This is a genomic window from Bradyrhizobium sp. 18BD (genome assembly GCF_054185225.1).
Genome location: NZ_JAVAYL010000021.1, coordinates 113692 through 170135, shown reverse-complemented (window position 1 = coordinate 170135; position 56444 = coordinate 113692). Strand labels below are relative to the sequence as shown.

The window sequence follows — 56444 nt, the reverse complement described above, 5'->3', positions numbered from 1 at the left end:
CGTCAACAATGCCGGCATCTCCGTGCGCGTCGCGATCGACGACGAGGCTTACGAAGACGCCTGGGCGAAAGCCATCGCGGTGATGCTCACGGCGCATCCGCGCATCATCCGCGCTGCATTGCCGCACCTGCGCAAGTCGAAGAGCCCGCGCATCGTCAACATCGCCTCCACCGAGGCGCTCGGCGCCACCGCTTTGCACAGTCCGTATTCGGCGGCGAAGGGCGGCGTCGCCAGCCTCACGCGCTCGCTTGCGGTCGAGCTCGGCCGCGAGGGCATCACCGTCAACTGCATCTGCCCGGGACCGATCCGCACAGGGATCACCGACCGCATCTCGGAGGAGCACAAGACCATCTACGCCAAGCGCCGCACGGCGCTCGGCCGCTACGGCGACCCGGAAGAGGTCGCGCATATGACGCTGAGCCTGTGCCTGCCGGCGGCGTCGTTCCTCACCGGCGCCGTGATCCCGGTGGACGGCGGCCTGATGGCGCGGAATGCGTAAGAGGCGTCAGTGGTGCGTAGCCCGTATGAGCGAAGCGACATCCGGGACTTTGCCTGCACCGTTCCCGGGTATCGCTGCGCTCACCCGGGCTACATCGTGCCTGCTACGGGCAGCCATGCGCGGCGAGCGTTGACAACCACGGGTGCGAGAGTAGCTTTTTGGGCCAGCAGAGCGGGACCAACCGCTCGCGGTTCGCGGGAGAGACGCCATGACGATCGCCATCCGGCAGCTTCAGACGCATTTTGTCGGCGAGGTGTCCGGCCTCGATCTGCGAAAGCCGCTCACACCGGACGAGGCGCGCGAGGTCGAGGCCGCCATGGACAAGTACGCCGTGCTCGTCTTCCACGACCAGGACATCACCGACGAGCAGCAGATGGCCTTTGCGCTCAACTTCGGTCAGCGCGAGGATGCGCGCGGCGGCACGGTGACCAAGGAAAAAGATTACCGGCTCCAGTCCGGCCTGAACGACGTCTCCAATCTCGGCAAGGACGGCAAGCCGCTGGCCAAGGACAGCCGCACGCATCTGTTCAATCTCGGCAATTGCCTGTGGCATTCCGACAGCTCGTTCCGCCCGATCCCGGCAAAGTTCTCGCTGCTGTCGGCACGCGTGGTGAACCCGAAGGGCGGCAACACCGAATTCGCCGACATGCGCGCGGCCTATGACGCGCTCGACGACGAGACCAAGACGGAGATCGATGACCTCGTCTGCGAGCATTCGCTGATGTATTCGCGTGGATCGCTCGGCTTCACCGAATATACCGACGACGAGAAGCAGATGTTCAAGCCGGTGCTGCAGCGGCTGGTGCGGACGCACCCGGTGCATCGTCGCAAGTCGCTGTATCTGTCATCGCATGCCGGCAAGGTCGTCAGCATGAGCGTGCCGGAGGGGCGGCTGCTGCTGCGCGATCTCAACGAGCACGCCACGCAGTCAGAGTTCGTCTACGTCCACAAATGGAAGCTGCATGACCTCGTGATGTGGGACAACCGCCAGACCATGCACCGCGTCCGCCGCTACGATCAGTCGCAGCCGCGCGATATGCGCAGGGCGACCGTGGCGGGGACCGAGCCGACGGTGCAGCAGCAGGCCGCGGAGTAGCTGGCTGTTGTGCCGCGCAGGACGGGACGACCGATGACGAGAGCGCGACCGCCTCAACCAACTCCGTCATTGCGAGCGCAGCGAAGCAATCCAGAATCTCTCTGCGGAAAGATTCTGGATTGCTTCGTCGCTTCGCTCCTCGCAATGACGGCGGTGAGAGCGATGCCCCCACACACACCGGAAAGCTACGCGTGCCCCGCCTCGTTCGAGAGCATGCCGGGGTCGATGCCGATCTTGCGCAGGGCTCGACCGTATTTCTCGTCGACGTCGTCGCCGAAGATCAGGTCCACATCGGCGTCGCAATGCAGCCAGCCGTTGCTCTGGATCTCGGTCTCGAGCTGGCCCGGCGCCCAGCCGGCATAGCCGAGCGCGAGAATGGCGTGCTTGGGGCCGGAGCCGTTGGCGATCGCGCGCAGGATATCGACAGTTGCGGTGAGGCAGACGCCGTCGTCGATCCGGAGCGTCGCGTTCTCGATGTAGAAGTCGCTGGAGTGCAGCACGAAGCCGCGGCCGGTATCGACCGGACCGCCGCGCAGCACCTTCATGCTTTCGGCATTCTCGGGCAGCTTGATGTGCTCGCCCTTCTTGATGATGCCGAGCTGCTGCAGCAGCTCGGGGAAGTCGATGCTGCCGGCGGGATGATTGACGATGATGCCCATCGCACCTTCCGCCGAATGGGCGCAGAGATAGATCACCGAGCGCTCGAAGCGCTCATCGCCCATCACGGGCATTGCGATCAGCAGCCGGCCGTCGAGATAGCCCCCCGAATTGGGGAGCGGCGGGCCCGCGCTGCGGGTGCTTTCGCCCGTTCTCTTGCCTGTGGGAGTCATCGGTAAAGCACTCCGGTTTCAATTCCTATCCTGATGTCGGGCCGGGCCGCTGTCAAATCAAGGCTTGCAGGGACTTGATTCGAATGCATCCATCACAAGCAATTCAATGGTTTGCCCCGGGGTGACCCTGTAAAGACGTGCCATGCTCACACAAGTTCCCCTGCGTGCGGCGATTGGCGTCGCGACAACCCTGCTTGCGTCGTCGCTGGCGATGGTAGCCCGTGCCGATGATTCTTCACCATGGCAGCGTGACGGACATTCCGCGGTGCGGCTGCTGGCGGGCTCGCGCAGCGGCGCTGTGCTGCTCGGCGGTATCGCCTTCCAGCTCCAGCCCGGGTGGAAGACCTATTGGCGCATGCCGGGTGATTCCGGCGTCCCGCCGCGGTTCGACTTCTCGAAGTCGGACAATGTCGAGGCGGTGACGGTGATGTGGCCGGCGCCGCTGAAGTTCGACGACGGCGCGGGCGGCCATTCGATCGGCTATCACGACCAGATCGTGCTGCCCCTGCGCATCGTCGCCAAGGCCGCCGACAAGCCGGTGACCCTGCGCGCCGAGATCAACTATGCGGTGTGCGAAAAGCTCTGCATTCCCGTCGACGCCAATGTCGAGCTCGGCTTCAACAACGTCGCCTCGACCGAGGACGCGAATCTGCGCGCCGCGCTGGACACCGTGCCGAAGCCCGCCACGATCGGCGATCCCAATCCGCTCACCATCCGCGACGTCAGGCGCGACGGGCCCAAGAACGTGCTGGTCGACGTGGTCGTGCCCGACAGCCGCAACGTCCATCTCTACGTGGAAGGGCCGACGCCCGATTGGGCGCTGCCGATCCCGGAGCCGGTCAAAGAGAGTCCGCCGGGCGTGAAGCGGTTTTCGTTCGAGCTCGACGGCCTGCCGCCGGGCGCCAAGCCCGACGGCGCGGCGCTGAAATTCACGCTGGTCGGGCCGGAGAAGTCGTACGAGTTCAATACGAATTTGGAGTGATCTCTCCCCGTCTCCCCGGCCCCCGTGCATCATTGCAGACGAGAACGTATCCTCGAGAAGACGCAGACGTCAGCCTCTGAGCTCAAGCGGAAATCTCACGATCAGCCGGAGCATGACCGTTCGTGGACCCAAGCAGTCCCAATCTTGGCGCTGCCATTTTTGCCGTAGTCGCATAGTCAGGCTCGCAAGCGCCGGGTAGCCTACTGCTACACGTGGCATTCTGCGCCACGTCCAACTGCACGGAGCAAGCCATGATGAGTCTAAAAGTTCTTGGCGCGGTCGTGATTGCGGCAGCCGCCCTGTCCAGTTCTGATGCACTAGCACAGGCAGCCCTCTCCAATCCGGACGTCTGCGAAGCCGAATTCTCCACCTGCACGGGTCTTGGATCCCCGACTGCCAACTACGGCGCCCCTGGATATCGGCAATCAGCTCGGCGAGCGGCGCATCGCCAGGCGGCGGCCGCTCCCGTCGGCAGCTGGGGCGCCCCCGGTGGCAGCTGGGGCAATGCCAACGCCATGTACGGCGGCTACGGCGGCGAATACGGCTGGAACGGCAACTGGAGCCAGTATGCCGCCCGCAACGGCATCGTCTGCAGGCCCGGCACCTATTACAAGGGTGCTGACGGTATGCGCCATCTCTGCCAATAGCTCTTCCACTCTGAGGCTAAATCAGGCGGCCCCAAGGGCCGCCTGATTCATGCCTGGAGCCGGGACAACATCGGCGACCCAACCGAATCTTAACGAATGGTTGATAGGCCCCAAGGCGACCGCAGCAAGCCTGCCGCATGCGGATGCCTTGGGGACTCTTCGTGGCCGTGATGGATGCAGAACCCGCAACGACCGGACCGGCCGGGCTGATCGCGCGGCTGCGCGGCAAGCTGACCGACGGGTCGAGCGAGGCGTCGCTGACGCGGCGGCTGGCGGGCACCATCTTCATCATCCGCGTGATCAGTGCGGGGCTTGCCTATTTCTCGCAGGTTCTGCTCGCGCGCTGGATGGGCACGTCCGACTACGGCATCTATGTCTATGTCTGGACCTGGGTGCTGCTGCTCGGCAGCATGATGGATTTCGGCATCTCGGCCTCCGCGCAAAAGATCATTCCGGAATACCGCACCAGCGGCGATCACGCGCTGCTGCGCGGTTTTCTCTCCGGCAGCCGCTGGCTGGTCTTTGCCGTCTCCACGCTAATGTCGCTCGGCCTCGCCGGAATCGTCAAACTGCTGTCACCCTGGATCAATCCAGCCGAGGAGCTGCCGCTCTATATCGGCTGCATGACGCTGCCCGCCTTCGTCGTCGCCAACACCCAGGACGGCATCGCGCGCTCGCATGACTGGATGCAACTCGGCCTGATGCCGCAATTCATCATCCGCCAAGCGCTGATCATCGGCATCACGGCCTCTGCCTTCCTGCTCGGCTATCATCTCGGCGCGGTCGCGGCGATGGTCGCGAGCGCGGGCGCGGTGTGGATCGCGATGACCGGGCAGATGGTGGTGCTGAACCGCAAGCTCGCCGATCACATCGAGCCGGGCCCCAAGGCCTATGACATCGGCGGCTGGCTCGCCGTGTCGCTGCCGATCCTGCTGGTCGAGAGCTTCTATCTGCTCTTGTCCTACACCGACGTGCTGGTGCTGCAGCAATTCCGCCCGTCCGACGAGGTCGGCGTCTATTTCGCCGTGGTGAAGACGCTGGCGCTGGTCTCCTTCATCCACTACGCGATGGCGGCGACGACCGCACATCGCTTCGCCGAATACAACGCCAGCGGCGACAAGGCGCGCCTGTCGGCCTATGTCGCGCATGCCATCAACTGGACGTTCTGGCCGTCGCTGGCGGCGACCATCGTGCTGCTCGCGCTCGGCAAGCCGCTCTTGTGGCTGTTCGGGCCGCAGTTCACGGTCGGCTACGACATCATGTTCGTCGCCGCGATCGGCCTCGTCGTGCGCGCTGCGATCGGCCCGGTGGAGCGCCTGCTCAACATGCTCGGCCAGCAGAAGATCTGTGCGCTGGCCTACGCGCTCGCCTTCGTGATGAATGTCGTGCTCTGCATCGCGCTGGTGCCGCGCTTCGGCGGCCACGGCGCCGCAGCCGCGACCTCGATCTCGCTCACCTTCGAGACCGTGCTGCTGTTCTGGATCGTGCGGCAGCGGCTCGGCCTGCACGTGCTGGCGTTTGGAAAATAGGCGCTACGCGCCTACCGGCGCCGGGGAACGGCGCGTTTGCTGGACCCTGGGCCGGGAGGCGAAATTCCTACTTGTTTGGGGCCTACAGCACGATTTTTCCTATTGTGCCCCAAGAGGTTGCGTCCCAGGGGAAATTTATTCTACGTCGTATTGCCCAAGTGACGAGATAAACCTGAGATTCCACAGACATGATTGACCCGCTCTACGTCGCCTCCGGTTTCGGCGTCGGCCTGCTTGTCGGCATTACCGGCGTCGGCGGTGGTTCGCTGATGACGCCGCTGCTGATCCTGCTGTTCGGCATCCATCCCTCCACAGCTGTCGGGACCGACCTGCTCTATGCCGCCGCCACCAAGACCGGCGGCAGCGTGGTGCATGGCTGGTCGCGCAGCGTGCACTGGCCTGCCGTGCTGCGGCTCGCCTGCGGCAGCATTCCGGCAAGCGCGCTGACGCTGCTGGTACTGTGGAAGCTCGACCTCAAGAGCGATTCCGAGCGCAGCCTCGTCAACCTCGTGCTGTGCTTTGCGCTGCTGCTGACCGCGACGTCGCTGATCTTCCGCAAATCGATCATGGAGCGCTATCGCAAGCGCCTCGAGCAGGTCAGCGAACGCACCACGGCCGTCGCGACCGTCGTCACCGGCATCGTGCTCGGCGGGCTGGTCTCGATCTCGTCGGTCGGCGCCGGCGCGGTCGGCGTGACCGTGCTGCTGCTGCTCTATCCGCGCCTGCCGATGGCCACCATCGTCGGCTCCGACATCGCCCACGCGGTGCCGCTGACGCTGGTCGCGGGCGCCGGGCACTGGCTGCTCGGCTCGGTCGACTGGGCCCTGATGGGGGTTTTGCTGATGGGCTCGCTGCCGGGCATCATCCTCGGCAGCTACAGCGCGACGCGCGTCCCGGAAACCGTGCTGCGCCTGACGCTGGCCTGCGTGCTGTTCGTGGTCGCCGGCAAGATCATGTTCGCGGAGTTGGACTTGTCGTCCGCGATCGTGACAGCGGTGGCCCGAACGCATTGAGCGTGAGCGCCGCCGCCGCGCCACTCTCGCTGTCGTAGGGTGGGAAAAACGACTTGTCCGCCGTAGCTCGAAGAGCGAAGGCGGAAGCGTGCCCACGCCTTTTGTCATTTGGAGAAAGATGGTGGGCACGGCGCTGTGCGCCTTTGCCCACCCTACGGCATCGAGCCATTCAACGAAAAACGGCGGGAAATGGTCCCGCCGTTTGCGCCGCTCGTTCCGGAACGCCTACTCCGCGGTCCAGCCGCCGTCGATCGACAGGTTCGTGCCCGTGATCTGCGCGGCATCATCGCCGCACAGGAACAGCGCCAGGGCTGCGACCTGCTCGGAGGTCACGAACTCCTTGGTCGGCTGCGCGTCGAGCAGCACGTCGTTGATGACCTGCTCGCGCGTGAGGTTGCGCGCCTTCATGGTGTCGGGGATCTGCTTCTCCACCAGCGGCGTCCAGACATAGCCCGGGCTGATGCAATTGCAGGTGATCTTGTGGGTCGCGACTTCCAGCGCCACGGTCTTGGTGAGGCCGGCGATGCCGTGCTTGGCCGACACATAGGCCGACTTGAAGGGCGAGGCGACCAGCGAGTGCGCCGACGCCGTGTTGATGATGCGGCCCCAGCCCTTCTTCTTCATGCCGGGCACCGCGGCGCGGATGGCATGGAAGGCCGAGGACAGGTTGATCGCGATGATCTGGTCCCACTTCTCGACCGGGAACTCCTCGATCGGCGAGACGAACTGGATGCCGGCATTGTTGACGAGGATGTCGACCGAGCCGAACGACTTCTCGCCCAGTGCGATCATTCCGGCGATCTCGGCCGGCTTGGTCATGTCGGCGGGCGAATAGACCGCCTTCACACCGAAATCGGACTCGATCTTGGCGCGCTCCTTCTCGATGTCCTCCGGCGAGCCGAAGCCGTTGATGACGACATTGGCGCCGGCGGCGGCGAAGGCGCGCGCATAAGCAAGGCCGATGCCGCTGGTCGAACCGGTTACGACGGCGTTCTTGCCTGACAGAGTACCCATCTTATTCGCTCCTTTTTGGAGGGGGCGCGGTGACGTCCCCCGTGAGATCGTAGGTCACCATGGTCTCGCCGGATTGCGGCTTCTCGAGCCAGTCCTTGTGGCGCATCGACAAATGCACGTCGCGCACGCCGGCTTCCCAATGCTCGACCATGGCGACATGCGAGAAGTCGTAATCCTTGGACGAGGATTCGTAGTTCTTGCTGCGGTAGATCAAATGCACCACCGTGACGGTGCTCTCACGTGATGCCTTGGCAAGGAATTCGACGGAAGGGTCGTTCTTGAGATAATCGGGCAATTTGGAAATCAGGTCGCGCACCGCCCTGCGGGCATTGTGCAGCTGCTTGTTCTTGTCGGTGTTCATTCGCGTGCGGCTGGAGAAGCGGATGTCCTTCTCGCGCTCGGTGGCCTCGAGCAGCGAATTCGGCAAGTCGCCGCGCGCGGAAAACAGGTCGACCTGGAAGATCAGCATGTCGCGACCGACCTCGGCATCGAGCACGTAGTCGAGCGGCGTGTTGGAGGCGATGCCGCCGTCCCAGTAATGCTCGCCGTCGATGACCACGGACGGAAAGCCCGGCGGCAGCGCGCCGGAGGCCATGATGTGCTCGGGGCCGATCTTCTTGCCGAGCTTCTTGAACTCGTAATTGTCGAAATATTTGAAGTTGCCCGACGTGACGCCGACGGCACCGACGGAGAAGCGCGTCTTGAGATCGTTGATGCGGTCGAAATCGACCAGCCGTTCCAGCGTCTTCTTCAGCGGCGCGGTGTCGTAATAGCTTTCCGCCTCGGGATGGCCCGGCGGCCACATCGGCGCAGGCGGCACGCGCGGAACGAAGAAGCCCGGCACGCCGAAGGTTGCGATCAGCGCGGCGCTGGTCGAATTGAACAGCTCGCGGCTGTGATCGCTCTTGCCGATCGGCTTCCACGGCACCGGCGCGGAGACCATCTCCCAGAATTCCTTGAGCCGCTTGACGCGGGTGTGGCCTTCATTGCCGGCGATGATGGCGGCGTTGACCGCGCCGATGGAGATGCCGGCGACCCAATCCGGCTCGAAGCCGAAATGGCACAGCGCCTGAAAGGCGCCGGCCTGATAGGAGCCGAGCGCACCACCGCCCTGCAGGACCAGGACACGTTGCGCATTAGCGGGGACGCTGGTGGATTCCGGGCTGTAATCGGTCATCGGGGAACAATAGCAAAAGGCGAGCCACCGTGGCGACAGTTTCGCCGCGGCGTCAATGCATCCCGGGATCAAGTCTGGCTTATCGGGGCTCCGAGGCGGCCAGGATCATGGTCCAGAACACCTTGTATTTGGTGCCCGGAGCATAGCTCGCCGCGATGCCCAATTTTGTGACACCGCCCTTGAGCATGTTGGCGCGGTGCGGAGGCGAGTCGCGCCAGCCGGAAAACGCTTCCGCCAGCGTATGATAGCCGGCCGAGATGTTCTCGACCGCGACGGTTGCGGGATAGCCGCCGGCGGCAAGGCGCTTGGCCAAGGGCGCACGGACGTCATGGTCCATCTTGTTGGCCGCAGCCATGGCGTTGGACTGGGATTCGGCAAGCCGCATCAGATCGGTGTCGATCACGACGGTGCCAAGGGCGTTGTTCTGGCGGTATTGCGAAATCATGATCGCGGCCGCCTGGGCATCGAGCTTGGAGCCCGGGACCGCCATGTCGGCATACATCGACGGCTGCTGCTGGATCGGCGCCTCGTTGCCGGCGCAGCCGGCGAGAAGCAAAAGAATGAGTATCGCCGCCGCAGCGCGCATGAATCGAAGCCCCCAGAGGAAGGGCCGTTGTTGCATACCAACCGTGGCTGAAAGGTGAATTTTGCGGAAAATTCGCCCCTTCGATCGGCTCAGGCGCCTGCAAATATCCGGTAGCGGCGCGGCTCGAGGCCGATCGTGTCGCCGGCGCGCAGTTCCTTGTCGCGGGGGGCGTCGATCTCGATGGTCCCGCCACCCGACAGCGCTACCTCGGCCCGCTGCACGGGGCCGAAATTGCGGACGTGCTGCACGGCGCCCTCGAAGGCGCCGCTGCCGGGCGGGCCGACCAGCATGTCATGTCGCCGCACGAACAGTTTTGACGCGCCAGGCGCAAGCCCGTCCGCCGCGAGCCGCAGCGGCCGGTCGCCGAGCCTGATGACGCCGCCCTCGACCTGGACCGGCAGCTCGATGGACTCGCCGATGAAGCCGTGGACGAACGCTGTCGCGGGCGTCTCGTAGACGTCGTCGGGCGAGCCGATCTGCTCGATCCTGCCCTTGTCCATCACCACGACGCGGTTGGCGACTTCGAGCGCCTCCTCCTGGTCGTGGGTGACGAAGATCGAGGTGACGTGGATCTCGTGATGCAGCGAGCGCAGCCATTTGCGCAGTTCTTTCCGCACCTTGGCATCGAGCGCGCCGAAGGGCTCGTCGAGCAGCAGGATGCGCGGCTCGATCGCGAGCGCACGGGCAAGTGCGATGCGCTGGCGCTGGCCGCCGGAGAGCTGGCTCGGATAGCGGTCGGCGAGCCAGTCGAGCTGCACGAGATCGAGCAGCTCCTTGACGCGCGCGCGGATGGTCACCTCGTCCTTGCGGATCGCGCGCGGCTGCACGCGCAGGCCGAAGGCAACGTTCTCGAACACGCTCATGTGGCGGAACAGCGCGTAGTGCTGGAACACGAAGCCGACGTGACGCTCGCGCGCGCCCTGCGCCAGCGCGTCCTCGCCGTTGAAGGAGACTTCGCCCGCGTCAGGCCAGTCGAGGCCGGCGATGATCCGCAGCAGCGTGGTCTTGCCGGAGCCCGAAGGGCCGAGCAGCGCCAGCAGCTCGCCGTCATTGACCTTGAGGTCGACGCCGTCGAGCGCGGCGAAGCTGCCGAACTTCTTGACGAGATTCTTGACTTCAATGGTCATTGACGTCCTGTCCTTCGTCGAGGTGGCGTTCGAGGATGGTCTTGGCGATCAGCGTGATCAGCGCCAGCATCGCCAGCAGCGAGGCGATCGCAAAGGCGGCGACGAACTGGTACTCGTTGTAGAGAATCTCGACCAGCAGCGGCATGGTGTTGGTCTCGCCGCGGATGTGACCGGAGACGACCGACACCGCGCCGAACTCGCCCATCGCGCGCGCGTTGCAGAGCAGGACGCCGTAGAGCACGCCCCATTTGATGTTGGGCAGCGTGACGCGGAAGAAGGTCTGCAGGCCGGAGGCGCCGAGCGAGATCGCCGCTTCCTCTTCCTGCGTGCCCTGCTCCTGCATCAAGGGGATCAGCGCACGCGCCACGAAGGGGAAGGTCACGAAGGTGGTGGCGAGCGCGATGCCGGGCACCGCGAACAGGATCTGGATGTCGTGGTCGCGCAGCCAGTTGCCGAAATAACCCTGCGCGCCGAACAGCAGCACGAAGACGAGGCCCGAGATCACGGGGCTCACCGAGAACGGCAGGTCGATCAGCGTGATCAGGAAGGTCTTGCCCGGGAATTCGAACTTGGCGATGGCCCAGGAGGCGACGAGGCCGAAGATGAGATTGAGGCCGACCGAGATCGCCGCGACGATTAACGTCAGCTTGATCGCAGCCATCGCCTCCGGCTCGGCGAGCGCGGCGAGATAGGCCATGACGCCGCGTGAGAACGCCTGCGCGAACACCAGGGCGAGCGGCAGCACGACGAAGATGCTGAGGAAGATCACCGCCAGCGCGATGATGACGGCCCGCACCACAGGCGGCTCGGTGCGGAGACTGTCGCGCGCCGCCGCCGCATGCGCACGCGCATCGGGCGAAGTCAGCGAGACGGGCTCTGCGATCTGCATCGTCATGATCGGCCTCAGCGCGCCGGGATCCGGCTCTGCGCCCAGCGCTGGAGCCGGTTCACCGCAAAGATGATGACGAAGGACACGACGAGCATGACCGCCGCGATGGCGGTCGCGTCGGCGTAGCGGAATTCGGACAGACGGATCACGATCAGGAGCGGCGCGATCTCGGAGATGTTGGGCAGATTTCCGGCGATGAAGATCACCGAGCCGTATTCGCCGACCGCGCGCGCGAAGGCGAGCGCGAGGCCTGTGAGCAACGCCGGCGCGAGCGAGGGCAGGATCACGCGGATGATGGTCTGCCAGCGGCTGGCGCCCAGGCTGCCCGCGGCCTCCTCGATCTCGGGGTCGAGATCCTGCAGCACCGGCTGCACGGTGCGGACCACGAACGGAATACCGATGAAGATCATGGCGACGAAAATGCCGACCGGCGTGAACGCCACCTTGATGCCGAGCGCGGCGAGCGGCGCACCCAGCCAGCCCTTCTCGGCGAACAGCGCCGTCAGCGCAACGCCGGCCACCGCCGTCGGCAGCGCGAACGGCACATCAACGATGGCATCGAAGATGCGCCGGCCGGGAAAGCGGTAGCGCACCAGCGCCCAGACGATGATGCTCCCCATCACGAGATTGACGCAGGCCGCCGCGAAAGCGAGGCCGAACGAGACCCGCAAGGCATTCAGGGTGCGGCGGCTGGAGAGGATGTTCCAGAACTGCTCGGGGCTCAGCTCCAGCGATCTCAGGAACAGGCCGGCGAGCGGAATCAGGATGATGACCGACAGCCAAGTCAGCGTCAGTCCCATCGTGAGACCGAAGCCCGGCAATGTCCGTCGTCGTGCTGCAATTACGCTCACCAGGCCCCCTACTGCCCCTCCGACAGCGCCCGATCAGTTCTTGTAGATCTGATCAAAGACGCCGCCGTCGGCAAAATGTTCCTTCTGCGCCTTGGTCCAGCCGCCGAATACGTCGTCGATCGTGAACAGCTCGACCTTTGCGAAGGCGTTTTCATACTTTTTAGCGACTTCGGCATCGCGCGGGCGATAGAAATTGCGCGCGGCGATCTCCTGCCCTTCCTTGGTGTACCAGTACTGGAGGTAGGCGTCAGCGGCGTTGCGGGTGCCTTTTTTTTCGGCAACCTTGTCGACGATCGCGACCGGCGGCTCGGCGAGGATCGACAGCGGCGGCGCCACGATCTGGAATTTCTCCGGACCGAACTCCTTGAGCGCCAGGTACGCCTCGTTCTCCCAGGCCAGCAGCACGTCGCCGACGCCGCGCTCGACGAAGGTCACGGTCGCCCCGCGCGCGCCGGTATCCAGTACCGGCACCTGCTGAAACAGCTTGCCGATGAATTCCTTGGCCTTGTCGGCCGAGCCGTATTTCTTCTGCGCAAAGCCCCAGGCTGCAAGATAATTCCAGCGCGCGCCGCCCGAGGTCTTCGGGTTGGGCGTGATCACGGCAACGCCCGGCTTGAGCAGATCGTCCCAGTCCTTGATGCCCTTGGGATTGCCTTTGCGCACCAGGAACACGATGGTCGAGGTATAGGGTGATGAATTCTGCGGCAGACGCTTCTGCCAGTCGGGCGCAGTCAGGCCCTTGCTCGCGACGGCGTCGATGTCATAGGCGAGCGCAAGCGTCACCACGTCGGCCTGCAGCCCGTCGATCACCGCGCGCGCCTGCGAACCGCTGCCGCCATGCGACTGCTTGATCTCGACGCTCTTGCCGGTTTCCTTCTGATAGGCGGTCGCGAACGCCTTGTTGAACTCGACGTAGAGTTCGCGCGTCGGATCGTACGACACGTTCAGAAGGTTGATGTCAGCGGCGAGAGCCGAGCTTGCCCACAGCAGTCCTGCCGCGAGCGGAACGATACGGCGCATCATGTCCATCTCCATTCACCTCGACGGCTTCATCGTCGTCGATGGCACGCGGGCATAACTCAGGGCGAAACGCTCTCAAGTCAACGGAACCCGATTTTCTTGTTCGCTAGCTCGCAGCTCGCCTGTGCTACGAAATCTTCATCGTGTGGATGCCGCATTCTGTCTTGGCCCGGCCACGCCAGCGACCCGCGCGCTCATCCTCACCTTCGGCCGTTCTGCTGGTGCAAGGCATACACCCAACCGAGCGAAAACCGGACGCTGCAAGTGGATGACGCGGCAATTTGGCGCGGACGAAAATCGCTTCGAGTTCCTCGCGCGAGACATTGGCGAAGGGGTTGAATTTCAACCGTACGCCGTCGTCCTCAACCACCGAAATGTCGGTGCGCGCATTGCCCTGGAAGCGCTTGCGGCCGTTGAGCCAGGCATCGAACGGCTTCAGCGCGCGCGCCAGCGGCTCCACTTTACGAATGCGGCAGCAGGCGTCGGGGTCGGAGAACCAGAGGTCGCGATCGGGATCTTTCTGAGAGAGCGTCTCCTCGGACGGCTTGACCGAGCGGACGTCCTTGAGGCCCAGCATTGCGACCAGCGTGTCGCGATAGGCCAGCGTCTCCTCGAACAGCCAGCCGGTGTCGAGGAAGATCACCGGGATCGCCGGATCGACGTCGGCGACCACCTTGAGCAGCGTCGCCGATTCCGTGCCGAAGGACGACAGCAGCGCGAGCTTGTCGCGCCCGACCGCCTTCAACGCGGCCGCGACGACCTCCGCGGGGGAGGCATCGCGCAAGGCGCGATCGAGCTCCGCCGCCGTCGGCGACACCGACGCGGATTGGGATGCAAATTGAGTAGCCATCGCGTTCACGTGCCGACACCCTCGGAATGACGCAGTTGCATGCGCCGGTGCAGCGCCGTGATCCGGCCATCGCCGGTCGGCTGGTAGAACACCGAATAGCGCTTCGCGGTCTGCATGAAGGCTTCCGCATCCGCCTGCTTCTTCACCTCAAAGGAATCGAAGCCGGCGCGCAGCATGAACACGAACTGGTCGCGCAGGATCTGGCCCGTCGCGCGCAGCTCGCCGCGGTAATTATAGCGCTCGCGCAGCAGCCGCGCCTGGCTGTAGGCGCGCCCGTCACGGAAGGTCGGGAACACCAGCGCGACGGCGGCGATCTTGCCGAGATGGGGCACGAGCTCGGCAATGTCGCGATTGTTCGGCCAGATCACACCGATCTTGCCCGAACGCTTGAGCAGCGCATCGGCTTCGCCCAGGAAGCGTTCAGCCGGCACCAGGATGTCGCCGCCCTCGGGCAGCGGCGTGTCGACGGCGAGCTTGACGAAGCTGTCGTCGGCGATTTTTCCGCCGTTAACGAGTGGCATAAACGCGCTCCTTGAAGGGTTCGACGCCGAGGCGCTTGACCGTGTCCATGAACAGCTCTTCCGGCCGCTCACGCAACGCAAGGTAGGCTTCCACGACGTCCTCGATGACGTCGGCAACCTCGTCGAATTTCACGCCGGGACCGATCAGGGTGCCGAGCGCGGCGTTCTCGTCGGCGCGGCCGCCGATGGTGATCTGGTAGACCTCCTCGCCGTTCTTCTCGACGCCGAGAATGCCGATGTGGCCGACATGGTGATGGCCGCAGGCATTGATGCAGCCGGAGATGTTGATGTGGAGACGGCCGATCAGGTTGGCCAGCTCGTGGTTGGCGAAGCGCCGCGTCAGCTCCTGCGCGATCGGGATCGAGCGCGCATTCGCCAAGGAGCAATAATCCAGGCCCGGGCAGGCGATGATGTCGGTGATCAAATTGACGTTCGGAGTCGCAAGCCCAAGCTTGTCGAGCGCCTTCCACAGCGCCGGCAAATCGCGCTTGGCAACGTGCGGCAGCGCCAGGTTCTGCTCGTGGCCGACGCGGATCTCACCGAAGGAATATTTGTCGGCGAGATCGGCCAGCGCGTCCATCTGATCTGCGGTGGCATCGCCGGGAGGCGCGCCGATCGGCTTCAGCGAGATCGTGACGATGGAATAGCCCTGCACCTTGTGCGGAGCCACCGAGTTCTTGCGCCACGCTTCGAAGTCCGCGTCCGCTGCTGCCTGACGCAGCTCGTCCGGCATATGCGGCAGCTTCTCGTAGTTCGGATAGGTGAAGCGCGAACGGATGTCCTCGATCACCTCGTCGTCGATCTGGAGCGAGGAATTGCGGATGTGCTGCCACTCCTCCTCGACCTCGCGCGAGAATTTCTCGATGCCGAGCTCGTGCACCAGGATCTTGATGCGCGCCTTGTAGATGTTGTCGCGGCGGCCGTACTGATTGTAGACGCGCAGGATCGCCTCGATATAGCTGAGGATATCGCGGCCGTGCACGAAGTGCTTGATGGTCTTGCCGATGAACGGCGTACGGCCGAGACCACCGCCGACCAGAACCTCGAAGCCGGTCTCGCCCTTCTCGTTCTTGATCAGGCGGAGGCCAATGTCGTGAATCTTGATCGCGGCGCGGTCATGGTCCGACGCGGTGATCGCGATCTTGAACTTGCGCGGCAGGAACGAGAATTCCGGATGCAGCGTGGTGTGCTGACGGATCAGCTCCGACCAGATGCGGGGATCCTCGATCTCGCCGGGCGCGACGCCGGCCCACTGGTCCGAGGTGACGTTGCGCATGTTGTTGCCGGAGGTCTGCATCGCGTGGATGCCGACTTCGGCGAGGTCGGCGAGCGCATCGGGCAGCTCGGCGAGCTTGATCCAGTTGAACTGGATGTTCTGCCGCGTGGTGAAATGGCCGTAGCCGCGGTCGTATTTGCGCGCGACGTGGGCCAGCGCCCGCAACTGGTTGGTCGCCAGCGTGCCGTAGGGAATGGCGACGCGGAACATGTAGGCGTGCAGTTGCAGATAGACGCCGTTCTGGAGACGCAGGATCTTGAACTCGTCCTCGGTGAGCTCGCCAGAGAGGCGGCGCTTCACCTGGTCGCGGAACTCCGAGACGCGCTCGTTGACGAGCGTGCGGTCGATTTCGTCGTAAGCATACATAAGAGAGCGCCTTAAACCTGGGCCGGCTGTCCGATGGTGACACCGGTGCGGCGGATTTGTTCGCGCAGATTGCCGGGTTCGATCTTGCCGTCCGCGCCGACCTGCACCGGGGCGATATAGGGACCGATCGCGCCGACGTCATCGGCCACGGATTCCGCAAGCAACGCTTTCGCCTCGTCCGAGGTGCGCACGATCGCGGCTTCCGACAGGTCCGCGGACCAGCTCTTGGCGGCGGTGCGATACACCACGATGCCGTCCCAGGTGCGGTTGGCGGTCACGACCGAGGGGCCGGCGATTTTGATCTTCTTCTGTTCGAGCGGGGAGGTCATTCGGCTGCATCCAATAGGTCAGAGATGATTTGCTTTGGGGACTGACGGCGAAGCGAACCGGCATGCCGGACCACGTCGCCGATGATGAGGATGGCGGGACCGCCATTGGTCCGCCGCACGAGCTCGGGCAGGTCGCGCAGCGTACCGATCGCGCCTTGCGCATCGGGACGCGTGACGCGGGCGAACACGCCGACCGGCGTCTCCGGCGAACGGCCGGCGGCAAAGAGACCGGCGCGGATCGCAGGCGCCGCAGTCATACCCATGTAGACCACGACCGTCATTTTGGTGTCGGTCAGCGTCGACCAGTCCACCGTCTCCGCATCGCGCGCCTTGTGCGCGGTGAGGAAGGTGATGCGGGTCGCTTCATGACGATAGGTGAGCGGCACCTCGAAATCGGCGGCGCCGCCGAGGCCAGCGGTGATGCCGGGAATGATCGAATAGGCGATGCCGGCGGCGCGCAGCGCCTCGACTTCCTCGCCGCCGCGACCGAACACGAAGGGATCACCGCCCTTCAGCCGCACCACGCGCTGGCCGGACTGTGCGGCCTCGATCATGCGCTTGTTGATGGCGTCCTGGCCGATGCCGGGCTTGCCGACGCGGCGGCCGACCGGAACGCGCGTGGTGTCGCGACGGATGCGGTCGAGGATTTCGGGGGAGACCAGCTCGTCATGGAAGACGATGTCGGCGTCCTGCAACGCGCGCAGCGCCTTGATGGTGAGAAGATCGGGGTCGCCGGGGCCGGCGCCGACCAGTGCGACCGAGCCTTCCGGCTTGTCCGCTCGCGCAAACGCTGACGGATCGGAAATCTGCTTGAGCGCCGCGTCGGCCTCCCCCCTGCGGCCGGCGAGCACGGATGCACCGATCGGACCGTCGATGACGCGTTCCCAGAAGCGGCGACGCAGTGGAAACTCGGCGATGCGCTCGTTGATGGATTTGCGGAAGCCGCCGATGAACTCGGCGAGCTCGCCGATGCGCGCCGGCAGCAGTGCCTCGATCTTCTCGCGCACGCGCCGCGCCACCACCGGCGAGGTGCCGCCGGTTCCGACCGCGACCACGACATCGCCGCGATCGACGATCGCCGGGAAGATGAAGCTGGAATGCTCGAGATCATCCATGACGTTGACGGGCAGGCCGAGCGATTTTGCGCGCGCCGACATGGCAACGCCGACATCGCCCGCGCCCGCGCAGACGATCGCGATGACGCCCGAGAGATCGGCAGTGAGCGGATCGCCGGTGTTAATTTCGATGCGCGAGGCATCTTCGGAGCTGAGGCCCAGTTCCTGATTGCCGTCGATCGCATGCACGCGGATGCGCGCACCGGCAGCGGCGAGCACGCGCAATTTTGCGCGCAAAAGCTCACCCGCGCCGATGAGAACCACCGGACCGGCCTTGAGATCGAGGAACACCGGCAAGAACCGCATGCGATACTCGCTTCCCCCACATCTGGGGTTGACTGGAATTATTTTCTATATATGTGTCGTTTCGAGCGCGCAAAGAGAAAATTTTTTCTTCTCTTCTGCACCGCAACTATAGAAAATTCGCCTCCAAACGCAAAGTGGCAGAGATGCATCTTCTCAGGACCGATTCCGGTGCAGATGGGCGCGACTCCCGCGCCCCCGTTTCCGAGCAAATTCCCGTCGGGCTGACCGCCCCCAGCATGGACCATCTCGACCAGCTCGAGGCGCAGAGCATCTACATTTTCCGCGAGGCGTTTGCCCGTCTGAAGAAGATCGCCCTGCTGTGGTCGCTCGGCAAGGACTCCAACGTCATGATCTGGCTGGCGCGGAAAGCGTTCTTCGGCCGCATGCCGTTCCCGGCCCTCCATGTCGACACCGGCAAGAAGTTTCCGGAGATGTATCGCTTCCGCGATCATTACGGGAAGGAGTGGGAACTCGATCTGCGCGTCGAGCCCTGCCCGCCCATCGATGCCGTCGACCCAACGCTGCCGCCGGCCGCCCGTTCCGCCGCGCGCAAGACCGAGGGCCTCAAGATGGCGCTCGCCAAGTATGGTTTTGACGGCCTGATCGCCGGCATCCGCCGCGACGAGGAAGCCACCCGCGCCAAGGAGCGCGTGTTCTCGCCGCGCGGTCTCGAAGGCAATTGGGACGTGCGCGACCAGCCGCCGGAATTCTGGGACCATTTCAACGCCTCGCCGCCGCAGGGCGCGCATCTGCGCATCCATCCGATCCTGCATTGGACCGAGGCCGACATCTGGGCCTACACCAAGCGCGAGAATATCCCGATCATCCCGCTGTATCTCGCCAAGGACGGCAAGCGCTATCGCTCGCTGGGCGATCAGGACATCACCAATCCCGTGAATTCGACCGCGACGACGATCGACGAGATCCTGATCGAGCTCGAACAGACCAAGGTGCCGGAGCGCGCCGGCCGTGCGCTCGACCACGAGACTGAGGACGCTTTCGAGCGCCTCCGCGTCGCCGGTTATCTGTGATCTGAGGACGAGCGCGATATGAACATGATCGTTACCCCCGCTTCGCCCGCCACGCCGAACGGCACCACGCGTCCCCAGGTCCGCATCGTCATCGTCGGCCATGTCGACCACGGCAAGTCGACGCTGGTCGGCCGCCTCTTGCATGAGACCGGCAGCCTGCCTGACGGCAAGCTCGACATGCTCAAGGCCGTCAGCGCACGGCGCGGCATGCCGTTTGAATGGTCGTTCCTGCTCGACGCGCTGCAGACCGAGCGCGACCAGGGCATCACCATCGACACCACGCAGATCCGCTTCCGCACCAATTCGCGCGACATCGTGCTGATCGACGCGCCCGGCCACGCCGAATTTTTGCGCAACATGATCACCGGGGCGTCGCAGGCCGACGGCGCGGTGCTGATCATCGACGCGCTCGAAGGTGTGCGTGACCAGACCCGGCGGCACGGTTATCTGCTGCATCTGCTCGGCGTGAAGCAGGTCGCAGTGGTCGTCAACAAAATGGACCGCGTCGATTTCTCCGCCGATCGCTTCAAGGAGATCAGCGACGAGATTTCGGCGCATCTCAATGGTCTCGGCGTCACGCCGACGGCCGTGATCCCGATCTCGGCCCGCGACGGCGACGGTGTCGCCGAACGCACCGACCGGATCGGCTGGTACAAGGGGCCGACCGTGGTCGAGGCGCTCGATCGGCTCGAGCCCGCGCGGCCGCTGGAAGCGCTGGCGCTGCGCCTGCCGGTGCAGGCGATCTACAAGTTCGACGACCGTCGTATCGTCGCCGGCCGGATCGAATCCGGCAGCCTCATTGCCGGCGACGAGATCGTGATCATGCCGGCCGGCAAGATCGCCAAGATCAAGACCGTCGAGAGCTGGCCGGTGACGCCGATCGCGGGACGGCAAGGAGCGGGCCGCTCGGTCGGCATCACGCTCGACCGCGAATTGTTCATCGAGCGCGGCGACATCATCGCCCATGCCAACGCCGCCCCGCGCGAGACCCGCCGTCTGCGCGCGCGCATCTTCTGGCTGCACGACAAGCCGCTCGCCAAGGGCGACCAGTTGCTGGTCCGCTGCGGGCCGAAGGAAAGCCGCGCCACCGTCGTCGCCATCGAGAAGGCGGTCGATCCCGGCGAACTCTCGAGCAGCGAGAACAAGGCGATCGGCCGCAACCATGTCGGCGAGATCGACATCTCTCTGTCGAACCCGATCGCGACCGATCCCTACACGGAAAATCCGCGCACCGGTCGTCTCGTGATCGAGGTGTCCGGGCGTATCGCCGGCGGCGGTCTGGTGCTGTCGGTCGATGCCGGCCAGCGCGCCGTGCCCGTCGACATCGTCCCGGTGGAATCGGCGCTGCGGCCCGACGAGCGTTCCGCGCGCTATCGCCACAACGGCGCGGTGGTCTGGCTCACCGGCCTGCCGGCGTCCGGAAAGTCGACGCTGGCGAAGGCGCTAGAGCGGCGTCTGTTCACCAATGGCGGCTCGCCGATCCTGCTCGACGGCGACACGCTGCGCGCCGGGCTCAACGGCGATCTCGGCTTCTCCGCCACGGATCGCAGCGAGAACATCCGCAGGCTTGCTGAAGTCGCAACGCATCTCGCCCGCAACGGCCATATCGCGATCGTCGCCGCCGTCTCGCCCGCCCGCGAGGATCGCGCCACCGCACGCCGCATCGCCGACACCGCGTTCCGCGAGATCCATGTCGCAACGCCGGCCGGCGTGTGCGAGGAGCGCGACCCCAAGGGCCACTACAAGAAGGCCCGCGCAGGTGCGCTCGCCTCGTTCACCGGCATCGGCAATGACTACGAAGCCCCGCAAGCGGCCGAGCTCGTGATCGACACCTCGACGCGGACGGTTGCCGAGGCCGCAGATGAGATCGAGCAGATGCTGAAGACATCAGGCGTGCTGTTCGACGAAGTCGTGGACCTCGCCGCGAATATTTGAGGCGAGCTCTATCGGCTTGCACCGCCGCGTTCCCTCCCCCCTTGCGGGGGAGGGTTAGGGAGAGGGGTCCACACGGGGACTCTCTCCGTCATCGAGAGTGCTCGGCTCCATCGAATTCCGACACGCCTTTTCCTGGGCCACCCTCTCCGCCGCCCTCCCCCGCATCCGCCTTCGCCAAGGCTTCGGCGGACAAGAGGGGGAGGGAGCGCAGTTGTGCGCATGGCGCGAAGTTGGGCTCGAGTCTGTAAAACCAGCGGCCTTCCCCACCTCGTCTTGACATTTTGACAAACCTTTAGGGGTCTTCTCACCGCCCCGATTTTGGGGCTAATAGGTCCCCGAAAGTCGCCCCACGTGGGCGCATTTTGCTGCTGTCGGGTCAAAAGCAGCCAAAAACAGCCATTTCCAACAAGAAAGACCATCATGAAACGCGTCGACGCCCACGGATTGAAGATCGCACCCGTCCTGTTTGACTTCATCGCCAAGGAAGCGGCCCCGAAAACGGGGATCGCGCCGGATGCGTTCTGGGCCGGGGTTGCAGGCATCATCAAGGACCTCGGGCCGAAGAACCGCGCGCTGCTCGCGGTGCGCGACACGCTGCAGAGCAAGATCGACGACTGGCACCGCGCCAACAAAGGCAAGGCGTTCGACCTCGACGCCTACACCGCCTTCCTGAAGGAGATCGGCTATCTCGTCCCGGAGCCGGCGACGCAGAAGGTCGAGACCGCCAATGTCGACGAGGAGATCGGCACGATCTGCGGCCCGCAGCTCGTGGTGCCGCTCACCAATGCACGCTACGCGCTGAACGCGGCGAATGCGCGCTGGGGCTCGCTATATGACGCCTTCTACGGCACCGACGCGATCCCGCATGATCCGTCCGAAGGCGGCAAGGGCTACAACAAGGCGCGCGGCGACAAGGTGATCGCCAAGGCCAAGGCCTTCCTCGATGCCGCCGCGCCGCTCGCGACCGGCAGCCACACCGACGTCACCGCCTACAGCGTCGTCGCGGGCCAGCTCGCGGTGAAGCTGAAGAGCGGCAATGCCACCGCGCTGAAGAACGCTGCGCAGTTCGCGGGCTTCCAGGGTGATGCGGCTTCGCCGTCCGCGGTGCTGCTCGTCAACAACGGCCTGCATGTCGAAGTCACGATCGATCGTGGCAGCGCGATCGGCAAGGACGATCCCGCCGGCGTCGCCGACATGATCATGGAAGCTGCGGTCTCCACCATTCTCGACATGGAAGACTCGGTCGCCGCGGTCGATGCCGAGGACAAGGTGCTGGTCTATCGCAACACGCTCGGCCTGATGAACGGCACGCTGTCGGCGGACTTCGAGAAGGGCGGCAAGACGCTGACGCGCTCGCTCAATTCCGACCGCGCCTACAAGACGCCTGATGGCAAGGGCGAGCTCAAGCTGCACGGCCGCAGCCTGCTCCTGATGCGCAATTGCGGTCACCACATGTTCACCGACGCGGTGCTCGACGAGGCCGGCGAGGAGGTCCCAGAAGGCCTGCTCGATGCCGCCGTCTCTGGCCTGCTCGCCATTCACGACCTCAAGGGCAATTCCAAGGTCAAGAACAGCCGCACCGGATCGGCCTATATCGTCAAGCCGAAGATGCACGGCCCGGACGAGGTGTCGCTGACCTGCGAGATCTTCGATCGCGTCGAGAAGATGCTGGGCCTGCCCGAGAACACGCTCAAGGTCGGCATCATGGACGAGGAGCGGCGCACCACCGTCAACCTCAAGGCCTGCATCCAGCGCGCCTCCAAGCGCATCATGTTCATCAACACCGGCTTCCTCGACCGCACCGGCGACGAGATCCACACCTCGATGGAAGCGGGTCCGATGATCCGCAAGAACGAGATGAAGGCGCAGGCCTGGATCAAGGCCTATGAGGACTGGAACGTCGACATGGGCCTGATCGACGGCCTGCCCGGCCACGCCCAGATCGGCAAGGGCATGTGGGCCGCGCCCGACAAGATGGCGGACATGCTTCAACAGAAGCTCGCTCATCCGCAGGCCGGCGCCACCACGGCCTGGGTCCCCTCGCCGACCGCCGCGACGCTGCACGCCCTGCACTATCACCAGGTCAACGTGATCGCACGCCAGCAGGAGCTGACCAAAGGCGGTCCGCGCGCAAAGCTCTCGGACATCCTCACCATTCCGGTGTCGAAGTCGAACTGGGCCCCTGATGACGTCAAGCAGGAGATCGACAACAACTGCCAGGGGATTCTCGGTTACGTCGTGCGCTGGATCGACCAGGGCGTCGGCTGCTCCAAGGTGCCCGACATCCACGATGTCGGCCTGATGGAGGACCGCGCGACCTTGCGCATCTCCAGCCAGCATCTCGCCAACTGGCTGCACCAGGGCGTGATTACCGAGACGCAGGTGATGGAATCGCTCAAGCGCATGGCCGTCGTCGTCGACAAGCAGAATGCGGGCGATGCGATCTACAAGCCGATGGCGCCCGCCTTCGACGGCGTCGCCTTCAAGGCGGCCTGCGACCTCATCTTCAAGGGCCGCGAGCAGCCGAACGGCTACACCGAATACATCCTCACCGCCCGCCGCCGCGAAGCCAAGGCGGCTGGTTGAACCCGATTGCTCGAACATCAAAAGCCCCGGCTCACGCCGGGGCTTTTTTGTTGGGCACCCGTAGCCCGGATGGAGCAAAGCGTAATCCGGGACGGTGTCGCTTTGAGGCAAGACCCCGGATTGCGCTTCGCTCCATCCGAGCTACGAGACGGAAAAAGAATCGCCGGCAAAACGTCGCGGAACGCGGAGGAACGGTCGCCCACGCCTCGCGTTGTCGGGCCATCAGCAACGGGAGATGCACATGGACTGGAATCGCGTCGAAGGAAACTGGAAGCAGTTCAAGGGCTCCGCCAAGGAGAAGTGGGCCAAGCTCACCGATGACGACCTCAAACTGATCGAGGGCCGCCGCGAGCAGCTCGAAGGCCGGCTCCAGGAGCGCTACGGCAAGGCCAAGGACCAGGTTCGTCAGGACGTCGACGACTGGCTCAAAGGGCTGCACTAGCGCAACACAAACCAAGCCCCGGCTCGCGTCGGGGCTTTTGTCTGAGCGCGTAGCCCGGATGGAGCGAAGCGCAATCCGGGTTGATGTCGCTTGAGGCAAGCCCCGGATTTCGCTGCGCTCCATCCGGGCTACGAATCCCGGCTAGAACACCGTCAGATATTTCAGCAGCGACACCACGCCGATGATGATGACGATCACGCGTGCGATCTGCTTGGCGCGGCCGTCCATCGGCAGCATGTTGATGAGGTAGAGCACGAGGATGACGACGAGAAAGGTGACGAGGACGCCGACCAGCATTTAGGAACCCCCTCTAGGCAAATTGCCAACGGTGTCCTAACGCGCGGCGCTCGCGCCGGTTCCGTACCAGCAACCCCTTACAACTTCTGGTAAATCCGTATTTGTACAGGCAGGCCGACTGCCTAAAACTTTACCCTTTTCCTTTCAGATGCAGAAACCGTGTGCGCTTCCTTGGCGCAACGGCATGCGATTGCCGATCTGCCGCGCCCATCGTTTTCCGAAGTTGCCGGGCGTCTTCACAAACTTTGCAATGGGAATTTGGGGGGACTTCGATGCTCAATCGTCTGACCGTGTCCGCGCTGTTGAAGGCGGTGATCGCCATCACGTCGGTCTGCGTGGTGATCGCGCTCTCGCTCACGGCCTACGCATCGTGGGATCGCCTCAGGACCGCCAACCGCATCTCGCAGATCGCGGACGCCTCCGCCGATCTGTTCAAGGCGATGCACAATCTGCGCACCGACCGCTCGACCACCTCGCGGCTCCTGAACGCGACCGAGCCGATGGATTCCGAGATCGAGAAATATCTGCGCGCCTTGCGCGATGCACAGATGCCGGCGATGGCGCGTGCGCTCGAGCTGCTGCCTAGCATGGACTTCCCGCAATCGGGCTCGATGGTGCCTGAGCTGTCGCGTCTCTACAAGCTGCTGATCGAGGAGCAGAAGGAGTTCTGGGAGAGCGTGGCCAAGCCCAAGGACCAGCGCCGCGCCGGCCTCACCAAGGAATACATGGAGACGACGCAGGGCCTGCTCGACGTGCTCGACAAGCTCTCGAACACGCTCGCCGCCACCGTCAATCACCAGGACGCCGAGATCGACCAGTTGCTGTCGATCAAGCAGAGCGCCTGGCTGCTGCGCAACACCGCCGGCGAGGCCTCGCTGATCGTCTCGACCGGCCTTGCCGCCGGCAAGATCACGCCGGAAGGCCGTTACAACTATACCCAATATGTCGGTGGCACGGCGGCGATGTGGAAGGCGCTGGAATTGGCGACCTCGGGCATGCAGCTGCCGCCGGCGCTGGCGTCCGCAATGGCCGCCGCCAAGACCGGCTATTTCGAGCCGCAATATCTGGCGCTGCGCGACCGTCTTGCGGACACGCTGGTCAAGGGCGAGAAGGCCGAGATGACCGCCAACCAGTGGAGTCCGGTCACGGTCGGCCGCATGGCCAGCGCGGTCGCGGTCGCCGAAGCCGCCCTCGACGCCGCCAAGGCCCATACGCATGAGCAGCGTGGCGCCGCCCAGAGCGCGCTGATCGTGCAGCTCGTGCTGCTGGCGCTCGCCATCGGCCTCGCCGTCGGCGCGATCATGCTGGTCAGCCGCCGCGTCATCAATCCGCTCAACACCATCCGCGATGCGATGCTCAAGGTCGCCGGCGGCGATCTCGCCGTCGACAGCGGCTATCTCGACCGCCAGGACGAGATCGGTGCGCTCGCCGGCGCACTGGAGACCTTCAAGCAGCAGGCGACCGAGAAGCTCAAGATCGAGGCGCAGGAGCGCGAGCGCAATGTCGGCGCGGCCGCACGCCAGCGCGCCGTCGAGGCCTATGTCGGCGAGTTCGAGGGCGCGGTACGCAAGACGCTCGGCGAGCTGAGCGAGGCTTCCGGCGAAATGCGCAAGACCTCGGGCGATCTCTCCGCCGTCTCGCGCCAGACCAACGACCGCGTCCAGGTCGCCGGCAAGGCCTCCAATGACGCCTCGATGAGCGTCGACAGCGTGGCCGCCGCCGCCGAGGAGCTCTCGGCGTCCATCAACGACATCAGCCAGCAGGCGGCGCATGCCGCGGGCATCGCCGGCCGCGCCGTCACCCAGGCGCGCGAGACCGACGGCACCGTGCAGGGCCTCGCCAAATCCGCCGGTCGCATCGGCGAGGTCGTCGGCCTCATCAACACCATCGCCGCACAGACCAATTTGCTCGCGCTCAACGCCACGATCGAGGCGGCCCGCGCCGGCGAAGCCGGCCGCGGCTTCGCCGTGGTCGCCTCCGAAGTGAAGTCGCTGGCGAGCCAGACTGCGAAAGCGACGGAGGAGATCTCCGAGCAGATCGCCGACATCCAGAAGGTCGCCGGCGATGCCATCAACGCGATCCAGACCATCGGCGGCATCATCGGCGAGGTGAACGAGGTCGCCACCGCCATCGCCGCCGCCGTGCAGGAGCAGGGCGCCGCCACGCAGGAGATCACGCGCAGCACGCAATTCGCGGCGCAGGGCACCAAGAACGTCTCGGACAACATCACCGGCGTCAAAGCCGATGCGGATGCCGCCGCAGCGGCCGCCGACAACGTCAAGAGCGCTTCCGAGATGCTGGAGAACCAGAGCCGCCAGCTCGGCCATGAGGTCAGCGACTTCCTCGGCAAGATCCGCGCGGCGTAAGCTGCAAGCTGTACGCAAGCACCGTTGCAAGCACCCACGTCATCCCACGACGTGGGCGAGAACTTTCCGGCGGCCGCCTTATCGTCAACGCCCGTAATTATACGGCAGAAATACTGTCTAAGTTTTTACCTTTTTCAGGCCAAATGAGTTCCAAGCGCCTGCCATAGGGCATGCGCGCGTGCGTGCATCCCTTTGGTCGTTCGAAGTTCGTGGGGGCTGCCGGTCGGGCCACGAACTTCGAGAACGCGTACCAGGGTGTCCGATGCTCAACCGCTTGTCCGTATCCACGCTTCTGAAGGCGGTGATCCTGTCCACCGCACTCGTCGTCGTCATCGGCTTCTCGATCAGCGCGTGGACGTCATGGAGCCGGCTGCAGCAGGCCAACCGGATCGTCGCGGTCTCGGCGGCTTCGGCCGAAGTGTTCAAGGGCATGGCCAACATCCGGGCCGACCGCTCCACCAGCAGCCGTCAGCTCACCTCCGATGTCGCGATGGACAAGGACATCGAGAAGTACATTCGCGAGATCCGCGATGCCCTGATGCCCGCCCTGGCGCGCACCATCGAGCTGCTGCCCACCACCGACTTCGCCCAGCGTGACGCGGCTCTTGCCGAGCTCGTCGCACTGAACAAGACGCTGCTGGCCGAGCAGGCCGAGTTCTGGATCGAGGCGCCGAAGCCGCGGGCCGAGCGGCGCGTGGCGCTCGCCAAGGAATATGTAGCGACCGAGGACGCGCTGATGGCGCTGCTCGAGAAGCTCGCCGGCGCGCTCGCCGCGAGCGTCAACCACCAGAACGCGACCATCGACCAGCTGCTGACCATCAAGCAGATGGCCTGGCTGCTGCGCAACACCGCCGGCGAATCCTCGCAGATCGTCGGCAACGCGCTCAACAGCGGCAAGATCGCCCCTGAGGTGCAGCTCGCCTACACCAAATTCATCGGCGGCACGGAAGCCGCATGGACCGCGATCGAGCTCGCCGCATCGGGCATGCAATTGCCGCCGGCGCTGGCGTCCGCGATGACCGAGACCAAGACGACCTATTTCGACCCGCAATACGCCGCCACGCGCGACGGTGTCATCACGACTGTCGTCAAGGGCGAAAAGCCGTCGATGACCGCCAATCAGTGGAGCCCCTACTCGGTGCCGCGCATGATGACCGCGGTGAAGCTCGCCGATGCCGCCCTGCAGGCCGCCAAGGATCATTCCGCGGCCCAGCGCGCGGCCGCGGTGGAATCGCTCATCTTCCAGATGGGCCTGCTCATCACTGCGATCGTCCTGACCGGCGCCGCGATGATGGCGGTCAGCCGCCGCGTGATCACGCCGCTGCACCGGATCCGCGACGCCATGCTCAAGGTCGCCGGCGGCGATCTCGGCGTCGACAGCGGCTATCTCGACCGCCAGGACGAGATCGGCTCGCTTGCGGGCGCGCTGGAGACGTTCAAGCAGCAGGCGATCGACAAGCTCAAGATCGAGGAGCAGGAGCGCGAGCGCAACGCCGGCGCCGCCGCGCGCCAGCGCGCGATGGAGGCCTATGTCGGCGAGTTCGAAGGCGTCGTCCGCAAGTCGCTGGGCGAATTGAGCGAGGCCTCCGGCGAGATGCGCAAGACCTCGGGTGACCTGTCCGCCGTGTCGCGCCAGACCAACGAGCGCGTCGAGATCGCGGGCAAGGCCTCGAACGACGCCTCCACCAGCGTCGACAGCGTCGCGGCGGCCGCCGAGGAACTCTCGGCCTCGATCAACGACATCAGCCAGCAGGCGGCCCATGCCGCGGGCATCGCCAGCCGCGCCGTCAACCAGGCCCGCGAGACCGACGGCACCGTGCAGGGGCTGGCGCAATCCGCAGGGCGCATCGGCGAGGTCGTCGGCCTGATCAACACGATCGCGGCGCAGACCAATCTGCTGGCGCTGAACGCCACGATCGAGGCGGCGCGCGCCGGCGAAGCCGGCCGTGGCTTTGCCGTGGTCGCATCGGAGGTGAAGTCGCTGGCCAGCCAGACCGCGAAGGCGACGGAAGAAATCTCCGAGCAGATCGCCGACATCCAGAAGGTCGCGGGCGATGCCATCAACGCGATCCAGGCGATCGGCGGCATCATCGGCGAGGTCAATGAGGTCGCCACCGCCATCGCCGCCGCCGTGCAGGAACAGGGCGCGGCGACCCAGGAGATCACCCGCAGCACGCAATATGCGGCGCAGGGCACCAAGAACGTCTCCGACAACATCACCGGCGTGAAGGCCGACGCCGACACCGCCGCCGGAGCCGCCGAGAACGTCAAGCAGGCCTCGGAAACGCTGGAGACGCAGAGCCGCCAGCTCGGTGAGCAGGTGAGCGATTTCCTGGGGAAGATCCGGGTGGCTTAAGGCTGCGGGTTGGATCGGAAGCTGTAGCTATACAAACAGTGTCGCCCCGGCCTAGTGCGCAATTGCCCCCGGGGGCGGGGACCCATAACCCCAGGGAGGGGTTATGAGATGCTAACCACTAGTCTTCGTCAAACGTCTTCCTGTGGCTATGGGTCCCGGATCTGCGCTTCGCTTGTCCGGGACGACAGTGGAGATTGGGGCGGTTGCGTCACGCTCCGCGCAAAGCGCCACCCTACTCCTTCGCAACCACCGGCACGTGACCGAACTTCGCGCGCACCGAGTCCGGCAGCGGCGAGAAGTTCATCGTGACGCCGCGACGGTCGTTGGCGTTGCGGTTGGCGACCACCAGGCCGTCACTGCCGGCGACGATGTCGCCCTTGCGCAAGGTGGGGTCGTCCTCGACCTTGACCTGGGCGAGGCCAACCGGATCCTTGCCGTTGCAGGTACAGCCCGCGACGATCTCGTTGCGGTAGCGGAACGCGTTCGGCAGGTCTGAATAGGATTTGCCCTTGTCGGTCGTGGCGTCGTCGATGTTGCTGCCATAGACCAGCGAGGTCTCGGACGTCGGGCAGAAACTCTTGCAGGATTGCGCCTTGCTCTCGGCATCGTTGCCCTGCGCCGGGAAATAGCGGCCGTCGCAACCGCGCACGCAATAGGCGGCGCCGCCGCCATAGCTGGCGCGAGAACGCTGTGTGTCATAGCGCGGCATGTCGTCGGTCGGGAACGGCATCCGGATCTCCGGCGGCCGCCTGCCGAAGCCGCCGAACAGCGCCGAGAAGAAATCCTCCGCATGCGCCGATGGCGTCAGCGCGAGGCCGGCGGAGGCGACGGCGAAGACCGCCGCCGCACCACCGGCCAGTTTACCGAACAAACGTCTCTTCATGTCACCTCACGCAACTTCGTCTAGTTCACGGCCGACGCCGGGATGTTCAACGCCTGCCGTCCGGTCGGCAGCGTCGTCACCGCAGGGCGCTTGCGCACGGGATCGCCGCCCTTCGCCATCAGCGGCGCGTTCTTCGGCAGCACCACGACCCTGGTGCCGACACTGACGCGGCTGAAGAGATCGCTGACGTCTTCATTGGTCAGGCGAATACAGCCGGACGAGACGAACTTGCCGATGGTGGTGGGATCGTTGGTGCCGTGGATGCGGTATTGGCTGGTGCCCAGATACATCGCGCGGGCGCCGAGCGGATTGCCGGGACCGCCCGCGACGAAGCGCGGCAGATAAGGCTGGCGCGCGATCATCTCTGCCGGCGGATGCCAGTCCGGCCACTCCGCCTTGCGGCTGACGCTCTGCACGCCCGACCAGGTAAAGCCCTCGCGGCCGACGCCGACGCCGTAGCGGATCGCGCGGCCATTGCCGAGCACGTAATAGAGGTAGGTGTTGCCGGTATCGATCACGATGGTGCCGGCGGGCTCGCTGCGATCGAAGCTGACGATCTGCTTGCGCAGCCGGTCGGGCAGCTGGGCGTCCTCATCGGTGGCCTGCGGTGCCTCATTCGCATAGCCTTGGTTCGAATAGCCTTGGTTCGCATAACCCGGCGAATAGGCCCGGTCTTGCGAATAAGGCTGCGGATAGGCCTGCGGCTGCATCGGCGCATAGAGGGTCTGGGCCTGCGCCGCGAACGGTACAGTCAGTAATGCTGTCGCGAAGGCACAAGCGGTGACGGCGCGCGGCGAGAAGCTGCGACGGACTGCAGAGTACATTGTCATGTGCTGCCCCGTTGGATGTGTGCATCAGGGTGATGCGGCTCCCAACAAACGCAGAGCAGCCGACTCAAGTTCCGGCGAACGATGCGGCGGCGACGTCACAGTCAAGCGAGGACGACTTCACAAAGCCGCGATGGAACCGGATCGCCCCCCGGGACGTTGTCACATCATCAATGGGCGCGCGGAGGACTTCCGTGCGGGAGAGAGATCGTGCGCGTCCTTCCCAGTGAACGTCTGATTCCCGGCAACAGCGAAGGTGATCCGCTCCCCGGCAGCCATGCCGAGCTGCCGCCAGTGATCCGCCGCACCGAATTCGTCGCCTTTGCGCTCGCGGGCCTGCTGCTGATCGCCGTGATCGCCGTGCTCTATGTCGCCAAGGCGTTCTTCCTCCCTGTCGTGATGGCCGTCGTGGCCGGCACCATGCTGTCGCCGGCCGCCTCCTTCCTCGAGCGGCAGCACGTCCCCCGCGCCCTCGGTGCCGTGCTGATCGTGATCGCAGTGACCGTCGTGGTTGCCTTCCTCGTCGCGCTGATTGCGGCACCCGCGATGGAATGGAGCTCCCGCCTGCCCGAACTCGGCGCGCAGCTGAAGGACAAGCTGCATGTCTTCGACCGCCCGCTGGCCTTGTGGAAGGAGCTGCAAACCATGATGGGCGGCTCCGAAGACCTGCCGGGCTTTCAGATCCCGAAATTCGAATGGGTGCAGCCGACGCTGGAATTCCTGTCGCCGACCTTCGCCGAATTCCTGCTGTTCTTCGCCACGCTCATCCTGTTCATCGCGAGCTGGCGCGACCTCCGGCGCGCGCTGATCATGACGTTCGGCGACCGCGATGCGCGGCTGCGCACGCTGCGGATCCTCAACGAGATCGAGGTCCATCTCGGCAACTATCTGCTGACGGTGACCGTCATCAATATCGGCGTCGGCGTCGCAACCGGCATCGTCTGCGCACTCACCGGCATGCCCAACCCGGCCGGGCTCGGCGCGCTCGCGGCCGCGCTCAACTTCATCCCGATCATCGGGCCGGTGGCGATGTTCGCCGTCCTGATTGCGGTGGGGCTCGTCGCCTTCCCGACCCTCGGCGGCGGCCTGATGGCCGGGCTCGCCTTTGGCGGCATCACCTTCCTGGAAGGGCACTTCGTCACGCCGATGATCATCGGCCGGAGACTGGCGCTGAATGCGCTCGCCGTCTTCATCGCGCTGGCCTTCTGGACCTGGCTGTGGGGCCCGATGGGCGCGTTCCTGTCGTCGCCGCTGCTGATCGTGGGGCTGATCCTGAAGGAGCATCTGATGCCGGAGAATTCGCCGCAGCTGCCGCAGGAGTGACCGGCTCCGTACAGACGGAACTTACCCGACGAGGAAACGTTTTCCGGCTATCTCAGCCGCCAACAATTCGGAGCCCCAGATGTCATCGAGTCAAGCCGAAGCCGGGATGAGAGACTGGACCGACCAAGCCACCCGAGAACGCCTCGAGAAGGATGTAGCAGCCGTGAAAAGCGATATCGCCGCCCTCACCGAACAGATCACCGACGCGCTCAACACTTTCGCCAACTCCAGCAGCAAGCAAGCCAGACGCGGCTATCGCCAGGCGCGCGACAACATGGATTCCGCGATCGACGACATGTCGGAGCGCGGTAGCGCGATGATGGGCGCCGCGCAGGACGCCTACGGCTCGATCGAGGAAACGCTTGAGGACGCGATCACGCAGCGGCCGCTCGCGACCCTCGGGCTCGCGCTCGGCATCGGCTTCCTGATCGGCGCCGCCTGGCGCCGGTAAGGCAGCGACGCTGACAGTGAGACGGCGGCGCGGTGGTGCCGCCGCCATTGGCTTGTGACGATACGGCTTGTGGGGAATTGAGGAGCAAGACCATGTTTCAGCGCATCATCGACGGCATCAGTGCGTCGACCGGCACCACGGTCCGGCTGACTTCGCTCGCCGCCGGCGCTGCATTCGCGCTCTTCATCACGACATGCTTCTTATGCGCCGCCGCGTTCATCTCGGTCTTGCAAACCTATGGTCCGGTGCAGGCCTGCCTCGCGGGTGCCGGCGTTTTCTTTCTGCTGACCCTCACCGCGGCGGTGAGCTATTGGGCCTACAAGCGGCAACTGCGCAAGGAGGCCCAGATCGCGGCCGAACGCGCCGCGAAGTCGGCGGCCGCGAGCATGCTCGCCGACCCCATGCTGATTGCGACGGGCCTTCAGATCGTTCGCGCCATCGGCATCAAGCGGCTGTTGCCGATCCTCGCCATCGGCGGCGTCGCCCTCGGAATCATGGCGAGCCGCGCGGGTGTTCCCGACGAGGCATCGGCTGAGCCGGCCGAGTAACGGCGATGATCAGTTCCGGCCGCGGGTGATGCAGATCGCGGCCACCGCCAGCGGGATGGTCAGCGCGATCCACGACAACGGGAGCCATACTCCCGTCTGACCGATCAGGGCGGCCAGCAGTCCGAATACGCTCAGAACGGCGAGCAGCGCCGGCCAGCGCCAGATCACGCCAATCGAACGGTGCGCACTCATTCTGCCGCTCCCGGCGACGGCAGTGGCACGGTCGCGGCGGACCGCTGTTGCCTCTTCGCGGCCCGCGGCCGCGCAAGCCAGAGATATAGTCCGCTGCCGAGCACGACAATCGTCACGAGGTCGAGCACCACCCAGATGACCTTCAGTGGCATGCCGCCGTAATCGCCGAAATGCAGCGGACGCGACAGCTCCAGCGCGCGCAGATACCAGGGCATGGTGACCGCGGACACCAGCGCGCCGCTTCTGGCATCGACCAGCACCGGGCTGAACAGGCGCGAGGTCAGCGGCTCCTTGCCCTTGGTCCAGACCACGTAGTGAAACGGCGATCCGAACGGCGAGCCCGGGTAGACCACGCTGGTCGTGATCATATCGGGGAATGCGGCTTTCACCGTGTCATAGGCGGCCTGCGGCGAGGACAGCTCAGAGGTCTGCGGCACCGGCTTGCCCTGCAGCGGCGCCAGCATCGCGCGCACGTCGGTCTGCTGCCATAGCGCGAACAGGGGCGTCGAGAGCTCGTTGATCACGCCGGTGGCGCCGACCACAAGCGCCCAGCCGAGCGTGACCACGCCGAGCAGATTGTGCAGATCGAGCCATTTCAGCCGCCGCGACCGGGCCGCGCGCACGGTGCCGAAATCCAGCTTGCGCATGAAGGGCCCGTAAATCGCGATACCGGAGACGATGGCCGCGACGAACAGCAGCGCCATCGCACCGAGAAACAGCTCGCCGGGAAGACCCGCGAACAGGTCGCGGTGCAGGGAAAGCATCAATTGCAGGAAGGTGAGGCCGTCCTCGCCGAACGGCTTGGTCTGCTTCAGCACGTCGCCGGTGTGGGCATCGAACCGGATCGAATGCAGCGACTTGCGGTTGGCCCTGAACGCCTCCCAGGAGCTCGCCATGAACACCATGATCTTGGGCTCGTCGTCGTCGACGAACACCGAGAGGATGATCTCGCCGGGATACAGCTTCCGGCTGGCCTCGACCACCCGGTCGAGACTGACATTGGGCGTGCCCTCCGCCACCTGCGCATAGGGCAAGGCGTCGTCGAGCAGGCCGTCAATCTCGTCGCGCAGCACCAGCGGCAGGCCGGTGACGCAGATCAGCAGCAGGAACAGCGTGCAGATCAGGCTCGACCATTTGTGCACGAAATGCCAGCGCCGCAGTGCTCGCTTGCGCTCATACACACGTTCGTTGAAAGCCGATTGCACGCTCATTCTCGTCACCATTTATAGCGCAGCGTCGCTATCACATTGCGGCGCAGGCCGTAATAACAGCCGATGTCCTGGCAGAGCGTGACGTAGGTCTTGTCGAAGATGTTGGTGGCGTTGATCTGTGCCGAATAGCCCTTGAACATCGGCCCCAGCGCCGAGAAATCATAATGGAGCGAGGCATCGAACAGCGTCACCGCCGGGACGTAGAACGTGTTGGCCGTCGTCCCCAGCGTCTCACCGATATAGCGGACGCCGCCGGAGAGGCCAAAGCCGTCGAGCGGACCGCCGTGGAAGGTGTAGTCGGCCCAGGCCGCTGCGGAATTCATCGGCATGGCGACTGGATGCTTTCCGAGCTGTGCCGGGGTGTTGCTCCGTGTCACGACGTTGTCGAGATAGGTGTAGGAGGCGAGCACAGTCAGCTCACGGCTGATCTCGGTCTTGGCCTCGAGTTCGATGCCGCGCGAACGGATTTCGCCGGTCTGAACGCGCTGCCCGACGCCATGGGATGGATCGGTGTCCGGCGTCAGCACGTTCTGCTGGATCAGATTGTATGCCGCGATCGTATAGAGCGATTTGTCATTGGGCTGATACTTGATGCCCACCTCTTCCTGCTGACCGGTCGTCGGCGCGAACGGGCTGCCGGCGAATGTCGTACCGGCGGTCGGCTGGAACGACTCGGTATACTGGATGTAGGGCGCGATCCCGTTGTCGAACTTGTAGAGCAGTGCGCCGCGCTTGGTGACCGCGGTATCGGACTTCGGCGCGATCGAGGTGAGGCCGGTCGCATAGGTCAGCGATTCCGTACGGGACTGGGCGAGATCATGGCGGATGCCGAGCATCGCGACCCAGTGGTCATACTTCATCTGGTCCTGGGCATAGACGCCGAGCTGATCGAGGCTCTGGTGGACATTCGACGTGAATGGCACCGGCCCGATCGATACCCCATAGACCGGATTGAGCGCATTGATCGGGGGAACGACCGTGAGGGCGCCATTGAGTCGGTTGTCGGTGGCGTGGAGATAGTCGAGACCGGCGAGCACGGTATGCTCGAACGGGCCGGCATTGAACTTCGTCTCGACCTGGTTGTCGACGTTGATCGAGCGGATCACCTCCTGCGTCGTGAAGGCGCCGCGCGCGAGGTTGGTCGGATCGGTCTGGCTGCCGTTCGGTGAGGCCACCGCAAAATCGGTGTTGACGTCCATGTAGCGGACGTTCTGGCGGACCTTGAGATTGTTGTTGAAGCTGTGCTCGAGCTGGTAGCCGACCATGCCGAGCGTGCGGTCGGTCTTGTCGAAACTCGGCTCGCCGGAATAGAAGCTCGTCGGGATGAAGCTGCCCTTGTAGGGCGTGATGGTGCCGATGCCATTCGGCGGCAATTGATTGTAGAAGCCGGCCTTGGGGTCGCGCTGATAGGTGCCCAGCACCGTCAACGTGGTGTTGTTGTCGGGGCGCCAGGTCAGCGACGGCGCGATCGAGATGCGCTGATATTCGACGTGATCGACCTGGCTGTTGACGTCGAAGCCTGACGCGGTGAAGCGGTAGAGAAACTCCTTGTTCTTGTCGACCGGACCCGAGAGGTCTACGCCCGCCTGCGCGCGGCCATAGCTGCCAGTGGACACGAACATCTCGTGGTAGGGCTCGAGCGTCGGACGCTTGGAGACGAGATCGACGATGCCGCCGGGCGATGACTGGCCGTAGAGCACCGACGCCGGCCCGTGCAGGATTTCGACGCGCTCGAGATTGAAGGGCTCGACGATCGGATAGGCGAACACGCCGAAATTCAGGAGCCGTTGCGAATCCAGGTACTGGTCGGCCAGGAAGCCCCGAATATAGACGTTATCGAAGCGCGCGTCGGCGCCGGTCGTCTCGCTGCGCACGCCGGGCGAGTAGCGCACCGCCTGCGCGATGCTCTGTGCACCCTGCGCCTGGATCTGATCCTGCGTCACGACCGAGATCGCCGCCGGCGTCTCGATCAGCGCTGTATCGGTCTTGGTACCGGTGCCGCTGCGGGTGGCCACCATGCCATCGACATGGCCGAAGGCCGATTCCTTGCGACCCGCACCGGCGCTGGCCCCGGCTGCGGCCGCCGCGGCAGCGCTGGCGGCTGAATTCGCGCGCGCGGCAGCACGCGCGCGGGCCGCAGCACGGCTGCGTGCGGAGGATGCAGCGGTACGTTTCGGAGCCGCGCTGCCCTGGACGATGACCGGGGTGAGCTCGGTAGACGATCCCGCCGTCGATGATTGCGCCGCCGCCCCGCCACACACTGCGATCAATACGACTGAGCTGACGGCGCCCACGAGCCGCCAGCGCCCCACTTCCAAAATGCCCACTACAACTTCCCCAACTTCCAACGGCTGCACGTCGGCAGCCGGAGCTAGGAGTTACCGCAGCGGTTCAATGCTGCGGGCTGGAAGCTCTCCAGACTGGAGATTTTCTATTTCTAGATTTCAGAAGCCGTGCAGCCGTCAGCAAAATGATGCAGTGCCGGCTCCCGGCAGGTGCCTGCCCGCGCAAAGGCCCGGGGGACGCCCCTCGCCGGGGGCCACCGCGACCGCGGGACAGACCGGCTTGCTTTGCAAAAGTTGCGTCGCGGGCAGAATCAACCGACGACGCGAGAAGGCATCGGCCTGGTCTGCGCAATTTTTGGCCAATCCGGCCGAATCGCCCTCTACTCACGTAAAAGCTACTCGGATAGGCAAGCCGTTGCCGGTAAAAGCATCAACCTGATTCCAAAACCTATTTTACTCAATGAAACCGTCCGTTAAGGCGAACCTCGCCGCATTTCATCACGACGCCCGGCTGTATTTGACGCTCGGCATCGCCAATTGGTCGGTGTTCGTCGATCACATCCCGAACAACGTCGTCAATTTGCTGACGCTACGGAATTTCGGCTTCAGCGGCGCCGCCGACCTCTTCGTGTTCGTGGTGGGCTATGGCGTTGCCATCATCCACGGCAGGATGGCGCTGGAGCGCGGCTACCTCGTCGCGGCGACGCGGATCTTCCGCCGGGTCTGGCGGCTCTACGCCGCCTATGTCGTGCTGTTCGTGATCTACATCGACACCATCGCCTATGTCGCCTCGCAGTCGATGGCGCCGGAGATCATCCACGAATACAACATCTCCGGCATTCTCGAGCATCCGCTGCGCATCCTGGTGCGTGGTCTCGTTCTGCAGGAGGAGCCGCTCAACCTCGACCTGCTGCAATTGATGATCCCGCTGATGGCGTTCTTTCCGTTCGCGCTGTGGGGCCTGTTGCGGCGGCCGAACGTGACGCTGGCGGCATCGGTCGCGCTGTACGTCGCGGCGCGCTGGTTCGACTGGAATTTCCGCGTCTATCCGGACCAGGACTGGACCTTCAATCCGCTGTGCTGGCAGATGCTGATGGTGCTGGGCGGCTGGTTCGCGGTCACGGGCGCACCCGGTCGCGCGCTGCACGGCATGTCGTGGCTGCGCATCCTCGCCGGCGCCTATCTCGTGTTCGCGATGGCGGTCACCCTGATGCGGCATTCGCCGGCCCTGTCGACCTATCTGCCCGACCTGCTCCTGAGCAACATCGCGCCGACCGACAAGGAGAACCTTGCGCCCTATCGCGTCGTCCACTTCCTCGCCCTCGCCTTCATCGCAACCCATCTCATTCCGGCCGATCATCCCGGCCTGAACTGGCGGCCGCTCCAGGCGGTGATCACGTGCGGCGAGGAATGGCTCGCGGTGTTCTGCATCGCGGTGTTCCTGTCCTTCGCCGGCCATCTCATCCTGATCACCAGCCCCAACCTGGTGGTGATGCAGATCGCGGTGAGCCTCGTCGGCTTCGCGGCAATGACAGGCGTTGCCTATTACATTTCCTGGTCGCGACGGCAGGACCTGCCGGCCGCGTTGCGGCAGCAGGCTTAGGCGTCGCTCGAAAGCGCCTCATCAAATAATCGTGCGATTCTGCTAGGCCGAAAGCGGCCACTACGCTATGCCGGGTGTCATGAGGAGACTGGGCGCAGCGATGGCGAAAGGCGGAAGTGAAGAGGCGGGCAACGCTCCCAGACGCGGCCGGCCAAGATCGATCGAGACCACCAACGCCATTCTCGAGAGCGCCTATGCGCTGATGGCCGCCACCGGCCTTGCCACCACCACCATCGACGCCGTCGCGCGCCATTCCAGCGTCTCCAAGATGACGATCTACAAATGGTGGCCGTCGCGCGAGGCCTTGCTGATCGACGCCTTCCTGCACCATGCGGCGCAGATGCTGCCGCTGCCGCCGGCGAGTTCCGGCAGCCCCGCCGCCCGCGCGCGCCGCCATGCCGCGGCCTATGCCGAGGCGCTGCAGGGCGAGTTCGGCAAGGTGCAGCTCGCGGTCATCTCCGAATGCATCTCCAAGACCGGCTCGGCGGAGCTGTTCTATGCACGCTATCTGCAATTCCGCCGCGACGCGCTGGTCGAGATGATCGCCGCGGGCCAGAAGGACGGCAGCGTCCTCGCCGAGGGGGCGGCTGAAGATCTCTACGATGCGATCTATGGCGGCCTGTTCTATCGCTACGTCTTCGGCATCGCGCCGATCACACCTGGCTATGCGCGCAGCCTGGTCGACCTGGTGCTGCGGCCGAAGAGCTAAAGCGCGATGAGATTGGGTTGAATCGTCATCGCGCTTTAGCTCATTGTTTGAGCATGATCTTTTCGGAAAACCGCTTCACACTTTTCCGGATCATGCTCTAGCTGCGCACGGGCCGCACCGGCGCCGAGATCTTGTCGGTGCGATCGCGCTCGGTCATGTCGACCACCGTCTCCATCGGCGCAGTCAGCTCGTAGACGTAGGAGACGTCGGTAAAATAGCGCTTGGCGGCGCCGCCGAGCGCCTCGGGCGCGACGCGGTCGAGCAGGATCAGGCCGAAATCGGAATCGGGGCGGCGCGTCGCCTCGCTGGTGTTGAACTCCTCCCAGCGGAAGTGGAAGATCTCCGCGCCCTCCTCGCCTGTCACCGTCCAGTTGGCGGTGATGTGCGGATGCTTGCCGACCAGCGACAGGCCCTCGTCGGAATGCGAGGCGAGCTCGAAGAACAGCAGCGACAGGCTTTGCGCCGCGCGCGCGCTGACCGCGATGTCAGGACCGGTGACCGCGATGCGGTCCGCATGCGGAATGGCGCGGGCCTCGAACAGGCCCTTCAGCTTGACGCCCTGCCACTGGCTCTCGCTGAGCAGCGAGACCACGTTGGACATGGCGTGGATGCGGCCGATCAGGAGCTCGCGCGCGACGTCGATGTCCGAGCCGTGACGCAGCGTGCGCGTCACGATCGACTGGATCACCGCCAGGATGTTCTTGACCCGATGGTTGAGCTCGTCGATCACCGCGGTCAGCCGGCGCTCGAAGCCGATCCGCACCTGGATCTCGCGGCTGAGCCTTAGATTGTTGTAGGCGACGTAGCCGAACAGGCCGCACACCATCGCGGTGATGGCAAAGCCGATCGCGGCGACGATGATCGCGGTCTGCTCGGCGCGGCGCGCCGAATTGGTCTTGGCGTAATAGCTGAGCTGCCAATCGCGCCCGCCGAAGCTCATGGTGCGCGTCGCCGATGGCGCCGGCCCGTCCGCCGCGGCCGTGCGGGTCGAGACCACGCCCTGGTCATTGGCGACGAGCTCACCGCCGTCCTTGCGCGGATCCTTCAACGCGACCGAGAACAACGACATGTCGTCGTTGGTCAGCATCAGCGAGGCGAGCTCATAGGAGAATGTCACGAAGCCGGCCGGCTCCGTTGCTCCCTCCGGAATCACGGGAGCCGCCACGATGACGCCGATCGGCCCGTTGCCGCGCAACAGCGGAATCGGGTCCGAGGCAATCGATCGCTTCTCGATCCGGGCGCGCGTCAGCATCGCGCTAAGCACCGGGTCCTGGTCATAGCTGCGGCCGGGCAGCGCCTTGGTTTCGTCGCTGCGCGGCTCGAGGTCCATCAGCACGTCGATCGGCCGGTTCAACGTCGCCGGGTCGATCGGCCTGTCGCTGTAGTCGCGGATCTGCGGTTTCGGGAAGCCGGCGGCCGAGATCGCGGACTGCGCCGCGGCGATCTCGTTCGGCTGGATCCGGGCGACCCAGCCGGCCACGACGAAATCGGTCTTGAAGGCGTAGATCGCCGAGCGCAGCGGCTCCAGCATGTTGGGCTTGAGCACCGACGGCGCGCGGAACAGGCCTGAGGCGACACGGGCGAGCAGCTCGCGCTCCGTCAGCCGGTCCTGCACCAGGCTTGCATGGACGTCGATCGCACGCGCCAGCGCAATCCGGTCCAGCGCCAGCTCCTGGTCGTGGACACGATAGGCCGCGAGCCCGGAGAGCAAGGCTCCGAGCAGAGCGATGAAGCCGATGATGAAACCCAGCCGGACCACGCGACTACTCAGGCGGAAGCAGGAGGTCGGCAATAAACACGGAGCATATGAACGCCGCTCGAACGGCCACGTGCCGAAATAGGGTGAACCCCAGTGGCAGAGATAATGGAGGAGGAGGCATCAGTACGCAACTTGGGTCGCCTGAAAAGCTTAATCCGCCCGGCCGATGATCTGGCCAAAATCACACGACATGACGGCTTAGCCCCGGGCACCGGAGGTAGTTAATCGCCGTGTCGGAAATTTGTTCCGCAAGGCGCGGCTCTGCCCCAAGTGTTAAGCCCAAAAACACCTGCGCCAAGTCGTCGCGTCGGACAGCCCGGCCGCCTCAGGCCGCGGGTTTCAGCCCGCCTTTGGCCTCGATGAAGCTGACGATGCGGTCGAGCCCCTCGCTCTTCTTCAGGTTGGTCATGACGAACGGGCGCTCGCCGCGCATGCGCCTGGCGTCCGTATCCATCTTTTCGAGGGATGCGCCGACATGGGGCGCAAGGTCGATCTTGTTGATGACCAGGAGGTCGGAACGGGTGATGCCGGGGCCGCCCTTGGACGGGATCTTGTCGCCGGCGGCCACATCGATCACATAGATGGTGAGGTCTGCCAGCTCCGGGGAAAAAGTGGCAGCGAGATTGTCGCCGCCGGATTCGATCAGCACGAGGTCGAGGCCGGGGAATTTCGCGCGCATGTCGGCAACCGCCGCGAGGTTCATCGAAGCGTCCTCGCGGATCGCCGTGTGCGGGCAGCCGCCGGTCTCGACACCAGCGATGCGGTCCGGCGTCAGCGAGCCGGAACGCACAAGGAATTCCGCATCCCATTTGGTATAGATGTCGTTGGTGATCGCGGCGATGTCGTAGCGCTCGCGCATGGTCTTGCAGAGGAGGTCCATCAGCGCGGTCTTGCCCGATCCAACCGGGCCGCCGACGCCGACACGCAGGGGGCCGTGAGATTTCGCCATGCTACTTGCTCTCTCTTGAACGGTTGAGGGCCGCACCGCTCACGAGCGGAACAGCCGCGTATATTGCGTCTCGTGCCGCAGGCTGGCGAGATCGGCGCGGAACGTGGCGCTGCCGAGATCGTCCAATGTCGCATTCAACGCACGGTTGGCGGTGGCGGCAACGGCAGATTCCAGCCTCACCAGCACGCGCTGGCTATCGGTCTGGCCGAGCGGAATGAGACGGCTCGCTGCGGAAATCCAGTTCGAGACCAGCGCATGCAGGAAGGCGTGCAAGGTCGGCGCCAGCGGCACGCCGTGCATCGCGGCGACGACGCCGACGGCAACGGGATAGACCAATGGCGTGCGGCATGCCGCGACCATGGCACCCAGGCCTTCCGCATCCCAGGCGGCACGGGAGATGTCGATGAAGGCGCGGCCCTGCGAGGTCGCCTCGAGCTGCCGCTCACGCGACGGCACGAAGGCCCATGCAAGTTCAGCGACATCGTTCAGGCCGGTTTCCTTGCTCGCTTCGGCCGCGCGATAGGCGTGGACCAGAAACGTCGCGTCGCAAAAGCCCGAGCCGTCGCCGAGCATGGCGTCGAGCCAGTCGGCCAGCGTCGCGATGTCGGTGATGTCGCCCGCCTCGACCGCCCATTCGATGCCGCTGGAATAGGAAAAGCCGCCGACGGGAAACGCCGGCGACAGCCAGGTCATCAGCCGGTACAGCGCCGCCGCCTCGCGCTCGGCGAGGTCGCCGGCACCGACCGGCTCATTTGTGGTCATGAGCATGCTTGTGCCCGTGGTGGTGGTCGGGATGGTCGCAATGCTCGTCGTGGTGATGATGGTGATCATGGTCATGTCCATGCGCGGCATGGTCATGATGATGGTCGTGGTGATCATGGCCATGATGGTCATGGTGGCCGTGATCGTGATGCGCGTGATCGTGATGGGCATGATCGTGATGCGCATGATCGTCGTGACCGTGCGCGTGGCCGGCATCGGCGTAAGCACCGCCTTCGGGATCGAACGGCGCCTCGATCTCGACCACACGGGCACCGAGGCCTTTCACCATGGCCTCGATGACGTGGTCGCGGCGGATGCGCAAGGCCTTGGCCATGATCTGCGTCGGCAGATGACGGTTGCCGAGATGCCAGCCGACGCGGATGAGGTGATGCGGATCGCGGCCACGGATCTCGAGCAGCGGCTCGGGCGCCGCCACCACCTCGACCAGCCGCCCGTCCTCCAGCACCAGCGCATCGCCGCCGCGCAGCGCGACGGCGTTCTCCAGGTCGAGCAGGAAATTCAGCCCCCGCGTGCCCGTCATCGCCATGCGGCGGCGGTGCCGATCGTCGAAATCGAGCACGACCGTATCCACCGGTGCTTCCGTGAAGCGGTGTTGCCCCTTGACCTGCGTCGCCCGGATCATGCGCTTTATCCTGTTACCGTGTCTCGACCTTCTCGGGCGTGATCACCTCGATCTTCGGCGGCGCCGTGAAGCACTTCACCGCGACGCGCCCGAACGTCTTCATGTGCTCCATGCCACGATGCGGCACCAGCGCCTCGGCGTTTTCCCACTGCTCGACGAACACCATCTTGCTGGGATCGGTAACGCTCTCATGCAGATCATAGGCGATATTGCCGGGTTCCTTCCGCGTCTCCTTGATGCAGGCGGTCGCGGCTGCAATGAATTCGGCGCGCGTCTCGGGCTTGATGGTCAGGGTGGCAACGACGTAGATCACGAGAAATCCTCCCGGCTTTTCTTCTCTGGGTTAGATACCGGGCGGGACATTAGACCAGGCGGGATCGAACGCAAAACCGGAAAAGCCGTCCCGAGGCATGCAATCGGGCATGCTCTTGGGACTCTTGGGACATGCGTTGAGGCTCTATTTCAGTACATGAAATAGCGCTGCGCCATCGGCAGCACCTCGGCCGGCGGGCAGGTGAGCAGCTCGCCGTCGGCGCGGACCTCATAGGTCTCCGGATCGACCTCGATATTGGGCGTGGCGTCGTTGTGGATCATGCTCTTCTTCGAGATCTTGCTGCGGGTGTTCTGGACCGCATAGAGCTTCTTCTCGATGCCGAGTTTTCGCGCGAGGCCGCCGGTGATCGCTGCCTTCGAGGTGAACACGACCGAGGAAGCCGTGCGCGCCCTGCCGAAGGCGCCGAACATCGGCTGGTAGTGCACCGGCTGCGGCGTCGGGATCGAGGCATTGGGATCGCCCATGGGGGCTGCGACGATAGTGCCGCCCTTGACGATGCAGTCCGGCTTGACGCCGAAGAAGGCCGGCGACCACAGCACGAGATCGGCGAGCTTGCCCTTCTCCACCGAGCCGATCAGTTTCGACACGCCATGCGCGATCGCGGGGTTGATGGTGTATTTCGCGATGTAGCGCTTCACGCGAAAATTGTCGTTGTCCTTGCCCCTGTCCTGCGGCAGCGACCCGCGCTGCTTCTTCATCTTGTCGGCAGTCTGCCAGGTCCGGATGATGACTTCGCCGAGACGGCCCATCGCCTGCGAATCCGAGGACATCATCGAGAGCGCGCCGAGATCGTGCAGAATGTCTTCGGCTGCGATCGTCTCCTTGCGGATGCGGCTTTCCGCGAATGCCAGGTCTTCCGCGATCGAGGGATCGAGGTGGTGGCACACCATCAGCATGTCCAAATGCTCGTCGATGGTGTTGCGCGTGAAGGGACGCGTCGGGTTGGTCGAGGACGGCAGCACGTTCTTCAGACCGGCGACCTTGATGATGTCAGGGGCATGACCGCCGCCGGCACCTTCGGTGTGGAAGGCGTGGATGGTGCGACCCTTGAACGCCTTGATCGTGTCCTCGACGAAGCCGGATTCATTCAGCGTGTCGGAATGCAGCATGACCTGAACGTCGTAATCGTCGGCCACCGACAAACAATTGTCGATCGCGGCCGGCGTCGTGCCCCAGTCCTCGTGCAGCTTCAGCGCGCAGGCGCCGCCCTTGATCATCTCGACCAGCGCGGCGGGGCGCGACGCATTGCCCTTGCCGGAAATGCCGAGATTGACCGGGAAGGCATCGAACGACTGGATCATCCGCCCCATGTGCCAGGGACCGGGCGTACAGGTCGTGGCGAAGGTGCCGTGGGATGGGCCGGTGCCGCCGCCCAGCATAGAGGTGACGCCGGCCATCAGCGCGTGCTCGATCTGCTGCGGACAGATGAAATGGATGTGGCTGTCGAAGCCGCCGGCGGTGAGGATTTTTCCTTCGCCCGCGATCACATCCGTGCCCGGGCCGATGATGATGGTGACGCCCGGCTGGATGTCGGGATTGCCCGCCTTGCCGATCGCAGAGATCATGCCGTCCTTGATGGCGACATCGGCTTTCACGATGCCCCAGTGGTCGACGATCAGCGCATTGGTGATGACGGTGTCGGCGGCGCCCTGCTTGTTGGTGACCTGCGACTGCCCCATGCCGTCGCGGATCACCTTGCCGCCGCCGAACTTCACCTCCTCGCCATAGGTGGTGAAATCCTTTTCGACCTCGATGATGAGATCGGTGTCGGCCAGCCGCACCTTGTCGCCGGTGGTCGGCCCGAACATGTCGGCATAGACGGAACGCTTTATTTTGACGGACATGCTTGAACCCCCATCATTCCAATACGTGCAGCCGCGATCTCGCACTCACTTCGTGGAGCCCGCGCAAAGATCGAGAAATTTGCCGACGTTGTCGAGGCCAACCTTGAATTCCTCGTGGACCTCGGCCTTGCCGAACTTGAAATCGATGACGCCATCGCGCTTGAATCGGTCGAACATCTTGTGGCTGACCTGAACGCCGAATTTGTAACGCCACCCGTCGATGAAAGAATAGAACAGGTCGATCGTCGTGGACTCAGGATTGGCATCCGGCGCCACGTTGATCCACGGTGCTTGATCATTCCGGATCATCTCCGCCATGACTGCGCGAATACCTTCCTTGGCTTCACCTTCGATGCTAATGTAACCGGTCTTCTGGGTGCAGGATAGCAGCGGTAGTCCGAAAGCGTCGCCGGGTTCGTCCGTGTCCGCGATCGCGAGAAGCGCATCCGTTCCCTGGTCGAACAGGCGCCATCGAGCCTCGTCCGCATTTGCCTGCGGCGGGACAAACGAGAGGCCTACGCACGCCGAAAGGGCATACCGTTTCGCCAGCGCGACAAGCTGATTCACAGCAAAGCCCTCGCTGCTTTCACGGTATCATCGAATTTCGTATCGAGCCAAGCGTTACCGCCGCGGCAACCCGCAACGACCTGCGTGGCCCAATCGCTGTAATCGGCGAGGTCGCTGCGCTCTTCAGCGGTCGGATCGGTTTGAATGCGCGCGCCGATATTGCTGATCTTATCGGCGATCTTGATCAGCTTGGCTCCGGGCGATTTGTGCGGAGCGTCCTCGATCTGTTTCTGCCGCCGCTTAGCCTTCGGCAGGCTCATGTCGTCGGTGCATTCGACGACGAGGGAGGCGACTCGCTCGGAGAATCTCTGCGCGAGCTCCTCACGCGTGGTGTCGGTATCCTCGATCGAATCGTGCAACCAGCTGGCCGCTATCAGCTCGGCATCGTCACCATCGGTTGCGGTTGCAAGCAGGTTCGCGACCTCGGCGAGGTGATTGATATAGGGCTCATTGCCGCGCCCCTTGCGCGCCATACCGTTGTGGCGGCGCGCGGCGAGGTCGGCAGCTTCCGAGACGAGGCGGATTGGCGCAAGCATGGCAAATTCCTCCGTTTCCGCCTCAACGGTGCCGCGCCATGCTCGTTCCTGCTGAGCTCACAGCTTCCCCATCACGTCGCCGCGGAAGCCGTAGATGGTCTTCTTTCCCGCCATGGCGACGAGCTGGATGTCGCGGGTCTGGCCGGGTTCGAAGCGGACGGCGGTGCCGGCGGCGATGTCGAGGCGCATGCCGCGGGACTTTTTGCGGTCGAACTTCAGCGCGGGGTTGGTCTCGAAGAAGTGGTAGTGCGAGCCGACCTGGATCGGGCGGTCGCCGGTGTTGGCCACCGTCAGCGTCACCGTCTTGCGTCCGGCATTGAGCTCGATCTCGCCGTCCTGGATGAAGAGTTCGCCGGGGATCATGTCGCTCTCCTATCGGATCGGTTCGTGCACGGTGACGAGCTTGGTGCCGTCCGGAAACGTCGCCTCGACCTGGATGTCGTGGATCATCTCAGGGATTCCCGGCATGACCTGGTCGCGGGTGAGGACCTGCGCTCCGGACTGCATCAGCTCGGCGACGGTGCGGCCGTCGCGCGCGCCTTCGAGGATGAAATCGGAGATGATCGCGATTGCCTCGGGATGGTTGAGCTTGACGCCGCGATCCAGCCGGCGTCGCGCCACGATGGCCGCCATCGAGATCAGAAGCTTGTCCTTTTCGCGGGGAGACAGGTTCATGAAGAATCTCTTCCGTTCAACACTTCAATTCAACCACAACCGGGGCAGCGCCGCGCCGGTGCGCGCCAGCACGGCCATCATATCGGCGCGCAAACGCGCCGCATCTTGGGCACAGAACCGCGCCATTGCAAAGCCATTCCAGGCCGAGATTCCGACCTCGCCGGCGAAAGATTCCGATGCCTCGCGAATGCGCTCCACCAGTGCCTCGTCACCGGGCACGATCAGGGCCGTTCCGATCGCAGCACCACCCTTGGCGACCGCGGATCGCGCGAGTTTCGCGCCGATATTGCCGTCGAGCCTGACGGTCTCGGCAAACACCAGCTTGCCACTACGGCGCAGCCGCCAGCGGTCGACGAACTCGCCCTGCTCCACCCGCTCGCCCATGGCGGTGCGGCCGAAGACGACGATTTCGCAAAGCAGGAGCGAGGCGGCATCGTCGAGCTCGATGTCGAAGCGGCGATGGACCCGGGCGCGATCGAACAGGATCGTCTCCTGCGGCAGCCAGCCCAGATGCGCACCCGCGGCGACCTTCAAGGAAATGTTGAGCTGCGCCGGCGCTCCGGGCGCGCGATAAACCTTTTCGGCCGCGGCCGTGGTCAGGGTCAGGCGCGCGCCTTCGGCCGCCGCGATCTCGATATCGAAATTGTCGCCGCCGGCGACGCCGCCGGCCGTGTTGACGAAGACGCCGGAGAGCCCCCCGCCTTCAGGCGAGGGAAAGCGCACGCGCAGCGAGCCGGATTCATGCAAGGTCCCGCGCCGCGTCACGCCGTCGCGGGCGTGCACATCGAAGCGCACCGCGCCACGGGCACGGTTGGCCTCGAACACCGAAGATGTCGCCAAAGCGTCGCTGCGCATCCGTCTCCCCAGCCGGTCGCGGCAGGATTTTCCGGCTTACAGCGCCATCTGGCGGCTGATCTCGCCGGGATCGAGGTTGGAGCGGTCGCAGGTGAATTTCACCGCGCCGCGATCCATCACCGCGAAACTGTCGCCGAGTTCGCAGGCAAAGTCGAGATATTGTTCGACCAGCACGATGGCGATGTTGCCCAGGTTGCGCAGATAGGAGATGGCGCGGCCGATGTCCTTGATGATCGAGGGCTGGATGCCCTCGGTCGGCTCGTCGAGCAGGAGCAGCTTTGGCCGCATCACCAGCGCACGCCCGATCGCGAGCTGCTGTTGCTGGCCGCCGGAGAGGTCGCCGCCGCGCCGGCCGAGCATGGATTGCAGCACCGGAAACAGCGAGAACACGTCGTCCGGAATGTGCTTGTCCTCACGCTTGAGCGGGCCGAAGCCGGTCTTGAGGTTTTCCTCGACGGTCAGGAGCGGGAAGATCTCGCGGCCCTGCGGCACGAAGCCGATGCCCTTGCGCGCGCGCTCATAGGGCTTGAGACCGGTGATGTCGCTGCCGTCGAGCACGATCGCGCCCGAGGAGATCGGATATTGCCCTACCATGGCACGCAACAGCGAGGTCTTGCCGACGCCGTTGCGCCCCAGCACGCAGGTGACCTTGCCCGGCTCGGCCGAGATCGAGACGCCGCGCAGCGCCTGCGCCGCGCCGTAGAACAGGTTGATGTCCTTGACCTCAAGCATCGTTCAGCGTCCCAGATAAACTTCGATGACCCGCTCGTTGGACGAGACCTGGTCGATGGTTCCTTCCGCGAGCACCGTACCTTCGTGCAGGCAGGTGACCTTGACGCCGAGCTCGCGCACGAACGTCATGTCGTGCTCGACCACCATCACGGTATGGGTCTTGTTGATCTCTTTCAGCAGCTCGGCAGTGAGATGCGTCTCGACGTCGGTCATCCCTGCGACGGGTTCGTCGACGAGCAGCAGCTTCGGATCCTGCGCGAGCAGCATGCCGATCTCGAGCCACTGCTTCTGGCCGTGGCTGAGGCTGCCGGCGAGACGGTTGCGGGCGTCGGTGAGGCGGATCGTCTCCTGCACCTTGTCGATGCGCTCGGACTCGGCCCTGCTGCCGCGCCAGAACAGCGTGCCCTTGACACCGTGATCGACGTTGAGCGCGAGCAGGAGGTTGTCCTGCACGGTCTGGCTCTCGAACACTGTCGGCTTCTGGAATTTGCGGCCGATGCCGAGCTCGGCGATGCGGGTCTCATCGAGGCGCGTCAGATCCGTGACGCCATCGAACAGCACCGTGCCCTCGTCGGGCTTGGTCTTGCCGGTGATGATGTCCATCATCGTGGTCTTGCCGGCGCCGTTAGGACCGATGATGGCGCGCATCTCGCCGGGCGCGAGCGTCAGCGACAGATTGTTGATGGCATGGAAGCCGTCGAACGAGACATGCACGCCGTCGAGATAGAGCATCGCGGAGGTCGCTCGGGTGTCCATGACGTTCATGACCGCTTACTCCACCATCTTGGGTTCGGTGACGCCGTCTTCGGCGGCAGCGCTGGCCGAGGTCGCGGCGCGCTTTTCCGTCGAAGAGTCCCACCATGCATTGAAGGTGCCGACGATGCCCTTGGGCAGCAGCAGCGTCACCAGGATGAACAGCGCGCCCAGCATGAACAGCCAGTACGGCGCCAGCACGCCCGAGGTGAAGAAGGTCTTGGCGTAGTTGACGACGACGGCGCCGAGCGCCGCGCCCACCAGCGTGCCGCGGCCGCCGACCGCGACCCAGATCACCGCCTCGATCGAATTGCCCGGAGCGAACTCGGATGGATTGATGATGCCGACCTGCGGCACGTAGAGCGCGCCGGCAACGCCGGCCATGCAGGCCGACACCGTGAACACGAACAGCTTGTAGGATTCGACGCGGTAGCCGAGGAAGCGCGTACGCGATTCTGCGTCGCGGATAGCAATCAGCACCTTGCCGAGCTTGGACGAGACGATCGACCGGCAGATCAGGAAACCGACGATCAGCGCCAGGCAGCTCAGCGCGAACAGCGCCGCGCGGGTGCCTTCGGCCTGCACGTTGAAGCCGAGGATGTCCTTGAAGTCGGTCAGGCCGTTATTGCCGCCGAAGCCGAAATCGTTGCGGAAGAAGGCGAGCAGCAGCGCATAGGTCATCGCCTGCGTGATGATCGACAGATAGACGCCGGTGACGCGGGAGCGGAAGGCGAGCCAGCCGAAGCAGAAGGCGAGCAGGCCGGGCACGAACAGCACCATCAGCGCCGCGAACCAGAACATGTCGAAGCCGTACCAGTACCAGGGCAGCTTCTGCCAGTTCAGGAACACCATGAAGTCGGGCAGGATCGGGTTGCCGTAGACGCCGCGGGTGCCGATCTGCCGCATCAGGTACATGCCCATCGCGTAGCCGCCGAGCGCGAAGAAGGCGCCGTGGCCGAGCGAGAGGATGCCGCAATAGCCCCAGATCAGGTCGATCGACAGCGCGAGGATGGCGTAGCAGACATATTTGCCCCAGAGCGCGACCAGATAGGTCGGCACCTGCAGGAACGAGCCCGCGGGCAGCAACAGGTTGGAGAGCGGGATGAGGATGCCACAGGCCGCGACGACGGCGAGGAAGATCGTCGCGCCGCGGTCCAGCGATCGCGTCAGCATGTGAGGGGTCATGCTTCCACCGCACGGCCCTTGAGCGCGAACAGTCCGCGCGGGCGCTTTTGAATGAACAGGATGATGAGAACCAGGATGGCGATCTTGCCGAGCACGGCGCCGGCGACCGGCTCCAGGAACTTGTTGGCGATGCCAAGCGTGAAGGCACCCACAAGGGTCCCCCACAGATTACCCACCCCGCCGAACACCACGACCATAAAACTGTCGATGATGTAGCTCTGGCCGAGATTGGGGCTGACATTGTCGATCTGCGACAGCGCCACGCCGGCAATGCCGGCGATACCCGAGCCGAGCCCAAAGGTCAGCGCGTCGACGCGCGAGGTGGCGATGCCCATCGAGGCCGCCATGCGGCGGTTCTGCGTCACCGCACGCATCTCCAGGCCAAGCGCGGTGTAGCGCAGCATTGCGAGCAGGATCGCGAACACGGCCAGCGTGAAGACGAGGATCCAGAGCCGGTTATAGGTGATGGTGATCTGGCCGAGCTCGAACGCGCCGCTCATCCAGGAGGGGTTGCCGACCTCGCGGTTGGTCGGGCCGAACATGGTACGCACCGCCTGCTGCAGCACCAGCGACAGGCCCCAGGTGGCGAGCAGCGTCTCCAGCGGGCGGCCATAGAGGAAGCGGATGATGCTGCGCTCGATCAGCACGCCGATCGCGCCGGCAACGAGGAAGGCGAGCGGCACGGCGATCAGCAGCGAATAGTCGAACAGAGCGGGATAGCGGGTGCGGATCACCTCCTGCACCACGAAAGTGGTGTAGGCGCCGATCATCACCATCTCGCCATGCGCCATGTTGATGACGCCCATCACGCCGAAGGTGATGGCAAGGCCGATCGCGGCGAGCAGCAGCACCGAGCCGAGCGAGAGGCCGTACCAGGCATTCTGGACCGTGGACCAGACCGCGAGCGACGACTGGATCGAGCTGATCGCGCTTGCGGCTGCCTTGGTCACCGAGGCCGGCTGGTCGCCCATGCCTGTCAGCAGCGCCATGGCCTCCTGGTCGCCGCGCGCCTTGAGGGTGGCGACCGCCTCGAGCTTCTCGACCTCGCTGGCGTCGGACTTGAACAGCAGGATCGCGGCACGGGCATCGCCAAGCGCGGTCTTGACGGATTTGTTGCTTTCCTTGGCGAGCGCGGCATCGACCGCGTCGAGCGCGGTCTCTTCGTGCGATTTGAAGACGGATTGCGCGGCCTGCAGGCGCGTCGCCAGATCCGGCGACTGCAGCGTCAGGCTGCCGAGCGCAGCATCGACGCTGCGGCGCAGGCGGTTGTTGAGACGCACCGCGCTCGCGCTGTCGGGAACGCTGGCGACGGGCTCGCCGGTCGCGGCATCGATCGACTTGCCGTCAGTGCCGGTCACGTAAACCTTCTTGGTATCGGGATCGGCCATGAGGCGGCCGTCCTGGAGCGCGCTGATGATCGGGAAGGCCAGCTTGTTGCCGCTGCTTGCGACAACGCCGATCGCCTCATCGGTGTCGGAAAAATCGTCGTTGGCGAATTTGGCGACCGCATCCTCGAACGGACCGGCAAAGGCCGGCAGCGCAAACGCGATCAGAAACAGCGAGAGGACAAACGAGCAGAGACGAGCGGACAAATTGGTTGGCACTTTGAATCACCCCGGCAGAAGTGGGGAGAAGGCGGCGGAATAGCCGCCTCCTCCCGTCGTGCAGTAGAGAGCGTCAGGTCCGGATCAGGAGCCCGAGCCGAGGCACTTGTTGGTCTTGGTGTTGAAGTTGCCGCACTTCTTGCCGACCCAATCGCCGATCAGGTCCTTGGAGCCGTCGAGCTCCTTCGACCAGGCGTCGCCAGCGACGAGGCTCGGGGTCTTCCAGACCACGTCGAACTGGCCGTTGCCCTTGATCTCGCCGATGAACACCGGCTTGGTGATGTGATGGTTCGGCAGCATCTTCGACACGCCGCCGGTCAGGTTCGGCGCTTCGATGCCGGGAAGCGCGTCGATCACCTTATCCGGATCGGTCGACTTCACCTTCTCGACGGCCTTCACCCACATGTTGAAGCCGATCACGTGCGCTTCCATCGGGTCGTTGGTCACGCGCTTCGGATTCTTGGTGTAGGCCTGCCAGTCCTTGATGAACTTCTCGTTCGCCGGGTTCTTGATCGACTCGAAGTAGTTCCAGGCGGCGAGATGGCCGACCAGGGGCTTGGTGTCGATGCCGGCGAGTTCTTCCTCACCCACCGAGAACGCGACCACCGGGATGTCCTTCGCCTTGATGCCCTGGTTGCCGAGCTCCTTGTAGAAGGGGACGTTGGCGTCGCCGTTGATGGTCGAGACCACCGCGGTCTTCTTGCCGGCCGAGCCGAACTTCTTGATGTCGGCCACGATCGTCTGCCAGTCGGAATGACCGAACGGCGTGTAGTTGATCATGATGTCTTCCTGGGCGACACCCTTCGACTTCAGATAGGCTTCCAGGATCTTGTTGGTGGTGCGCGGATAGACGTAGTCGGTGCCCGCGAGCACCCAGCGCTTCACCTTCTCGTCCTTCATCAGATAGTCGACGGCGGGGATCGCCTGCTGGTTCGGCGCGGCGCCCGTGTAGAACACGTTACGCTCGGACTCTTCGCCCTCGTACTGCACGGGGTAGAACAGGATGTTGTTGAGCTCCTTAAACACCGGCAGCACCGACTTGCGCGACACCGAGGTCCAGCAGCCGAACACGACCGAGACCTTGTCCTTGGTGATCAGCTCGCGGGCCTTTTCGGCGAACAGCGGCCAGTTCGAGGCGGGATCGACGACGACGGCTTCGAGCTTCTTGCCGAGCACGCCGCCCTTCTTGTTCTGCTCGTCGATCAGGAAGAGAATGGTGTCCTTCAGCGTGGTTTCGCTGATGGCCATGGTGCCGGAGAGAGAGTGAAGCACACCGACCTTGATGGTGTCGTCCGCGGCCTTGGCACCGGAAATGGAAGCCAGACCGAGCATCAGGCCGGCGGTCGCGGCGAGCACGCCGCGGCGGCTAAATGACGCCGCTATATCGTGAATGGATTTGGTAGGCATGGATGTATCATCTCCCTGACGCAGACGTGAAAAACGCTGCGAAACGGCCCCACGGCCGCCTGCGATTAATGGAATCGCAAGAAGCGTGCCATGGCCTGGGCACATGCCAACTCATTGGTCAGATTGGACAATTTGGCTGTAATCCAAGTTTCGCCGTAGTCTGATTGCTCAAAATCTGGGCGAATAAAATGTATGCGAATGCGGCAGACAGGTTATTTTTTGAGCAAAATGCCGCCTCTGTCTAAATTTCCGGCATAACTATTTCTGCACCGCAATCGCCGTTTAGGGCCGCTTTGCCTTGAAAGCGCCCCCTCAATGTTCCATATGAACTCTTGAGACCTCTTGAGAATCAAGGGGTCGTAGCGAGCCGCGTGTTCTTAAGCCCGTACGGGCCTCTGGCTTGCCCCATAGCTCCCAAGCCATCCGACACCCCAAACACGCAGGTGTCTTCTCGACACCCTTTTGCGCGCGCCGCGCTGAATGCGCCGGGCGCCCGCTTTTGACATGGAAAGAACCCATCTTTTGACTTCGTTTCAGGACTTCGGCCTCGCCGAACCGATCGCACGTGCTCTCGCCGAAGAGAATTACGTCACCCCCACCCCCATTCAGGCCCAGACCATCCCCACGGCGCTGACCGGCCGCGACGTCGTCGGCATCGCCCAGACCGGCACCGGCAAGACCGCGTCCTTCGCGCTGCCGATCCTGCACCGCCTGCTCGAGAACCGCATCAAGCCGCAGCCCAAGACGGCCCGCGTCCTGGTGCTCTCGCCCACCCGCGAGCTTTCGGGGCAGATCCTCGACAGCTTCAATGCCTATGGCCGCCACATCCGCCTGTCCTCGACGCTGGCCATCGGCGGCGTGCCGATGGGCCGTCAGGTCCGCGCCCTGATGCAGGGCGTCGATGTGCTGGTCGCCACCCCCGGCCGCCTGCTCGACCTCGTGCAGAGCAACGGGCTCAAGCTCGGCAGCGTCGAGTTCCTCGTGCTCGATGAGGCCGACCGCATGCTCGACATGGGCTTCATCAACGACATCCGTAAAATCGTCGCCAAGCTGCCGATCAAGCGGCAGACGCTGTTCTTCTCGGCCACCATGCCCAAGGACATCGCCGAGCTCGCCGACTCGATGCTGCGCGACCCCGCCCGCGTCGCGGTGACCCCGGTCTCCTCGACCGCCGAGCGGATCAACCAGCGCATCATCCAGGTCGACTTCTCGGCCAAGCCCGCCTTCCTGACCAAGCTCCTGAAGGACGAACCGATCAACCGTGCGCTGGTCTTCACCCGCACCAAGCACGGCGCCGACAAGGTCGTGAAGACGCTCGAAAAGGCGGGCATCCCCGCCAGCGCCATCCACGGCAACAAGTCGCAGAACCATCGCGAGCGCACGCTGGCGCAGTTCCGTTCGGGTGAAATCCGCACCCTGGTCGCCACCGACATTGCCGCCCGCGGCATCGACGTCGACGGCATCACCCATGTCATCAATTTCGACCTGCCCAACGTGCCCGAGACCTATGTGCACCGCATCGGGCGCACCGCACGCGCCGGCGCCGACGGCACCGCGATCTCGCTGGTCGCCGGCGGCGAGGAACTCGCCTATCTCCGCGACATCGAGAAGCTGATCCGCGTGGCGCTGCCGCGGGAGGATCACCGCACCGACGCCGGCCGCCGCGATGCGGGTCCGCCCCCGCAGCAGCAGCGTCAGGGCCGGCCGGGCGGCCGCCCGGGCCAGCGTGCGCAGGGCGCACGGCATGGCGACGGACGCCGTAGCGACGACAGGCATGCCGACGGACGCCACCATAGCGGTGGCAGGCACGGCGACGGACGGCATGTGGACGGAAGACACGTGGACGGAAGACATGGCGAAGGCCGCCATGCCGAGGGCAGACCTGTTGATGGCAGGCCCGGTGAAGGCCACAAGGCTTCCAAGGGGTCTCGCCGCCGCCGCGGTTCCGGTGGTAAGGTGAATTCCTCACCAGCTGATCGGTCGGAACAGCGTCCCGCGCATAGCGCCGGCAAGCCTGATGGAATACAAGGCGTTGCCTTTTTGCGTCGCGAGAGTCGCCCCAACGGCCGACCGAACCGCAATCCTCATTCGAACTAGCAGTCCACGACTGGAGACAACCACATGGCTAAGGAAGAGCTGATCCAGTTCGAAGGACTGGTCACCGAAATCCTCCCCGACGCCCGCTACCGCGTGCAGCTCGACGCCGGACACGAGATCGTCGCCTACACCGCCGGCAAGATGAAGAAGAACCGCATCAAGACGCTGGCGGGCGACCGCGTGACGGTGGAGATGTCGCCCTACGACCTCGAGAAGGGCCGACTGATTTTCCGCCACAAGGACGAACGTCCCAGCGGCGTGGGCGGACCTCCGCGCCCCGGTCAACGCGGTGGCCAGTTCCGCCGTCGCTAATTCTTCTGAGCGCCAGAGCGCGAAGTAAAATTCCGACCTGTATGCTGATCCGCCGCGGACATCGCGGCGGATCAAAAAATCGTGCACGTCAGGATTGTTTCGAAGCCTTATTTCCAATAAAATGAATTAATCGATTTTCGGCCGGACGACATTAGCATCCACCGGTACAGCCGGTTCAGACACGCTGACGACCCTTCCAAAAATTCGATCTAACCTGCCTGCGCGAGCAGGCTCCGACACTGTGTATTTGAGAAGGGACTACCCCCATGAGCATGGGAACCGTGAAGTGGTTTAACGCGACCAAGGGCTTCGGCTTCATCCAGCCGGACGATGGCGGCCAGGACGTGTTTGTTCACATCAGC

General features: G+C 64.5%; 55 protein-coding genes (2 of these 55 only partly in view). 20 read left to right on the top strand and 35 right to left on the bottom strand.

Annotated elements, in window-relative coordinates:
- Both RAD16_RS32035 and RAD16_RS32030 read left to right on the top strand, forming a co-directional pair.
- Nucleotides 1–499, top strand: the 3' portion of a protein-coding gene (locus RAD16_RS32035; RefSeq protein WP_458161818.1) for an SDR family NAD(P)-dependent oxidoreductase. The gene continues 281 nt to the left of window position 1, outside the view; 499 of the gene's 780 nt are visible here — the last part of the coding sequence; the start codon falls outside the window, past its left edge; its stop codon occupies nt 497–499.
- Nucleotides 500–707: 208 nt separating this feature from the next.
- Complete coding sequence (locus RAD16_RS32030) at nt 708–1595, top strand: TauD/TfdA dioxygenase family protein (RefSeq protein ID WP_458161817.1); 888 nt, start codon at nt 708–710, stop codon at nt 1593–1595.
- A 185-nt stretch (nt 1596–1780) separates the two neighbouring features.
- On the opposite strand, the gene RAD16_RS32025 is transcribed toward RAD16_RS32030, so the two are convergent.
- Nucleotides 1781–2425, bottom strand: a complete 645-nt coding sequence (locus RAD16_RS32025) for a YqgE/AlgH family protein (protein WP_458161816.1) — start codon at nt 2423–2425, stop codon at nt 1781–1783.
- 142 nt (nt 2426–2567) lie between these two features.
- Here RAD16_RS32025 and RAD16_RS32020 point away from each other — a divergent pair, with 142 nt between their 5' ends.
- From RAD16_RS32020 to RAD16_RS32005, 4 genes are all read left to right on the top strand, one after another.
- On the top strand, nt 2568–3407 hold the full coding sequence (locus RAD16_RS32020) for a protein-disulfide reductase DsbD domain-containing protein (protein WP_458161815.1): 840 nt from the start codon (nt 2568–2570) through the stop codon (nt 3405–3407).
- A gap of 251 nt (nt 3408–3658) precedes the next feature.
- Nucleotides 3659–4054: a hypothetical protein gene (locus tag RAD16_RS32015; RefSeq protein WP_458161814.1), complete on the top strand. Its 396-nt coding sequence runs from the start codon at nt 3659–3661 to the stop codon at nt 4052–4054.
- A gap of 161 nt (nt 4055–4215) precedes the next feature.
- Complete coding sequence (locus RAD16_RS32010; RefSeq protein ID WP_458161813.1) at nt 4216–5583, top strand: flippase; 1368 nt, start codon at nt 4216–4218, stop codon at nt 5581–5583.
- A gap of 188 nt (nt 5584–5771) precedes the next feature.
- Nucleotides 5772–6596, top strand: coding sequence for a sulfite exporter TauE/SafE family protein (locus RAD16_RS32005; protein ID WP_458161811.1), 825 nt, complete (start codon nt 5772–5774; stop codon nt 6594–6596).
- A 225-nt stretch (nt 6597–6821) separates the two neighbouring features.
- On the opposite strand, the gene RAD16_RS32000 is transcribed toward RAD16_RS32005, so the two are convergent.
- From RAD16_RS32000 to cysG, 12 genes are all read right to left on the bottom strand, one after another.
- Nucleotides 6822–7610, bottom strand: coding sequence for a 3-hydroxybutyrate dehydrogenase (locus RAD16_RS32000; RefSeq protein WP_063694203.1), 789 nt, complete (start codon nt 7608–7610; stop codon nt 6822–6824).
- Nucleotide 7611: 1 nt separating this feature from the next.
- Nucleotides 7612–8787, bottom strand: coding sequence for a DUF3734 domain-containing protein (locus RAD16_RS31995; protein WP_458161810.1), 1176 nt, complete (start codon nt 8785–8787; stop codon nt 7612–7614).
- A gap of 79 nt (nt 8788–8866) precedes the next feature.
- On the bottom strand, nt 8867–9373 hold the full coding sequence (locus RAD16_RS31990) for a CAP domain-containing protein (RefSeq protein WP_458161809.1): 507 nt from the start codon (nt 9371–9373) through the stop codon (nt 8867–8869).
- Nucleotides 9374–9462: 89 nt separating this feature from the next.
- The gene (locus RAD16_RS31985; RefSeq protein WP_458161808.1) at nt 9463–10500 is read right to left on the bottom strand and encodes a sulfate/molybdate ABC transporter ATP-binding protein; all 1038 of its coding nucleotides are present in this window, start codon (nt 10498–10500) and stop codon (nt 9463–9465) included.
- Complete coding sequence (cysW, locus tag RAD16_RS31980) at nt 10490–11395, bottom strand: sulfate ABC transporter permease subunit CysW (RefSeq protein ID WP_458161805.1); 906 nt, start codon at nt 11393–11395, stop codon at nt 10490–10492. The genes RAD16_RS31985 and cysW overlap by 11 nt, the downstream gene beginning before the upstream one ends.
- Nucleotides 11396–11403: 8 nt before the next feature.
- Nucleotides 11404–12240, bottom strand: coding sequence for a sulfate ABC transporter permease subunit CysT (cysT, locus tag RAD16_RS31975; RefSeq protein WP_458161804.1), 837 nt, complete (start codon nt 12238–12240; stop codon nt 11404–11406).
- A gap of 33 nt (nt 12241–12273) precedes the next feature.
- Entirely contained in the window at nt 12274–13275 is a 1002-nt protein-coding gene (locus tag RAD16_RS31970) for a sulfate ABC transporter substrate-binding protein (protein ID WP_458161803.1), read from the bottom strand.
- A 112-nt stretch (nt 13276–13387) separates the two neighbouring features.
- Entirely contained in the window at nt 13388–14110 is a 723-nt protein-coding gene (locus RAD16_RS31965; protein WP_458161801.1) for a phosphoadenylyl-sulfate reductase, read from the bottom strand.
- 5 nt (nt 14111–14115) lie between these two features.
- Nucleotides 14116–14631 (bottom strand): DUF934 domain-containing protein, encoded by a 516-nt coding sequence (locus RAD16_RS31960; protein WP_458161800.1) that lies wholly within the window; start codon nt 14629–14631, stop codon nt 14116–14118.
- Nucleotides 14618–16273 (bottom strand): nitrite/sulfite reductase, encoded by a 1656-nt coding sequence (locus RAD16_RS31955; RefSeq protein WP_458161799.1) that lies wholly within the window; start codon nt 16271–16273, stop codon nt 14618–14620. The genes RAD16_RS31960 and RAD16_RS31955 overlap by 14 nt, the downstream gene beginning before the upstream one ends.
- Nucleotides 16274–16284: 11 nt before the next feature.
- On the bottom strand, nt 16285–16602 hold the full coding sequence (locus RAD16_RS31950) for a DUF2849 domain-containing protein (RefSeq protein ID WP_458161798.1): 318 nt from the start codon (nt 16600–16602) through the stop codon (nt 16285–16287).
- Nucleotides 16599–18023: a siroheme synthase CysG gene (gene cysG, locus RAD16_RS31945; protein ID WP_458161797.1), complete on the bottom strand. Its 1425-nt coding sequence runs from the start codon at nt 18021–18023 to the stop codon at nt 16599–16601. The genes RAD16_RS31950 and cysG overlap by 4 nt, the downstream gene beginning before the upstream one ends.
- A 236-nt stretch (nt 18024–18259) precedes the next feature.
- On the opposite strand from cysG, the gene cysD reads away from it, so the two are divergent.
- From cysD to RAD16_RS31925, 4 genes are all read left to right on the top strand, one after another.
- Complete coding sequence (gene cysD / locus RAD16_RS31940; RefSeq protein ID WP_458161826.1) at nt 18260–19054, top strand: sulfate adenylyltransferase subunit CysD; 795 nt, start codon at nt 18260–18262, stop codon at nt 19052–19054.
- Between the two features lie 18 nt (nt 19055–19072).
- Entirely contained in the window at nt 19073–20989 is a 1917-nt protein-coding gene (gene cysC / locus RAD16_RS31935; protein WP_458161796.1) for an adenylyl-sulfate kinase, read from the top strand.
- A gap of 420 nt (nt 20990–21409) precedes the next feature.
- On the top strand, nt 21410–23575 hold the full coding sequence (locus RAD16_RS31930) for a malate synthase G (RefSeq protein ID WP_458161795.1): 2166 nt from the start codon (nt 21410–21412) through the stop codon (nt 23573–23575).
- Nucleotides 23576–23816: 241 nt separating this feature from the next.
- On the top strand, nt 23817–24017 hold the full coding sequence (locus tag RAD16_RS31925) for a CsbD family protein (RefSeq protein ID WP_458161794.1): 201 nt from the start codon (nt 23817–23819) through the stop codon (nt 24015–24017).
- 141 nt (nt 24018–24158) lie between these two features.
- Here the strand turns inward: RAD16_RS31925 and RAD16_RS31920 are convergent, their stop codons facing one another.
- Complete coding sequence (locus RAD16_RS31920) at nt 24159–24314, bottom strand: Thivi_2564 family membrane protein (protein ID WP_042335954.1); 156 nt, start codon at nt 24312–24314, stop codon at nt 24159–24161.
- 272 nt (nt 24315–24586) lie between these two features.
- Here RAD16_RS31920 and RAD16_RS31915 point away from each other — a divergent pair, with 272 nt between their 5' ends.
- Both RAD16_RS31915 and RAD16_RS31910 read left to right on the top strand, forming a co-directional pair.
- Nucleotides 24587–26680: a methyl-accepting chemotaxis protein gene (locus RAD16_RS31915; RefSeq protein ID WP_458161792.1), complete on the top strand. Its 2094-nt coding sequence runs from the start codon at nt 24587–24589 to the stop codon at nt 26678–26680.
- 262 nt (nt 26681–26942) lie between these two features.
- Nucleotides 26943–29036, top strand: coding sequence for a methyl-accepting chemotaxis protein (locus tag RAD16_RS31910; protein ID WP_458161791.1), 2094 nt, complete (start codon nt 26943–26945; stop codon nt 29034–29036).
- 232 nt (nt 29037–29268) lie between these two features.
- On the opposite strand, the gene RAD16_RS31905 is transcribed toward RAD16_RS31910, so the two are convergent.
- Nucleotides 29269–29919, bottom strand: a complete 651-nt coding sequence (locus tag RAD16_RS31905) for a DUF2865 domain-containing protein (protein ID WP_458161790.1) — start codon at nt 29917–29919, stop codon at nt 29269–29271.
- 20 nt (nt 29920–29939) lie between these two features.
- Entirely contained in the window at nt 29940–30749 is an 810-nt protein-coding gene (locus tag RAD16_RS31900; protein WP_458161789.1) for a L,D-transpeptidase, read from the bottom strand.
- Nucleotides 30750–30956: 207 nt separating this feature from the next.
- Between RAD16_RS31900 and RAD16_RS31895 the strand changes: the two genes are divergently transcribed.
- The 3 genes from RAD16_RS31895 to RAD16_RS31885 all read left to right on the top strand — a co-directional run bounded on the left by RAD16_RS31895 (nt 30957) and on the right by RAD16_RS31885 (nt 33068).
- Nucleotides 30957–32069, top strand: coding sequence for an AI-2E family transporter (locus RAD16_RS31895; RefSeq protein WP_458161788.1), 1113 nt, complete (start codon nt 30957–30959; stop codon nt 32067–32069).
- A 79-nt stretch (nt 32070–32148) separates the two neighbouring features.
- Entirely contained in the window at nt 32149–32520 is a 372-nt protein-coding gene (locus RAD16_RS31890) for a DUF883 family protein (RefSeq protein ID WP_458161787.1), read from the top strand.
- Nucleotides 32521–32612: 92 nt separating this feature from the next.
- Nucleotides 32613–33068 carry a hypothetical protein gene (locus tag RAD16_RS31885; RefSeq protein WP_458161785.1) on the top strand — a complete coding sequence of 152 codons (456 nt, stop codon included), beginning with the start codon at nt 32613–32615 and terminating at the stop codon, nt 33066–33068.
- A gap of 9 nt (nt 33069–33077) precedes the next feature.
- Here the strand turns inward: RAD16_RS31885 and RAD16_RS31880 are convergent, their stop codons facing one another.
- From RAD16_RS31880 to RAD16_RS31870, 3 genes are read right to left on the bottom strand one after another with little or no spacing between them, the layout of a single operon-like run.
- Complete coding sequence (locus tag RAD16_RS31880) at nt 33078–33260, bottom strand: hypothetical protein (RefSeq protein WP_458161784.1); 183 nt, start codon at nt 33258–33260, stop codon at nt 33078–33080.
- Entirely contained in the window at nt 33257–34471 is a 1215-nt protein-coding gene (locus RAD16_RS31875) for a PepSY-associated TM helix domain-containing protein (RefSeq protein WP_458161782.1), read from the bottom strand. Before RAD16_RS31875 ends, RAD16_RS31880 begins: the two co-directional genes overlap by 4 nt.
- A 5-nt stretch (nt 34472–34476) precedes the next feature.
- Nucleotides 34477–36798, bottom strand: coding sequence for a TonB-dependent siderophore receptor (locus RAD16_RS31870; protein WP_458161781.1), 2322 nt, complete (start codon nt 36796–36798; stop codon nt 34477–34479).
- A gap of 418 nt (nt 36799–37216) precedes the next feature.
- Here RAD16_RS31870 and RAD16_RS31865 point away from each other — a divergent pair, with 418 nt between their 5' ends.
- A complete protein-coding gene (locus tag RAD16_RS31865) occupies nt 37217–38359 on the top strand; it encodes an OpgC domain-containing protein (protein ID WP_458161780.1) in 1143 nt (380 codons plus the stop codon).
- A 79-nt stretch (nt 38360–38438) separates the two neighbouring features.
- Nucleotides 38439–39068 (top strand): TetR/AcrR family transcriptional regulator, encoded by a 630-nt coding sequence (locus tag RAD16_RS31860; RefSeq protein WP_458161779.1) that lies wholly within the window; start codon nt 38439–38441, stop codon nt 39066–39068.
- A 97-nt stretch (nt 39069–39165) separates the two neighbouring features.
- Here RAD16_RS31860 and RAD16_RS31855 read toward each other — a convergent pair whose 3' ends face one another.
- The 16 genes from RAD16_RS31855 to urtA all read right to left on the bottom strand — a co-directional run bounded on the left by RAD16_RS31855 (nt 39166) and on the right by urtA (nt 53673).
- The gene (locus RAD16_RS31855) at nt 39166–40827 is read right to left on the bottom strand and encodes a CHASE domain-containing protein (RefSeq protein ID WP_458161778.1); all 1662 of its coding nucleotides are present in this window, start codon (nt 40825–40827) and stop codon (nt 39166–39168) included.
- A gap of 325 nt (nt 40828–41152) precedes the next feature.
- Nucleotides 41153–41776 carry an urease accessory protein UreG gene (gene ureG / locus RAD16_RS31850; protein WP_458161777.1) on the bottom strand — a complete coding sequence of 208 codons (624 nt, stop codon included), beginning with the start codon at nt 41774–41776 and terminating at the stop codon, nt 41153–41155.
- A gap of 39 nt (nt 41777–41815) precedes the next feature.
- Nucleotides 41816–42544, bottom strand: a complete 729-nt coding sequence (locus RAD16_RS31845; protein WP_458161825.1) for an urease accessory protein UreF — start codon at nt 42542–42544, stop codon at nt 41816–41818.
- Complete coding sequence (gene ureE, locus RAD16_RS31840) at nt 42525–43181, bottom strand: urease accessory protein UreE (RefSeq protein WP_458161776.1); 657 nt, start codon at nt 43179–43181, stop codon at nt 42525–42527. The genes RAD16_RS31845 and ureE overlap by 20 nt, the downstream gene beginning before the upstream one ends.
- A gap of 13 nt (nt 43182–43194) precedes the next feature.
- Nucleotides 43195–43494 (bottom strand): putative quinol monooxygenase, encoded by a 300-nt coding sequence (locus RAD16_RS31835; protein WP_027573733.1) that lies wholly within the window; start codon nt 43492–43494, stop codon nt 43195–43197.
- Nucleotides 43495–43643: 149 nt separating this feature from the next.
- The gene (gene ureC / locus RAD16_RS31830; RefSeq protein ID WP_458161775.1) at nt 43644–45359 is read right to left on the bottom strand and encodes an urease subunit alpha; all 1716 of its coding nucleotides are present in this window, start codon (nt 45357–45359) and stop codon (nt 43644–43646) included.
- A gap of 45 nt (nt 45360–45404) precedes the next feature.
- On the bottom strand, nt 45405–45926 hold the full coding sequence (locus tag RAD16_RS31825) for a hypothetical protein (RefSeq protein WP_458161773.1): 522 nt from the start codon (nt 45924–45926) through the stop codon (nt 45405–45407).
- Nucleotides 45923–46462 (bottom strand): HD domain-containing protein, encoded by a 540-nt coding sequence (locus tag RAD16_RS31820; protein ID WP_458161772.1) that lies wholly within the window; start codon nt 46460–46462, stop codon nt 45923–45925. Before RAD16_RS31820 ends, RAD16_RS31825 begins: the two co-directional genes overlap by 4 nt.
- A 57-nt stretch (nt 46463–46519) precedes the next feature.
- The gene (locus RAD16_RS31815; RefSeq protein WP_326900989.1) at nt 46520–46825 is read right to left on the bottom strand and encodes an urease subunit beta; all 306 of its coding nucleotides are present in this window, start codon (nt 46823–46825) and stop codon (nt 46520–46522) included.
- A gap of 9 nt (nt 46826–46834) precedes the next feature.
- Nucleotides 46835–47137, bottom strand: coding sequence for an urease subunit gamma (locus RAD16_RS31810; RefSeq protein ID WP_007605424.1), 303 nt, complete (start codon nt 47135–47137; stop codon nt 46835–46837).
- Between the two features lie 24 nt (nt 47138–47161).
- The gene (locus RAD16_RS31805; protein ID WP_458161771.1) at nt 47162–47992 is read right to left on the bottom strand and encodes an urease accessory protein UreD; all 831 of its coding nucleotides are present in this window, start codon (nt 47990–47992) and stop codon (nt 47162–47164) included.
- A gap of 36 nt (nt 47993–48028) precedes the next feature.
- A complete protein-coding gene (gene urtE, locus RAD16_RS31800; RefSeq protein ID WP_458161770.1) occupies nt 48029–48724 on the bottom strand; it encodes an urea ABC transporter ATP-binding subunit UrtE in 696 nt (231 codons plus the stop codon).
- A gap of 3 nt (nt 48725–48727) precedes the next feature.
- Nucleotides 48728–49489, bottom strand: coding sequence for an urea ABC transporter ATP-binding protein UrtD (gene urtD, locus RAD16_RS31795; RefSeq protein ID WP_458161769.1), 762 nt, complete (start codon nt 49487–49489; stop codon nt 48728–48730).
- A gap of 6 nt (nt 49490–49495) precedes the next feature.
- Nucleotides 49496–50662: an urea ABC transporter permease subunit UrtC gene (gene urtC, locus RAD16_RS31790; protein WP_458161768.1), complete on the bottom strand. Its 1167-nt coding sequence runs from the start codon at nt 50660–50662 to the stop codon at nt 49496–49498.
- Entirely contained in the window at nt 50659–52266 is a 1608-nt protein-coding gene (gene urtB / locus RAD16_RS31785) for an urea ABC transporter permease subunit UrtB (protein WP_458161767.1), read from the bottom strand. The genes urtC and urtB overlap by 4 nt, the downstream gene beginning before the upstream one ends.
- An 84-nt stretch (nt 52267–52350) precedes the next feature.
- Nucleotides 52351–53673 (bottom strand): urea ABC transporter substrate-binding protein, encoded by a 1323-nt coding sequence (gene urtA / locus RAD16_RS31780; protein ID WP_326900948.1) that lies wholly within the window; start codon nt 53671–53673, stop codon nt 52351–52353.
- Nucleotides 53674–54153: 480 nt separating this feature from the next.
- Here urtA and RAD16_RS31775 point away from each other — a divergent pair, with 480 nt between their 5' ends.
- From RAD16_RS31775 to RAD16_RS31765, 3 genes are all read left to right on the top strand, one after another.
- Nucleotides 54154–55770: a DEAD/DEAH box helicase gene (locus tag RAD16_RS31775; protein ID WP_458161766.1), complete on the top strand. Its 1617-nt coding sequence runs from the start codon at nt 54154–54156 to the stop codon at nt 55768–55770.
- A 24-nt stretch (nt 55771–55794) separates the two neighbouring features.
- The gene (gene infA / locus RAD16_RS31770) at nt 55795–56082 is read left to right on the top strand and encodes a translation initiation factor IF-1 (RefSeq protein WP_008131890.1); all 288 of its coding nucleotides are present in this window, start codon (nt 55795–55797) and stop codon (nt 56080–56082) included.
- Between the two features lie 266 nt (nt 56083–56348).
- Nucleotides 56349–56444, top strand: partial view of a cold-shock protein gene (locus RAD16_RS31765; protein WP_008131892.1) — the start only. Its footprint extends 117 nt past the window's final position; the window shows 96 of its 213 coding nt (coding positions 1–96); it begins with the start codon at nt 56349–56351; its stop codon lies beyond the right edge, outside the window.

Bases quoted from the DNA above. Each gene is read 5' to 3' on its own strand.
- RAD16_RS31960 (WP_458161800.1), bottom strand. From the start codon at position 14,631: ATGCCACTCGTTAACGGCGGAAAAATCGCCGACGACAGCTTCGTCAAG.
- RAD16_RS31990 (WP_458161809.1), bottom strand. From the start codon at position 9,373: ATGCGCGCTGCGGCGGCGATACTCATTCTTTTGCTTCTCGCCGGCTGC.
- RAD16_RS31925 (WP_458161794.1), top strand. From the start codon at position 23,817: ATGGACTGGAATCGCGTCGAAGGAAACTGGAAGCAGTTCAAGGGCTCC.
- RAD16_RS31880 (WP_458161784.1), bottom strand. From the start codon at position 33,260: ATGAGTGCGCACCGTTCGATTGGCGTGATCTGGCGCTGGCCGGCGCTG.
- RAD16_RS31970 (WP_458161803.1), bottom strand. From the start codon at position 13,275: ATGGAGATGGACATGATGCGCCGTATCGTTCCGCTCGCGGCAGGACTG.
- cysC (WP_458161796.1), top strand. From the start codon at position 19,073: ATGAACATGATCGTTACCCCCGCTTCGCCCGCCACGCCGAACGGCACC.
- RAD16_RS31805 (WP_458161771.1), bottom strand. From the start codon at position 47,992: ATGCGCAGCGACGCTTTGGCGACATCTTCGGTGTTCGAGGCCAACCGT.
- RAD16_RS31815 (WP_326900989.1), bottom strand. From the start codon at position 46,825: ATGATCCCCGGCGAACTCTTCATCCAGGACGGCGAGATCGAGCTCAAT.
- RAD16_RS31845 (WP_458161825.1), bottom strand. From the start codon at position 42,544: ATGCTCATGACCACAAATGAGCCGGTCGGTGCCGGCGACCTCGCCGAG.
- RAD16_RS31905 (WP_458161790.1), bottom strand. From the start codon at position 29,919: ATGAAGAGACGTTTGTTCGGTAAACTGGCCGGTGGTGCGGCGGCGGTC.
- ureE (WP_458161776.1), bottom strand. From the start codon at position 43,181: ATGATCCGGGCGACGCAGGTCAAGGGGCAACACCGCTTCACGGAAGCA.
- RAD16_RS32005 (WP_458161811.1), top strand. From the start codon at position 5,772: ATGATTGACCCGCTCTACGTCGCCTCCGGTTTCGGCGTCGGCCTGCTT.
- RAD16_RS32030 (WP_458161817.1), top strand. From the start codon at position 708: ATGACGATCGCCATCCGGCAGCTTCAGACGCATTTTGTCGGCGAGGTG.
- RAD16_RS32025 (WP_458161816.1), bottom strand. From the start codon at position 2,425: ATGACTCCCACAGGCAAGAGAACGGGCGAAAGCACCCGCAGCGCGGGC.
- urtE (WP_458161770.1), bottom strand. From the start codon at position 48,724: ATGCTTGAGGTCAAGGACATCAACCTGTTCTACGGCGCGGCGCAGGCG.
- ureG (WP_458161777.1), bottom strand. From the start codon at position 41,776: ATGGCGAAATCTCACGGCCCCCTGCGTGTCGGCGTCGGCGGCCCGGTT.
- infA (WP_008131890.1), top strand. From the start codon at position 55,795: ATGGCTAAGGAAGAGCTGATCCAGTTCGAAGGACTGGTCACCGAAATC.
- RAD16_RS31920 (WP_042335954.1), bottom strand. From the start codon at position 24,314: ATGCTGGTCGGCGTCCTCGTCACCTTTCTCGTCGTCATCCTCGTGCTC.
- RAD16_RS31965 (WP_458161801.1), bottom strand. From the start codon at position 14,110: ATGGCTACTCAATTTGCATCCCAATCCGCGTCGGTGTCGCCGACGGCG.
- RAD16_RS32020 (WP_458161815.1), top strand. From the start codon at position 2,568: ATGCTCACACAAGTTCCCCTGCGTGCGGCGATTGGCGTCGCGACAACC.
- RAD16_RS31985 (WP_458161808.1), bottom strand. From the start codon at position 10,500: ATGACCATTGAAGTCAAGAATCTCGTCAAGAAGTTCGGCAGCTTCGCC.
- RAD16_RS31810 (WP_007605424.1), bottom strand. From the start codon at position 47,137: ATGAACCTGTCTCCCCGCGAAAAGGACAAGCTTCTGATCTCGATGGCG.
- RAD16_RS31775 (WP_458161766.1), top strand. From the start codon at position 54,154: ATGCGCCGGGCGCCCGCTTTTGACATGGAAAGAACCCATCTTTTGACT.
- RAD16_RS32000 (WP_063694203.1), bottom strand. From the start codon at position 7,610: ATGGGTACTCTGTCAGGCAAGAACGCCGTCGTAACCGGTTCGACCAGC.
- RAD16_RS31955 (WP_458161799.1), bottom strand. From the start codon at position 16,273: ATGTATGCTTACGACGAAATCGACCGCACGCTCGTCAACGAGCGCGTC.
- ureC (WP_458161775.1), bottom strand. From the start codon at position 45,359: ATGTCCGTCAAAATAAAGCGTTCCGTCTATGCCGACATGTTCGGGCCG.
- RAD16_RS31910 (WP_458161791.1), top strand. From the start codon at position 26,943: ATGCTCAACCGCTTGTCCGTATCCACGCTTCTGAAGGCGGTGATCCTG.
- RAD16_RS31915 (WP_458161792.1), top strand. From the start codon at position 24,587: ATGCTCAATCGTCTGACCGTGTCCGCGCTGTTGAAGGCGGTGATCGCC.
- RAD16_RS31995 (WP_458161810.1), bottom strand. From the start codon at position 8,787: ATGACCGATTACAGCCCGGAATCCACCAGCGTCCCCGCTAATGCGCAA.
- urtA (WP_326900948.1), bottom strand. From the start codon at position 53,673: ATGCCTACCAAATCCATTCACGATATAGCGGCGTCATTTAGCCGCCGC.
- RAD16_RS32015 (WP_458161814.1), top strand. From the start codon at position 3,659: ATGATGAGTCTAAAAGTTCTTGGCGCGGTCGTGATTGCGGCAGCCGCC.
- RAD16_RS31860 (WP_458161779.1), top strand. From the start codon at position 38,439: ATGAGGAGACTGGGCGCAGCGATGGCGAAAGGCGGAAGTGAAGAGGCG.
- cysG (WP_458161797.1), bottom strand. From the start codon at position 18,023: ATGCGGTTCTTGCCGGTGTTCCTCGATCTCAAGGCCGGTCCGGTGGTT.
- RAD16_RS31875 (WP_458161782.1), bottom strand. From the start codon at position 34,471: ATGAGCGTGCAATCGGCTTTCAACGAACGTGTGTATGAGCGCAAGCGA.
- RAD16_RS31890 (WP_458161787.1), top strand. From the start codon at position 32,149: ATGTCATCGAGTCAAGCCGAAGCCGGGATGAGAGACTGGACCGACCAA.
- RAD16_RS31950 (WP_458161798.1), bottom strand. From the start codon at position 16,602: ATGACCTCCCCGCTCGAACAGAAGAAGATCAAAATCGCCGGCCCCTCG.
- RAD16_RS31930 (WP_458161795.1), top strand. From the start codon at position 21,410: ATGAAACGCGTCGACGCCCACGGATTGAAGATCGCACCCGTCCTGTTT.
- cysW (WP_458161805.1), bottom strand. From the start codon at position 11,395: ATGACGATGCAGATCGCAGAGCCCGTCTCGCTGACTTCGCCCGATGCG.
- RAD16_RS31865 (WP_458161780.1), top strand. From the start codon at position 37,217: ATGAAACCGTCCGTTAAGGCGAACCTCGCCGCATTTCATCACGACGCC.
- urtC (WP_458161768.1), bottom strand. From the start codon at position 50,662: ATGACCCCTCACATGCTGACGCGATCGCTGGACCGCGGCGCGACGATC.
- cysD (WP_458161826.1), top strand. From the start codon at position 18,260: ATGGACCATCTCGACCAGCTCGAGGCGCAGAGCATCTACATTTTCCGC.
- RAD16_RS31900 (WP_458161789.1), bottom strand. From the start codon at position 30,749: ATGACAATGTACTCTGCAGTCCGTCGCAGCTTCTCGCCGCGCGCCGTC.
- RAD16_RS31820 (WP_458161772.1), bottom strand. From the start codon at position 46,462: ATGCTTGCGCCAATCCGCCTCGTCTCGGAAGCTGCCGACCTCGCCGCG.
- urtD (WP_458161769.1), bottom strand. From the start codon at position 49,489: ATGAACGTCATGGACACCCGAGCGACCTCCGCGATGCTCTATCTCGAC.
- RAD16_RS31885 (WP_458161785.1), top strand. From the start codon at position 32,613: ATGTTTCAGCGCATCATCGACGGCATCAGTGCGTCGACCGGCACCACG.